This window comes from Mycobacterium parascrofulaceum ATCC BAA-614 (assembly GCF_000164135.1).
Lineage (GTDB): Bacteria > Actinomycetota > Actinomycetes > Mycobacteriales > Mycobacteriaceae > Mycobacterium > Mycobacterium parascrofulaceum.
On the sequence record NZ_GG770563.1, the window covers coordinates 1 to 47,725 of the forward strand.

The following is a 47,725-nucleotide window of genomic DNA, read 5'->3' on the forward strand; positions in this document are numbered from 1 at the left end:
GAACAACACTATGCCCACCACCGCCTTGCGCACCGAAGCCGACATCGTTGCCGCCGCAGCAGCATTCCTGGGCTTCGCACCCACCAACAGCGTCGTCGCCTACATGCTGCACCGTGACACCCACACCAGCGACCTGGTGGTCCGCAGCGCAATTCGCTTCGATGTCACGATCAGCGCCGAACAAGCCACCAACTTCCCGGCCACATGCAACCTGCGGCCCGAAACTAACCACGCCGCCGTGCTCCTGGCCGTGTGCGACGAAAGCTACGAATGGCATGCCGTCACCGTCCTCGACGCCCTGAGCGACGCGCTGCGCGCCGCCGGGATTCCAGTGCTGCGCCGCCTGATGACTCGTGATGTCACCACCGAAGGCCAGTGGTACGACCCCGACACCGGCGCAACCGGGCCCACCTACCCCTACACCGACTCTCTGGTCACCGCGCACCGGGTGCTCGGCGGTGAACGAGTCAGCCCGGCGCGCAGCGACATCCAAGCCGAATTCGCGCCCCTGCCGCCAGCCCCGCCGATCGCCCTCGGCGACCACGGCGAGCTTGTCATCGGTGCCGCAGCAGAGATCGCCGCCGCACTCGAGGGACACCAGATCAGTCGCACGCTACCGACCCGCGCCGGCATCGCCATCACCGCCGACGTCGCCGTGCGTGACGCCATGATCGCCGCCGCCCAACACACCGAGGCCGGCGCGCAACTGTGGACTCACATCGGCCGGCGCCTGCGCGGCCAGCCCCGCGCCGAAGCGCTCACGATCGCCGCCGCCTGCTACTGCCTGCTCGAGGACAGCGTGCGCGCGGCCATCGCGGCGCGCACCGCACTCGACGAAGCCGAAGCCACCAAGACCCCGCCGCCGCGGCTGGCGCTGATGCTGCTGACCGCACTGCGCTCAGGCATGCCCCCCGAACAGATCCGCAGCGCCATCGTCGACGCCACCAACCCCGAATAACCCCAACATGTCCCGGGCCCGGCCACTTCTCCGATCGTGAGGGGTGGGCCGGGCCCCCCTTTTTCTTCCGGCCCGCTGAGGTCCCGGCGCGCCCCGCGCGACCGGACTGGCCACCTCAGCGGTGGCCACCAAATCCGTAGCCCCTCACCTTGTTTGCCGTCAGCAAGGGTCGCAGTCTAACCGGGCGGGGGCCCGACCGCGCAACCCACGCCCGACCCGGTGATCGCCGTGCCGAGTGACTGTTTTCGGCCCTACGGCAGCTCGCCCGATGGCGCTTCGCGCCGGGCGAGCCCGGGCCGAAAACCCGGCGAGTAACCGGGTCGGTCTCTTCGGGGTTGCACGCCCACCCTCACCCGGTTAGCCCACTCCCCCAGCGCTGACCGGCGCGCCCAGCACCGCACAGAACGGAGAAATCGCATGTCCTACGACCTCATCACCACCGTGTACCTCAACGAAGGCGCCCATCAGTTCCACGGCTTCGGAGAGCTCGCACCCGCGCAGCTTGCCGCTGCCGCGGGATTCACGCTGACCGTGGCGTGCCCACCCAGCACCGAGCAGATCAAGGCTTGTCTGGAACTCGTCTTTGAGCAGCTCAACATCGATGAGCCCGACCAGCCATGGGCCCTCAAGTACCGGCTCGCCGGTCACCGCAGCCTCAGCGTCGGCGACGTCGTGGTCATCGGCGAGACCGCCTGGGCGTGCGCCTCCAGCGGCTGGGAGCTGCTCACCGCCGAGCGGCTCCACGGCGCCCTCTATCACTAGCCACCGGTGGTGGTTGGGCAGGCCCGACTTTGCACCCTGTCCAACCACCACCGCCTCTCACCTACCAACCTCAGTCACACGAAGGAGAATTCACCCATGGGCGAGTACTACATCGCGACATTTCTCGACCAGGCCGGCCGCATCACCCGCGCAGTTCACCCCGCGGACTACGGGATCAGTGAACGCCTGGGCGTCCAGACCCGCGAAGGCACACCCTTCCTCGCCGCCGTCGAAACACTGCTCGCCCTCGACGGGGGATCGCGGCTGGTGTGGGCCGGTGACTACGCCCCCGCCGAGCCAGGACAGGACACCAATCTGTACTGGGCTATCCAACCCCACCAGTTCGTCCGGTTCGAAGGCCTCATCGACCACGCTGCCGGCATCACAGCCAACACCCCCCGGCCGTCCTCGCGCCCCGCTGCCCACATCTACGTGTGCAACGCCGACCGCCGCGAGTACTTTGACAAAAGCGCCCTGCCCCTCGACGACTACGAGCAGCCCCGAAACATGCTGCCCGTCTTGACCGCCCACGGATACGGCAGGCCCGGCCGCTGGACACGAGACCGCATCTACCTCACCGACACCCACCCTGGCCACACCTGGACGAAAGTCCCCAGCCTGTTATGGACTTGACCGGCGCCCGGGCCCGGCCGCCTCTCCGATCGTGAGGGGTTGGCCGGGCCCCCCTTTTTCTTCCGGTTCCCCGCGGTGGCCGGCGCGCCCCGCGCGACCGGACTGGCCACCTCGCGGTGGCCACCAAACCCGTAGCCCCTCACCTCATTTGCCTGTCAGCGGGGTGCTCATGGTAATCGGGCGGGGGCCCGCCCCCTCAACCCACGCCCGGGCCGGGCATCGCCGTGCCGAGTGACTGTTTTCGGCCCTACGGAAGCTCGCCCGAAGGCGCTGCGCGCCGGCGAGCCCGGGCCGAAAACCCGGCGAGCTCCCGGCCCGGGACTCTTCGGGGTTGAGCGTCCACCCTCACCCGCTTACCCGCACCCCAGCGCTGACCGGCGCGAACAAAACACAGTTTCCCGGAAAGGAACATCTCTCATGGCACACGAACTCGACACCACCAACGGGCACGTCTCCTTCGCTAACTCCCGCAGCGACCACTGGCACCGCCTCGGTCAAACCGTTGGCCACACCATGACCGCCCGCGAGGCACTGGAAGCCGCGCACATGGCCGGCTGGAACGTCCGCAAAATGCCGCTGCAGGTTCCCCAGGAACCCGTCATCGACGACACCGGCGTCACCACGCCGGCGCCTCTGGTGGTGCCCGACTTCTATGCGACCGTGCGCACCAACCCGATCAACGGTCGCCTCGACGTCCTCGGGGTCGTTGGCAGCAAGTACGAGCCCCTCCAAAACGAGGCCTCCTGCGACCTGCTCGACGCCCTCGTGGACCAAAGCGGAGGCGCCCACTTCGAGACCGCCGGCGCGCTGCGCGGCGGGCGGGAAACCTTCGTCACCATGAAGCTGCCCAGCAGCATGGTCTTCGACGGTAAGGACGGCAGCAAAGACCGCACTGACTTCTACCTCGCGGCCTTAAATTCTCACGATGGCAGTGCAGCCTTCCGTTTCCTCCTGTCGCCCATCCGCATTGTCTGCGCGAACACCCAAAGCGCGGCGATCCGGTCGGCCAAGTCCAGCTTCTCCATCCGCCACACCGGCGGCGCGCGAGCCTCCATCGCCGAGGCCCGCAACGCCCTCAAGCTCAGTTGGCGTTACATCGAGGCATTCGAAGCCGAGGCAGCTGCGCTCTATGCCGCCCCGATGGACACCGAGGAGATGCGCAGCTTCGCCAACACGCTGCTCGAGGTCGACTCGGCGGGCACTACCGCCACGCGCCGCCACCGTCGTGAACGCGCCAACAGCATCGTGAAACTGTGGACGTCCTCTGAGACCATCGCGCCCATCGCCGGCACCCGCTGGGCCGCCTACAACGCGGTCACCGAATACCTGGACCACGTCGTTCCAGTCCGCGGCGCCAAAACCGCCACCGACGCCAGCGCCGCGCGCGCGTTGCGCAACATCACCACCGCGGCCAGCGGACAATCGCTGAAAGCTCAAGCGTTCCGGATGCTTCAGACCCTCTAGCTGCCCCCGGTGGTCTACCCGGGCCCGGCCAGCCCTCTCCCACCACGAGGGGTTGGCCGGGCCCCCTTTTTTCTTCCCGCATCACGGTTGCTTGCCGCACGTCGCCACCTGTTCGCCACCGCCGCCACGATTCCCGCCGCCGGACGTGCTCAGCCCGACCCGGGGGGCCTCGAGTCTTGTCCGCGATCCTCGCCGGCACTCGCCGGCTCGCCGCGCCGCGCCGCCTCGCTGCCGCGCTTCGACTACGCGCCCATCCCCGCGCCCCCCCGGCGCTCTTTCTAGGCCTCGGGCCGCGATCTGGGTTTCGACGGCCACGCCACCGGCTGCCACGGCCAAATCCGTTGGTGCCCGGCCGCTCACCATAGTGTCGGGTCGGTAGAGCCCAGCAGCGCTGCCTCGACGGCTTCGGCATCCCATCCGTGGCGCACCGCATCGCGCAGCGCCACCGCGCGCGCTCGCCGCGCCATGACTCCGTGATCGCCCCGGCGCACCAGCACCCGGCCCCCGCCGCGGCGCGCCCGCGCCATCATCTGCATGTTGTCGCGCTGCGAGCCGCCGATGACATGCAGCAAGCCGAGTTCGTCGGGCAGACTCGCTCGCACGCACACCGGATTGTCACAGCCGTGCAGGGCGCGCACCCACGGCTCTAACGCCTTCCCCTCCAGCGAGGCGGCCAGCGCATACCGGTTGGCCCGCACCATCATCCGCGCACCACCGCGGTACACCCAAAACCGTCCGTACCCGTCCCCGCCGATCGCCGAACACCAGATCGCGCAATCGTCGGCGCCCGGGCCCCGAACGACGTTGTTTTCGAACCGACCTAACTCCTCGGCGTGCACGCGCCGATCCACCACCAGCCGTAGCGGTTCCGAAACCCCCATACTCCCGATGCTTTCGGTTCCCTTGCGGCCCTGCGCCGCCCGTCGCCGTCATCATCCCCGCCGGCACTGACAACCTTGCGAGGCCCGGCTACGCGTGCGCCGGTATCGGCTCCGCTGTCAACGCATCCGCTGGTGGGCTCTGTGCGTCATCGCCTTTGCCGCCCACGCGTTCTGGTGTGACCGCCGGCGCCGGTGTAACCGCGCCCGCTACCGGTTCCGCGGCCTGCTCGCTGGATTCGGTTTCACGAATCAAGTCGCGCACCGCTTTTTCGCTGAGCCCGGCCATGCGGCCGATCTCACGTAGCGTTTCCCCGCGGTCACGCATCGCGCGCAGCGCCGCGCCTGCCTTGACCCGTTGGTTGGCGCGCCGCTGTGCGGCCTGCTGCGCCAGCGCCTGCTGGCGCTCGGCCAGCCACGCATCGACCGCTTCGGCGCGGTCGCGCGCATCGAAGAACGTCGCTAAGTCCTCGACGTTGGCCTTCGTGCGTCGGATCACTTCGTCTTGCGCCGCTGTTGCCGCTTCCCGCGCCGCGCGCCGGGCTTGCTTGCTCACCGCCTTGTTTCCCATGTCTCACACCGTAAAGCCCGCAAAACCCTTACGCCGCACCCGAACCCAAAAATCTCACCACCGCCACCACCTGCTATGCCCGGACCCGACCCCTCGCCACACCATCCCACCGCCACTTAGGGTACCCTAACTTCACCCGCCTCCAGCACATCACACCTCTTGCACTCAGGTCACGGTTTGGTAACGGACGCTAGTTAGGTGGCCTAACGAACGCGATATTCGTGTCGCGCGGGCGTCGCGTAACACTCAAGCACATGTCACGGTGGATTGGTGGTGATGCGGCGGTGATGGGCTTACACAAGTTGACCGCTGGCGATGGCTACATGTATCTGATTCGCCAAGTCGCCGCCTCGGATGCCACCGACCGGGGCCGTCCCAGCCTGGGCGAGTACTACAGCGCCAAAGGCGAATCTCCGGGCACCTGGATGGGCCGCGGGCTGGCCGCACTCGGCCAGCCCGTCTCCCGCGACCCCGCAGACCCCTTGGTCGCGCAACTGTGGTCGGTGCCGCACGGATCGCAAGTCAGCGAAGACCAAATGAAAGCCCTTTTCGGTGAAGGACTCCACCCCAACGCCGACCGAATCACCCACCATCTCACCGGATTTGGCCTCGCCCAGGCGGGCAAGATCGCCGCCGTGCGGCTAGGCCGCCCGTTCGCTACCAACAACACCAAAAACCAGTTCATGACCCGGCTGCGCCAGGCCTACCGCGACTACAACACCACCGTGGGCAACGAGGAGCACGCCAGCCTCGCCGCCGACATTAAGGCCCGCATCCGCACCGCACTCGCGCGTGAAATGTTCACCGAAACCTACTCTCGCCCACCGGCTGATGAACGAGAACTGTCGGGGTTTATCGCCAGCAATTCCCGCGCGGCCACCACCGCGGTGGCCGGCTATGACCTCACCTTCACCCCGGTCAAATCCGTCTCGGCGCTGTGGGCGATCGCGCCGACACCGATCGCCCAAGGGATCGAGGAATGCCACCGCCAGGCCGTGGCCGAAACCCTGGAATTTCTCGAAGACCAAGCAGCCTTTGCGCGCATGGGGGCCCACGGCGTAGCCCAAGTCAACAGCACCGGATTGATCGTGGCGGCCTTCGATCACCGCGACTCGCGCGCCGGAGATCCCAACCTGCACACCCACGCCGCGGTCAGCAACAAGGTACAAGTCATTGGCCCCGATGGGGTGCCGCGCTGGCTGGCCTTAGACGGCACCCCACTGCACCACGCCACCGTCGCCGCATCAGAGTTTTACAACACCCGCATCGAAGCGCTGCTCATCGCAAAGCTCGGTGTGCGTTTCGCCGAAACCCCCGCCAAACGCGGCAAACGCCCGGTGCGCGAAATCGTCGGCATGGCTACAGCTTTGATCGAGAAATTCTCCTCGCGAAGCGCGGCCATTGACCATCGTGTCGGTGAGCTGGCCAAGCAATTCCAGGTCGACCATGGCCGTGAACCCACCGTCGTCGAGATGCTCGCGTTGTCTCAACGGGCCACCTTGGAAACCCGCCAAGCCAAGCACGAACCGCGCTCGCTGGGTGAACAGCGCCACGTGTGGCGGGTGCAGGCCGTCGAGGTGTTGGGCAGCCAGCGCGCCCTGACCGCCATGGTCGCCGACGTCACGAATCAGGCGGTGTCCCAACGGGTCGAGATCACCGACAAATGGGTCCACGAGCACGCCGCCGCCATCATCGCCACCGTCTCAGAATCCCGGGCCACCTGGACGATCAACCACGTCCGCGCCGAAGCCCAACGCGAGCTGCGCTACGCCAACCACCCCGGCGGCCCCGAACTGGTCAACCGGCTCGTGGCGAGCGCTTTAAGCGAGCACAGTGTCGCCTTGACCACCGATGCTGACGCGGAGAAAAACGAGCCCGCCGCCCTGCGCCGCCGCGACGGTTCCAGCGTCTACACCCGCCACGACACCACGGTGTATAGCAGCGCGGACATCTTGTCGGCGGAGCGGCGGATTTTGGCGGCCGCCGGGCTGCGCGATGGCCGCACCGTCGATGACACCAGCATCGGGTTGGCGCTGCTGGAATACCAAGCCAACCAAGACGTCGAGCTCAACGCCGGCCAGGTGGCGCTGGTACGCGAAATGGCGTCTTCGGGGGCCCGCGTCCAGCTCGCCCTAGCCCCGGCCGGCACCGGGAAAACCACCGCGATGGCCGCACTGGCGGGCGCCTGGCGCAACGCCGGCGGCAACGTGATCGGGCTGGCCCCCACCGCCGGTGCGGCCGAAGTTCTCAACACCGACCTCAACGCTCCCACCGACACCATCGCCAAACTCGTCCAGCTCACCGAAACCCGCGCCGGCGAACCCGCACCCGCCGATGATCCGGCCCGAAAATGGTTCACCGCCATCGACTCTGACACCCTGCTGATCATCGACGAGGCCGGTATGGCCTCCACGTTGGATCTCGACATCGTGATCGCCCACGCCCTGGCACGCGGGGCCAGTGTGCGCCTCATCGGTGATGACCAGCAGCTGGCTTCCATCTCCGCCGGCGGCATCCTGCGTGACCTCGCCGATCGCTACGAGACCGTCACTCTGAGCACCGTCGTGCGCTTCACTCACCCCGAGACCGGGCAAGCCGAAGCCGCCGCCAGCCTGGCCATCCGCGCCGGCGACCCCGCCGGCATCGGCTTCTACATCGATCACCACCGCGTCCATGTCGGCGCCGATGCCACCGCCGCCGACATGGCCTACCGAGCCTGGTCGGCCGACATCGCCGCCGGCCGCGACTCGATCCTGTTAGCCCCCACCAACGAGCTCGTCGCCGAACTCAACGAACGCGCCCGCCTCGACCGCTTAGCCCAGACAACCAGCCAACCCACCAGCCCCGCAGACGCCACGACCGTCACCCTGGCCGACGGACTGACCGCCTCAGCCGGCGACTGGATCGCCACCCGCAAAAACGCCCGCTGGCTGCGCACCGCACAACGCGGCAAATGGGTCAAAAACGGGCACCGCTGGATCATCCGCACCGTCCACGAAGACGGCTCGCTGACCGTTGTTCCGTTGCGTGGGCGAGCCACCCCGGTCCGACTGCCCGCCCGCTATGTGGGCACCCACACCACCTTGGGCTACGCCAGCACCATCAACGCCGCCCAAGGTATGACCGCCGGGCGCCGCGACATCGAAGGCACCTGCCACACCGTCCTTTCCGACCGCCTCACCCGCCAACAGCTCTACGTGGCCTTAACCCGCGGCCGCACCGAAAACCACTGCTACGGTTCCACCGCCGAAGCCGACCCGCACCGCATCCTGGCGCCCAAAGCCACCCACCCCCCCACCGCCGTCGACATTCTTTCCGCGATCCTGGCCCGCGACGGAGCCCAACTATCGGCCCACAGCGCCGCCGCCGCCCACATCGACCCCTTCAACCGGCTGCACCGCGTCGCCGACATGTACACCGACGCCCTGACCGCCGGCGCCGAACACCACGCCGGCCCTGCCGTCATGGCCCGCATCGACACCACCGCCGCCGCGCTTCCCCACCAGGTGACCGAAGCCCAAGCATGGCCCGTCCTGCGCCGCCACCTCGCCCTGCTGGCCATCGAAGGACACGACCCCATCGCCGCCCTACACGACGCCGCGGCCACCCAGCTCGGCGACGCGCACGACCCCGCCGCCGTACTCGACTGGCGCCTGCCCGCCCCCATCGGCAACACCGCCGCAGACCTCGGCCCGCTGCGCTGGCTACCCGCCATCCCCGACGTCCTGGCCGCCGATCCAACGTGGGCGACCTGCCTGCAGCAACGCGCTCAACTCGTCGGCGAACTCGCCGAAAACATTCGCACCACCGCCCGCGGCTGGGATGCCGCCACCGCACCGGCATGGGCGCGCCCCCTGCTCGACGACCACCGCAACCTGCTCGCCGAAATCGCCGTCTTCCGCGCCGCCCACAACGTCGACCCAGCCGACACCCGCATCACCGGACCCCACCAAAACGCCACCCGCTCAGCCATCGTCCAACAAGCCATCCACACCCGCCTCGACGACGCCCTCACCCGCGCCGGCGCCGACACCACCCGCTGGCGCCAACTCACCGCCACCCTCGACCCCCACATCGCCGACGACCCGTTCTGGCCGCGGCTGGCCACCCACCTTGACGGCGCCGCCCGCGCCGGCGCCGACGTCGCCGCCCTGCTGCACGACGCCGTGGCCCAACATGGGCCCCTGCCCGCCGAAATGCCCGCCGCGGCCCTGTGGTGGCGACTGGCCGGTACGCTGGCACCCCCCTCACTGGAAGGCACCGACACCAAGCTGCGGCCCGCCTGGACCGCCGACTTGCACCACTTCCTAGGTACCCGCATCGCCGAGGCCGTCATCACCGATCCCGCCTGGCCCGGGCTGGTCGCCGCGGTCACCGCCGCCGATTGGCCCCCGCACGATCTGCTCGCCGCGGCCGCCGAACACCTCCACGACATCTCGGCCACCCAAACCATCCGCCCCGACGAGTACGCCCGCCTGCTCACCTACCGCGTCGAGCTGCTCGCCCACCACGCCGCCACCATCGACTCCGACGTCCCCCACCCCGCCGAACAAGCCGAAACACCCACCGGCCAACAACAATTCGACCTCAACGAGCACCTCATCAGCGAGGCCGATCTGCACGAGCCCCCGCCCGACCCCTACGACTACCCCTACGGCTTTGTCGAAGACGACCTCGCCGGCCTCGACATCGCCGACCTGCCCACCACCCGGCCCGCCACACCCGCCCGCGTCGACGACATCGACATCCCCGGCCTGCGGGCCCACCGTGACGCCGCCCACCAGCACGCACAACAGCTCGCCGACGCCATCCTCACCGGCGGCGGCGGGCCCGCCGAACGCGCAGCCGCCGCCGAGCTCACCCAACTGCACCAACAGCTCGTCGACCAACGCCCCTACCAGCAGGCCCTAGCCGCCGCGCACACCCGCTGGGTGCACGCCGAAGACACCGCCGAGCTACACCGCCAACTCCTCACCCAGCTCGAGGCCGCGATCACCGCGGCCACCGAACGCGGCGAACACGACGCCGCCGACCGCTACCAGCAGCACCACAACCAAGCCAGCGCACAAACCGAGCGGGTCGACACCGCCGTGCGCACCGCCCGCGCCCGCCTCGATGAGGCCCGCGCCGAACTCATCGCCACCGTCGGCGGCGCGGCCGGCATCGTCACCGAACAACACCTGCACGACCGGCGCGCCTACGCACTGCGCGCCGACACCGAAACCCTCAATGCCGCCCGCCGCCAGGCCCGCGCCCTCGACGACCAACTCGCCCGCGCCGAAGCCGCCGCGGCCCGTGCCCTGGCCCAAACCCCCGCCCACACCTACGATCTGGGCGCCGACCTAGACCAACTCCACGCCGAAGTCGACTTCCTTGCCGCCGCCAGCGCGGCCAGCCCCGCCGCGATGTACAGCCCCCCGCCGGCAGCCCTTGAAGCCCTCGACGATAAGCACCGTCGCGCAGTCACCGCCATCACCACCAACATCCACAGCGTCCAACTGCTCCACGTGCACCCGGGCGCCGACAAAACCGCCGCACTGGCCGCCCTGGCCGCCACCGCCCACCACCACAACAAGCCCGCCATCGCAGTGACCGACACCGAGTCCGCCGAGCGCACCTACGCCGACGCGACCACCACCATCGACGCCTACCGCGACGATGTCACCAGCAAGCACCGCACCTTACCGCTGGGCAGCCTGCTCATCGTCGACGACGACCATGCCCTCACCGCCGATCAGCTGCGCTGGCTCGCCCACAGCGCCGCCGCCACCAACACCAAACTCCTGCTCATCGCCACCCCCGGCGAACAGCAACCCGACCACACGCTGCTCACCGTCTTGGCCAACGACCTGCCGCACGCCCAGCAACTCGGCGTCCCCGACCCCGAGTATCGCCAGACCCGCACCGCCATCGACCGCGCCGCCCACCACGTGGCCGCCACCAACACGCCCAGCACCGAGCGCAGCCGCGCCGAGCAACTGTTGCGCCAACGCGACCAGGTTCTCGGCCAGCTGGCCGACATCGCCACCAGCACAGCACGATTGGATGCCATCGCTGCCCGCGACCGCGCACGCGGCCGCGACCAAGACCGCGGCAACGGCCTCGAACTCTAACCGCCCACCGTGTGGGTGCAGCAGTGTAATTTTTCCCGGCACGGGCCCAGACCACCGTCTCGCGTCGGGCAGCGCTTTCATCGATGTCCCGCGACAATAACCATGTGGACACCTGGGCCGAAGCCGATTTGGCGTGGAAGCTGGTCGACGTCACCAGCCCGTCTCTTTCCGCCGCCGAAAGTGCCCAGCTTTACGCCGTGCTCGGTGCAGGTGACTCCTACCGCGCCATTACCACTGTCTTGCGCGCGCTAGTGCAGCACGCCGTGCCCTTGCCCGCCGACCTCAAAGCTGAACTCACTGACTGCCTTAGCGCCTACCAGCACAGCGTCGCCGCACCGCATCTAGATCAGCTGCTGCGTGCCGTCCCACCCGTGTAGGTTTTGGTGGCGAAATTCGCCATCTGGCGTCCGGTCGGTCTCAACGCCGCCAAGGATGAGCGTCGAGCATCGCCGTCACCACCTCAGCCACCGCGTCACCGGTCGGATCTTGCTGGCCCAGCCGCTGTGTCGCCGAGGCGATTCGGGCCAGCAGGCCGCCGTATGCCTGGGTAGCCGCGCCCACGTAGGTGTGCGCGGCGTGGGCTTGCCAACCATCGCTGTACCGGGCCGACAAGGCGTGTAACTGCTCAGACAGATCGGCGGCTTGCCGCTGCACCGTCGCCACCAGGGCGCGGACAGCCTCACCGTCGACCGGCTGACCGTCGCTGATCATGCCGGCTTCCAGTACCTGGTCAAGGGCAGCGACCGCCGAGAGCGCGTCTTCGATCGGGCCGGTATGCGCCCGCACTTCCGGGGCGGGAATAGGAACACTGAGCAGATCCGGGGCGCCCGCGCCGGCCAGGCGGGCCTGCTCGGCTTCTGCGCGTGCCTGCGCGGCCTCTGCTTGAGCCGCATGTAGAGCCGTCACAGCGTCGTCAGCTTCTGCCCGGGCCCGTGCCAGTGCAGCGCGCACCGTGGCAACCTCGCCATCGGCGCGGCCCTGCACGGCCGCGACCTCGGCCGCCGAGCGAGCGCGGACCTCTTCGAGCTCGCCGCGCAACTCTTCTAGGGCTTGGTGCGCTGCACCGCGCTCGGCGGCCCGCTCGGCGCTGCGTTGTTCGGCGCGTTCCTGTGCGGCACGCGCCTGCTCCTGGGCGGCTGCTACTTCGGCGCCGGCGTCGGCGCGTACCCTTTCGAGCTCGGCTCGGACCTCTTCGAGGGCTTGCTGAGCGGCTGCGCGTTCCTCGCGGCGCTCTGCAGCTCGTTCTTCGGCCCGCTCATTGGCGGCGCGCAGCTGCTCGGCGGCCGTGGTCTGCTCGGTGGCGGCGTCGGCGCGTACCTGTTCGAGCTCGGCGCGCAGCTCGTCCAAAGTCTGTTGGGCGCTGCGAAGTTCGGCGGCGTGTTGGGCGGCCTTACTCGCGGCCGCGGTGTCTGCTCTGCGCGCCTGTTCGCGGGCCTCGGCGGCCGCCCGGGCGGACTCCGCGGCCTCGCTGCGAGCTATCTGTGCGGCCGCTTCCGCGTCGCGTTGGAGCTGCTGGGCCTGGCGCGTCTGATGCTCGGCTACCGCGCGACGATGATCGGCCTCGACAAGCCGCATCACCGGTGAAAGATGTTGCGGTGCTGGGCCTTCGCGGTTGCGGTGCTCGATGAGCTCAGATTCACTCATCGCGGCCGCCGCGGCTACCTCTGCAGGCGAGGCTTTGCCGTGCCGCTGCGCAGCATCGACCGCGGCGGTGGCGGCCCGTTTGGTGATCGGCGCCCAGCGATCGACGTCGAGTTCCTCGATGTGCTGCCGCAGGTGTGTCATCGGCGCTGACGGCGGCGATCGCTGGCGACCGCCACTTTGCTGGGGGTCTCGGGCGGTGCGCCATTAGTCTGTGCCGGTTCGGCCGCGGGCTGATTTCCTCGTGGCCGCTGGTCGGCCGGGGCTGTAGCGGACGGTTCTGAGGGCACGCTGCCCTGGTGGGCCAAGAGCCGCGAGAATTCGTTCAGATAGACCGTGACCGCCTCGGCGAGGGTGTCGGCGCGCAGATCCTCAGCGTCGCGCAACAAACCCCGCAGCAGTTCGAGAGCTAATTCTGGCCCCAATCCCACGGTGGCGCGTTGGTTGTCGGCCGGTTCTACACCGGCGGTTTCCACTATCCACACCAGCCGCTGCCAGCACTGCTGGACTGTCGCATTGTCGCGTTCGGCATCACGAATTTGCTGGTAGCGCTTGGTGGCCCGCCCGACCGCAAACAGTGCGACGGCGGCCAACACGAGGGCTGCCAGCAGGGCCGCAGCCCCGCCGAACCCGGCTGACATCAGAAACTCACGGGCCGGTGGCAAGTCAGGCAGCCGTTGAGCCACCCAGACATCCGAAATCATCGGCGACGTCGCAAGCAACGACATGGGAAAACCATACCGAGACACCACGGCCGTGCGCGACGCTCAGCCCAATTTGGTGCGCCCCCGTCTTTCACATAAAAGGGCTAAAAGGCCCCGTCGCCCTCGGGGTGCTTGCCCAGCGGAAGGCCAGCCGCCGGGGCTCGCCCTCATCGTTCCTGACCTCTTTTGACGCCCGTGATTCATTGGGCTCAAGGTTGAAGGTCGTCCGGGCACTCTCCAGGGCGTGCGCTCCGTAGTACTTGGCGTAGTGCTTTAGCAAATAGTCGGCGATCACCTGGTACGCGTTTTCGACCGAGACGCACCCTGCGAGCTGTTCCCATTTGGCGGCTTCTTCGCTCTCCCAGTCGGCGTCGCTGACCCACAAGGTGCCGTTCTCGATGGCCACGAGCTCTACATAGCGCCACGTGTGTGGCGCGTGGTAACGCACCTGTGTTTCGCCGATTCCGGTACCGAACTCCGGGTGCTCGAACGCGGCGCGCTGCGTGGTTTTGAGAACCCCATCATTGAGTAGCTCAACGGCCGCGTACCGCTCCGTTTGACCGTCACTGAACGTGACATCGGCCGGCCCCAACGTGTCATCTTCAATGCTCATCGCCACCCCAGTTCGATTCTTATCTTTGCGGCATTCTCTCAGCGGCATAGGACATGTCGTAACCACCAACTAGTTCAGAATCGCCAAGCGGTGCTGCTCCTAGGCCCACCCCGGCTCGGGTTCGGCGTAGGAAGTGGTGAGCCGTTCAACCACTTGCCCGGTACGTGTGTCGATTAGCGTCCATTGCTCTTCGATGCAGGTTCGGGAGCCGCCGACGTGTCTCCGTGTCATCCGGAGCTGCCGAAACTCACTGTCGCCCACGCTTATCCATATAGTGGGGACCATGGGCACGTCTTCGGCCACGTACCAATCAAACTCGCTCTGTCGCTGAAGCGTCTCGACAAGACCGGTATGGTCAGTGAGGTACCCGGTTCCCGAGCTCAGCGCCACGAAATACCGTGGCGGGTCGCCATCGCCTTCGCGCATCCTGCCCTAATCTCCTTGCGCTGCAATCTTCAAAAATAATTTTCATCGTCTGGGTGCGACGTCGAACAGGGCCAGCTGCACCGGTTTGGAAGGTGCGCGGCGGCCTCGCTGCCGCTGCCGTTCTTCTTTGTGCGCTACCTCGGCGATCGCGGCGGCCGCGAATGCCAGGTACTGCTCACTGGGCTGTTTGTCGAGTTCCTGGCCTGGCCGATAGGTCGACTTGATCGACTCACGAAGCACAGGTGGTACTTGAGCCCAATGGGCCGGACACATGAATAACCGCGGTTCAATCTCAGTGTCGCAGCCGCGAGCGTGGCAGAGATGTGGTGGCGCCTCAGTGGGTGTCGCCGGCAGCGGTGATGGGTTCATTCGCGAACGCCTTTCGCGCTTGTCAGATCACGATGCGAGCTTGAACTGCTGGTCTGCAGTCGGTGTGGCACCGTGGTGCGGTAGTAGCCCTGGCGTTCCAGGCGCTGCATCGTGGGCAATCGCGATCACCCACAGATAGATCAGGACAGCGAGCATGACGCCAAGAATGAGCCCTAGCACGAACATGGTCAGGCTAAACGCCAGGCGGCGATCCGCGGTGGCCGATCGCGCTGCACTGCCGGCGATTTCAGCACTTAGGTTAGCCGTCTCCGCAGCTAACCAGGCACTGCCGGCGCTCACACTTGCTCTGTCGGCATCGATATCCGAGCAGGCGGCCCAGGTCTCGGCGGTGTCACGGTAGATCGTGGCCCGGTTGGCTTCACTACGCGCGCAGTCGGAGTAAATGCGCGACCATCGGGCATTGCTATGCGCCTCGTCGAGGGCGAAATCTATCGCTGCGTCCTTGCGTACCGCAGCGTCGTCGGCCTCGAAGCGTGCGTAGCGCGGTTCCGGGTCCGTCCCCCAGGGATCGTTGCTGTTTGGGTCTGCTGGGTCGACGTCAATGGAGTCGAGGAAGTGCGGCGTATCAGCCATTGGTGATTCCCGATCTTTGGTCGTGATTATTGTTGTCGCCCTGGCCATTGCGAAGTTGGCCGCGGCGATGAGGGCAACGTTAGGGCTGGTAACTTGCGTCTGTGACCTGGTTGGCAACGTCGTCGATCACCTGCAGCGTGCCGTGGATGGCCACCGCGATCAGCAGCACCGCTACGGTGATGGCCGCGGCGAGGCCGCCCAGCCACGGAAACTTCCGTGAGTCATTCACCGCTTGCGCGCCTTGCGCTTTCGGTCGGCAGCCATGGCAGCAGTGCATCGCGCAGGGTGATTGCGATGCTGTCCCGTTGGCGGGTGTCCCAGCCCAGCACGCGTTCGAGCGAATTACTCAGCAGCGGTTGGTCATCCAATGCCGCAATGGTGTTGCGCCAGCTGGGTGTGTCCGCATCGGTGGCCACGTCGATAGTGGTGGCGGCCTGCACCACCCAGCTGATGCCCTGGCTGTTGCCTACTGGGGATGCCGCATACAGCATCGCCGCGAGCGGGGCCACAGCCACGGTGGCCCAGACGTCGTAGTGGTGGTCGCGTCCGGCCGACGCCGAATCCAGTAGCGCCTGAGCTGCTGTCATCGCCTCGGACGGGCTGCCTACCAGGATGGTTGGATCATCCACTGTGCTCACTTGTGCTCCTTAACTTGGTGATGGTTGGTGTTCTGGGCCGCGAGTGTTTGGCCCAGGTCCTGTGGTTGATGACCGGCACTGCCGCGGGCACAGTCCCGTTACAGAGCCGGCGGCCACGGATACCGCAGCCGATAAACGCCGTAACTTCATGCATCGCTGGCACTTTCGCCAACCACAGTGGACCGTGGAATGAACTTCACACTGCGCAGATCGACCGGTCGATCATTGGTGAGGCGTGCAATGTCGGTCCATTCGCTAACGTCGCTGAGGGTCGTGAAGGTGCGTTGCTGAATCCGGACTGGACGGGCGCGCGCTGCCATGTCGAGCAGGAGTTGGACAACATCGTCGAAATAGAATGTGCTAGTCGGGTCCTCGTCGTCGACGCGGAACCAAAATTCCGCAGGATCAGCGCGGTATTCCTGCCAGAACAACGCATTTCCTGACGCAGCGGCGCTCGCCGCGCCCAGATCAGCACTCAGCGATTCGGCCTCGACGCAATCCCACACCTCCGGTGGGCTCGCCAGACAGATCCCGACGCCGTTGGCAATCTTCGACGTCTTGCCGCTGACCTCCTGTGACACCCGGCGGGCGCTGACACGGTAGTGGACATCCGACCACACCGCACACCACTGCCGCCCCGCCGGCACATAGTCAACGCGGCCAGGAAGGTCCACCCGCGGCGCCTCGTATCCGGCCGCCTCCGCGGCCGCGAGAACCAGCCGCGCCTGAGCGATCAGCAGTGGCGCTGACGTGGTGATGGCGCGGTGCACGGGATCTGTTGTCGGGTACCGCTGAAGTACCTCGGCGAGCCGCTCGGCCGGATCGATCGGGACGCCATCGGGGCCTGTGCACAAATCGGCACAGCTGAGGATGGCCAGCTCCGCCACGTCGGCCGGCAACGGAAACGCTGCTAGCTGCTCGTGCAGCCCTCTTTCACGAGCCTCGACCACCGCGCCCGTATGATGCGCGATCAAACTCACCACATTGGGTGAAATCCCGGCCTGTTGGGCGTATCTGGCGCCATCGAGCGGGTGAAAACCGGTATCCACCAAATCCGGGGAATAGCCAATGTCATGCAGCCACGCCGCAGTAACGATGTCCTCCTCATGTCCGGGTGCCAGTACCCGCGCCAGCCGCCCAGCGGTCGCGGCCACACCGGCAGTGTGGGAATAACGCCGCGTCGTCACCGGCGCAGCCGAGGTGTAGGTCGACTTCGACAGCAGCTGCAGCGCCATGAACTGAGCATCTTCGACGTTCACCGGTCCCCCTTGTCACGTTTGTGTACGCGCTGGTGCGGCTGGCGAGTGCATAGTTGCTGACGCCAACTGCGCTGGCTCGGGGCGCTGATCGACGCACTCACCGCACATCACCTAATGAGTCAGCCGGAAAGACGCATTTGGCATGGACGGCCGGCCACGTCGCGGTGTGGTCGTGTACCCGTGCCACATAGTCGAAGCTCGCTAGCAATCCCAGACAGGTGACGGCCTCTACGGTCAGAAGGCATGACCAAAAGGCCAGTGTGCGAACAAGGTTCGACCGCACCCAGTGGTCGGTGGTCTTGTCGTGCAACGCGCTCATCATCAGCCCGCCTGCTCGCGCCGATGGCGATGGCTGTGGGTTAATTCCCAGTGCGCCAGGTGGCCGGGCTGGTCGTGGACGCGGCGCACCACACCGCGGCGCTGCAGGGTGAGCAAGGCCCGGTAGACCTCTTCGGCCACCACCGGTCGCCGGCCACGTCGGCCACGATGCTCAGAGACGGCGATGCGCGCCGCGCTGGTTGTGGTGGGACCGCCGGCGCCCGCCAGGACGTCAACGAGCTGCGCGCGCAGCTGCTCGGCGTCGCTCATGTCTTGAGCGCCTTCATGGCTCGGCGGTGGCGCTGTAATACCCATTCCCACATCGTTTCTGGTTCACGCTCCGGCGGGTCGGCTTGTAGCAGCCTGTTCACCGCGTTGTCATACCGTTTGACAAAAACCGGCCAATCGGGAAGCTCGGTGGCGATGCCGGCTGTGCCGCGCCGCAGCATCCGTGCTTGGCCGAGGTTTTGTGGGAGCAGCCGCCGGTAATCCAGACTCGGACCGAGGTGTGAAGACAATGTCTTGCCGCTGCTGGCTTGGTCGAAAGTCTCTTGGCGGCGGGTGGTTTCGCGTGACCACTGCTCGGCGCGCTGCAGCATCTCCATCTCCGCGGCCCCGTACATGATCAGGGCGGCCGGGAAGGTGTCGCGCAGCTCCTGGGCGTAAGCCTTGCCATAGATCGTGTCGAACTGGCTCGACCCCTGCACCGACAAGAGAAGGTTGACCCCCAGGCCCCGGCCCTCTGAAACGTGACGGCGCAGGGCCGGCATCGGGGCCACGTTGGCCGCCTCGTCGATCACAATCAGCAGCCGGTGCATCATTTCTTTTCGTGCGGTCTTGCCGCGCCAGCTGCGCACGAGGTGCTCGAGCAGGGTGACCGCGGCGCCGGCGATGGACCCTTCGGCCGGTGCCAGGATGAACAGCGTGGCATCGGGGTTGGACAGAAACGATTCGTCGAATGTGGGCTCGGTCATCCCGCGCAGCCCTAACCGCATCCACGGGGTGACCGCTTTGCGCATCGTCAAGGCGATGCTGTCGCGCTGGCGCGGGTCCATGGCCAGGGTCCGCATCAGTGCGTTGCGGAACAAGGGTTGACGGGCCACGTAGCGGGCGGCGCTGTGCCAGCCTGGCGCGTCGGGCGCCTTTTTGTCTTCTTCGAGGTTGTCCACGGCCATCAGCACCCATTCGATGCCCTTGCCGTTGCCGCACGGTGAGGCCGCATAGAGCATCGCCGCCAACGGGGCCTCGGTGTTGGATTCCCAAATCCCGGCATCAGAGACCTGGTCGATTCCTGATCCCAGACCGACCGCGGACATCTGCATCATGGTGTTGGCGGTGGTCACCGCCTGATCCGGAGTGCGAATCAGCGCGGTCGGATCGAATGAGCGCACCTCGGCGTCGGTGGGATAGACCGGCGAGTAATCCGGGCGTAAGTCGATGACTTGCTTTGGGCCCCAACGTCGTTGGCACACCAACCACATCAGGTCATCTTTGCTGGACACGCAGACAGCGGGCCCGCCCCATAGCACACTGGCCGGCGCCAGCACGCCGGTCGTCTTTCCCGTTTCCGTGGGCGCAGAGACCAGGATGTGTGCGGGTGCTTCGGCCACGACAAGCTTTCCGTCGTCGCGGCAAAACCCGCAGTAGGGTGAAGCACGCCGAACATACATTCCTAGGACCTCCTGATGGGGCTGGGATCTCCCGGCGGACTTTCACGGTGGGTGGGGAACACTCCCGGCCCGGTCAAATCGTCGGCTTGCAGGAATCCGAAGTCGATCTCATCGACGTCATCGGGCGGGCGCATCGGCCACCAGTCGCGGGCCCCGTCTACGGCCAGCCAGCCCTCCAAAATCCCGTAGACACCTGCTGTGAGCAGCGTCGCCGGGATTTGAGCCAGCAACCACGGAATCGCGGCCGCCGACACCAGGGAATCGCCCGGGCCTGCCAGCCACAACAGCAGTGGAAGCGGAGCACCGACGATGGCCGATGACCACATGAACGCGGCGATCGGGTATGAACGCAGTTCGCCAGGAATTAGCTGCACGACACTCACCGACAACGCTTTACCTGCCGGCCAGCCCAGCGGCGCCAGCACCGCCGCAGTCATAAAAAGCACCCAATCAAACATTGCATACGGTGTTTTAATTCCGCGCGCATACCACGGATGAATAACGTCGTCGTCAGCGGGATCAACCCGCGCACCGGTACGGTCGGTGTCGCGATCTCGTATTTGGCGTGCAACAATTTCTGCACGCCTTTTCTGAAATATAAACGTCCGTTGGTTACGGGCAATCCACTTGCGGCGGATCTCGTCGAACCGGTCAGGAGGCACTGACATCAGCAGCACCCCCCGCGGCTCGTACAGGCTCAGTGTAAAAGTCGCCGAGGCGTTGCGCGACGTCCAGCAGAAAGTTCTTCAACTCGGCCGCAGTACGCGCCACCCCGACCGATTCGGCGTCACGCCGAGCCGCGTCGACCGCAGCCGCACACCTGCTGACCTGCTCAGATATCCTCAGCGTGGGGCTTCCGCCGGCCAGCGTCCACTGCGCCGAACCCTCTTGCCACCCCAGTGCCACATCCAGGCGAGCCAGTGTCTTGACCGACAGCCCGCCGCCGCGCTCAGCGGCCTTATACAGCGTCGAGGGTGCCGGGCCGCCCGCCGCTGCCAGGTCCTCGCGGGTCCAGCGCAGCTGCGCGAGGCGGTCCTCGACGAAAAAGAGCAGCCGCCCTACTCCGTCTGCCGGGATTGCATTCACACGAATGACGGTAACAACCGATCAAGTTATTTCGCTACGGCCGTGGAATATCAGTTATTCCACCCCTTAAGCTGAGCCCAAGGACAGGAGGTCAGCAGATGCGCGTGGTAATGGGCGTTTTTGTCATCGCCATCATGGGATGTGTTTTCACCCTGATCACAGCGGTGGTCTTCGTGACCCAACACCTGTTTGCCGGCGTCGTGGTCGCCGGTCTGATCGTCGCCGCTTGGGGCGTCAGCGCACGCCGGCGCCGGGCGCGCCGCGCGCAGCATCACTCGGCCTACCCGACCGGCGTGGCCAGCCCGCAGCTGCCGCCGGCGACGCCGTGGGCGCCATCCCAGATGTCCTCGGCGGCGCTGCGCCCGCGCAGCCTGCCCCCCGGTGTGCGGCGGCGTCTGCCATGAGCAAGCCCACGACCGATCACGAGTACTATTGCGCTGCCACGCAGGCGTTCTTCGATGAGATCGACAGCGACGGCCCCGACGTGATCACCACGCACGTCCCCGGCCCTGGAGATGAGCTCCCTCCGCCGCCAAGTCCCGATCCTGAACCGGACTGGGAACCCAGCGGCGACGGCGGTAGTGCCGAGCAGTTCGGCGAGCGACGGCCCGCCGATGACGACGAGCTCGTTGATCTCGACGGCCCCGGCCCTGCCGACGAACGTGATGAGCAGCCCGGCACTGTAGACGACGACACACCGGCACCCAGCACCGAGCGTGACAGCACCGAAAACCCCTCACCGGCAACCGATCTGGCCCACCAGCCCACCTCCCCCAAGGACGAGGACACCGGTGGCGCGAAGACCAAGAGCACCCCCCGCTACAACAAGAAGATCGCCGTGGGCTTCGCGGTCATCACCGTGGCGGCCACCGTCCTGGTCAGCGCAGGCCTGCTGGCCATGCGCAGCGACCCGCACACCAACGAGCAGCCTCAACCCGCACAGCCGGGCACCCGGCTCAGCGTTCTGGCCGCCCCGTCCAGTACCACCCCGGCGCCCGAGGGCCAAGACTCGGCCATCCCCTACACCGCCACGTCGGTGGGCTGCCTGCCCGGATCGACTGCCGCGCAATCAGTCGCCGGCCCCGACACCACCCAGGCCTGGGTCTGTGTCACCGGCGGCAACGTCGGTCAATTCCTGGTCATCAATCTCGGCCGCACCATGGTGGTCACCTCGGTCTGCATCGCTCCGGGCTGGGTCGGGGCCGACGCCTCGGGCGCCGATCAATGGCACCAGCACCGCGTCCTGACCCGGGTGCAGTGGAGCTTCAACGACGTCCCGCCCACCGCGATCCCCCAAGAGACCGGCAGCGTGCACGGCGAGGCCTGCAAACCCCTGCCCAGCAGCGGGGTGCTGGCCTCTCGAATCATCATGCTCGTCCAAGAGACCGGGCGCGCACCCGCCGACACCGCCCCCACCACCACTTCGGCTCCCGGCGGCGGGGGTCTGTTCGGCGAGGTGATGGGACCACCGGCCGCCCCGGCCGATCCTGCACCGACCAGCAGCACCCCGATGCTGCCTGGCCTGCCTGCCGAGACCAGTCACACCGATCCCGCTGACAACACGTTTGCGTCGTCGTCGATCAAAATCTTCGGCCACTCACCCCTGCACCAGTAGGAGGCTTCCACCAACCATGCTCACCAACACCTGGCGTCAACGACTTCACGGCACCCACACCGCGTTTCGCCGCGCGGGCCTCATCATCGGCCTGGCCTCCTGCAGCGTGGTGGCCATCGCCACCATCTGGGGGTGGATCTTCAACGACCCCATCGACGTCGCAGGCCCGGCCCGCAGCGCGGTCAACCGCACCGCCCTGGTCGGCTCCTACGCCCAAGACTGTGTGACCCGTTGGCTCACCGCCACCGCATCTCACCAACAGGTCCTGCATGACTGCTGGTCGCTGCGCGACCCCATGAAGCTGCCCACCACCCCCGCGCTCATCGTCACCTCCCCGGCAGTCTCAGCGGTCACCCTGGTCAGCGACGCCGGCACCACCCAGCAGTGGAGCGTGGTGATCACCGTCTCCGAGCGCCCGTTCGAGGCCGCCACCCCCCGCACCGCCTACTACCGGCTGCCCGTCGTCTACAGCAACTACGGACTGCGGGCCAGCGCACTACCGGCCCGGGTCAACGGGCCCGGCGCCGGCGCGGACGCGCCGCTGGGCTATTCCACTGCGGTCGCCGACACCTCACCGGCTTTCACCACGGTCAGCGGATTCATCACCAGCTTTTTGACCGGCGCCGGCGGGCTGGAACGCTACGTCACCACCAACTCCGGGCTGCTTCCCGCCGCGGACTACCGCTCCGCCCAAGTCATCAAACTCGTCTCCAACCACGCCCCCGGCGATCACGATGTGCCTGCTGAGGGCACCACCGTGCACGTGTTGGCCACTGTCAACGCCGTGACCAGCCAGTACGCACCGCTTCAACTGGACTACCCGATCGCGTTGACCGTCACCAGCGGCCGCTGGAGCGTCTCGGGCCTCGACTATGCCCCCCTGCTCGCCCAGGGCGCCGAACTGACCCCTGTCATCCCCACCGCGGCCGCCGCGCCCCGCTAAAGGAACACCCACCATGAGCCTTCTGCATTTTCTCGACCGCCATCACCTTCTCGTACCGATCCTGATCGCCCCCTCGGTGCTGCTGTGCGCCGTGTACGTGTACCGCCGCGTCTGGGCGTCCCTCATCTGGACCACAGTGCTCACCGCGGCGCTCGTGTTCGCAGCGCCGCCTCTCGCCCACGGGCACGACCGCGAATTCGGCCCCGTTGTGCCAAATTCACAATTCGGCCCGGACCGCTGAAGTAAATCGTGAAAGGAACCCTGACGTGCATACCGCATCAGCCCCAACGCTTTTCGACGCCGCCAACCAGGTTGCGGGACCTCCCCTCCTCGGCGCCATCGGCTTGGGTGGGGGCGTTGTGTGCGTTGTGCTCGCCAGCTTGGCACTCGCTGTCGAGTCCGCCCGTCAGGGGCGCACCATGGTCGCGCTGGGATGGGGAGTTCTCACCCCCAGCACCGCCGTCGTCATCGCCTTCGGCCCCATCCTTGGACCTCTCTCGCTGTCATTGCACTAACCATGAAAGGGAATACTGATATGAACACCGCTTCGCACACAACGGTTTTGGCCGTCGCCGACCTCGTTTCGGGCAGCCATGCCCTCTACACCATCGGGGTAGGTGTGATGGTCGTGCTTATCCTGCTCGGCGGCGGTGCACGCGCGGTCGGCTCCTTCTTCGGCGGCCGCATCGGCGCGACCGTGGGCTGGGCCCTAACCGGCGTCGTCGTCGCCGTGATCGTCGGCTCGGGTTATGCGATCTACGTCTCGACCAAACACACCGTCGATCGCACCGGCATCACCACCGGCCAATTCGGCCAATAACCCTGCGACAGCATCCCTTCCACCGCAACCGGCGACCCGGTTCCGCGGTCACAACGCGCGAGGAAAATAACCCGTGACCGAATCAGCGCAACTATTCAAAGGCGTCCACGACACCCCGGTCTACACCGACATCCTGTTCAAAAAGCCGCTGCGGCTCTGGGTGGCGGTCAGCCTCTACGGCGGCACCGCCCTCACTGTCGCCCTCACCATCCTCGCTCTGGATTCCGGGCACGCCCGCGCCATCTTGATCTACGGCCTGCTGCTCACCGCCGCCACCGCCGGGGCCGCGGCACTGATCCCCCGTCAGCGGCCCAACCTGCGCTTCCGCATTGTCAGCGCCTGGCGCGCCCTGCGCCCCACCCTGGCCAGCACCGCCAGCGACCCGCTGCTGACACCGCCGCGCACCGTCATCGGCAACCTGAGCTTCACCGCCCACGGTATCTACGCCCACTACCTGATCAGCGGATTGCCCTACTACCTGCAATCCACCAAACGCCGCACCGGCGTGGCCGACAGTCACCAAGCCCTGGCCCGCGAAGTCCCCGCCGGCACCTGGGTATTCGGGCTCTCCGTACCCCAAAACCAGCGCCAGCTGCTCCGCGCCATGGTTGATGGTCACCGCGACAAGCCCGCTTGGGTCAACTCCTGCCAGCGGATGAAGCCCGTCCTCAAGAACCACCACCCCCGCACCCGCATCTACTGGCTGGCCATGCCCGTCGACGCCGGCCGCGCCGGGCACAGCCCTGCAGGTCAAGCCGCCAAACTGCGCGACTGGGTAATCGGGCGCGACAAAGACTCCGACGACTCGGTGGCCGCCTACCAGCGCCTGGCCCACGACATCATCACCGCCATTCCCGAGCAGTTCGCGCCCCAACCGGTCAGTGCGGACATGATCGACTGGTTCTGGCGGCACAACGCTTGGCGCGGAGTGTTCAACAACCCCCTACCCCGCCGGGCTACCACAGACCAGCTCGACACCGCCGCGCTGCCCGCCGCGGTTTTCGACGACGGCGACCAACACCATCGCGGCGGCCGCCTCCTGCCGCTGCATCTCATCGCAGCCGGACTCGCCGCCGCTGCCATCGCGGCCGGCCTCCTGGTCGGACTCCCGCTAGCAGCCCCCCTCGCCGTCTTGTCCGCCGCGGCGCTGCTCGCGTGGACCGCCGGCCTGCGGCGCATCCCCTCGTGGAGCAAAACCCTGCGAGTCTCCAGTCCCGAAGGCGCGTATCCCGACAGCTACCAAGCGATCCTGCCAGTCGTCGACATGCCCAAGGCCGGCATCGTGTTCCCCGGATCAGAATTTCTGCAAGCCCTCGACGACCTCGACACCGGCGCCACCTTCGACTTCGCCGTCAACCTCGTAACCGTAAGCCGCGAAATGGAATTCGTGCGCAACGACCGCGCCAAAGGCAACATCGACGACCAATTCACCCAGCGCCGCGACGTCCGCAACGGCGACGCCGAACTCATCGCCACCTGGCGCCAACTCGCCGAATACAACCGCCAGCTCGAAGCCAACATCGACGAACGGCCCCTACATGCCGCGTTCGTCATCGCAGTCGGCGCCCCCGATCAACACACCCTGGACTACAGCGTCAAACGCCTCCGCGAAGAACTCACCCAATCTGGCCAAATCGCCATCCGCCACTACCGCGGCGCCCAAACCAAACTCTGGGCAGCCTTCAACCCCGCCGCCCCCGCCCACAAAACCACCATCGACCAATTCACCCAACCCACCACCACCAAAAAGTGGTCACGCTTCGTGCCGTTCACCTCATCCATGGTCGGCAACAGCACCGGAATCCTACTGGGATTCAACAGAAACAACGCCCTCAACAGCGCCGTGCTGCTCGACCTGCCCGCCGCCGCGCGTCGCAACCGCAACCCCTGCCTGGTGTGCAGCGGCGCGCTGGGCTACGGCAAATCCTATGCCGCCAAACGCATCACCCGCGGCGAAATCCAACGCGGCGCACAAGCATTCATCGTCGACCCCGGCACCGAGTGGGAAAAAGCCCTCGCCGATGTCGACAACAAAGCCGTCATCGACATGGCCGGCAACCAGTTCAGCTGCGACCCGCTGCGTGTCTTCCCCGCCGACGTCGCCGGCGGCTACTGGCTGGACTACATGGTTCCCATGATGAGCCTGGATGCGCGCAGCGTTGGAGTGCGCCGCCTACGCGCCATCCTGCAGGCCGACGTCGCTGCCGCGCTCGACATCACCAGCACCGCAGCGCTCATGAAATACATCAGCCACATCCAGGCCCCCTCGACTGGGCCCGACAATCGCGCCCCGCAAGTCGTCAGACTCGCCGACGACCTCGCCCCCATCCTTGCCGCCCTGCAATCGTGGGCCAGCCACGCCTTCACCCGAGCCATCTTCGACGACACGCTGCCCGTGCCCGACCTGGCCAGACTCGACGTCACGATCTGGCTCACCGGCAGCCTCGACCTGCCCACCGCCAAAGAGATGAACACCCCGCACCTCTACGAACAGCTCTCCGACCGCAAACGTGCCTCCGTGGCCATCTACGGCATGCTCGTGAGACTAGCCAGAGTGACATTTTTCGCCGATCCCACCCGGTTTGGGCTCATCGTCCTCGAAGAAGCCTCCGCCCTGCTCAACTCCCGCGCCGGCGCCGACGACGCACACCTGATCAGCCGCCAAGCTCGCAAGCACTACACAGGGTTGTTGATCATCACCCAAAATCCCATCAAAGACCTCGCGCTCATGGGTGATGAGTTCATCACCCAGCAACTGATCATGCCGTTTGAAAACGAAGACCTGGCACGCCAAGTCGCCGCCAAAGTCGGCATCCGCCTCGACGACTACCCCGACATCGAAGAATTCTTCCTCGCTCAGCCCTCCCCGGATGAGATGCGCGACCCCACCGCCTTCGACGAGGTTGACTCCGCCGCCGGCCCCAACCGCGGCGCGCGGCAAGGCTACGGATTCTTCGTCGACGAGTTCCGCCGCAAATCGCCCATCTGGGTAGCCACCGAACCCGACGCCGCCGTGCACGACGCCTACGACACCACCCCCGGGCGCGCGGCATGACCACCCCGCCAACAACATTCGGCCAGCGCGCCGCCGAATACCTCGGCTACCAGATGGCCACCCGCCCACGCCTGCGGCGCGTCACCACCTTCTGGTTCATCACCCACACCCTGGCCGCCGCCGCGATCGGAGCCGCCCCGCCCGCGGCCGCCTCCACCCTGGCCGGTGCACTGAACTGGACCGGGGTCACCGACAGCCACGGCGTCCCCGTGGGCAACTACTACCTGTCCGTGGTCAGCACCACCGAAGCCATCACCAAAGCAGGACCTGGCCTCAGCTGGGACCCGTCGAGCTGGGCCCGCTGGCTGGCCAACGCCGTCACCACCGGCATGACCCATGAAGGCGTGATCGAACTGCTGCAAGCCCAAGCCGGCATCTACATCTTCATGATCGCCATGTCGCTGTGGCTGCTGCGGTTCGCCATGTCCAACACGTGGCTGGTGTGGCTGGCCACCTGGTTTCGGCCGGTCTTCGAGACAATCCGGGTGATCCTTGCCGACCTGTGGGTCTTCCCCATCTGCCTACTGCTCGGTGTCTCAGTCGGCGCCTTCCACATCCTGTGGCATGGTCGCAAAGGCTTCGGCGCCGGAATCATGGTGTCCACCATCGCCGTTGGCATCCTGGGCATCGTGCTCACCCGCGACCCGCTGTCCGACCTCTACAGCGAAAACGGGCTACTGACCCAAGGACGCAACCTCGGCTTCAGCATCTCCCAAGCAGCCTTCGCCAACGGCACCATCACTAGCGGCGGCGGCCAGGCCCAGCTCCAACACCTCACCGGCCTCATCGCCGACACCACCTTGCGAATGCCGTTACAGCTGATGAACTTCGGCACCACCGTCGATAACATCGGCACCTGCGGTGGCGCCTACACCGCCGCCATGCTCACCCCACCCAACGCCGGCGACCTCGCAGCACCCGCCCACGCCATGGCCTCCTGCGGCGCACCCCAAGCCCTGTCCTTCGCCCAACACCTCAGCGGCGCCAACCTCGCCCTGGGCGCCTGCTACGGCCTCCTGGGCGCAGTCTTCGCGTTCTTCGTCTGCTACGTCACCTACAGCTACGTCATGGTATGCTGCGCGGCCTTCGTCAACGCCCTGATGTCCATCGTGGCCGCCGCACCCGCCATGATCCACGGCCACCCGCGCCGGCGCGCCGCGCGGCGCATCACCATGTTCTTCAAACACGCCGCCCTGGTATTCGCCTACACCACCTACATCTCCATCGCGGCCATGATCGTGCTCAAAATGGGCGCCCGCGGCGGCTACGCCGACCAGGTCGGCATGACCCACCCACTCGCGCGGCTATTCATGATCGCCATCATCTCCGCCGTCGCCATCGGCGTGTTCTGGTGGCTCAAACGCGAACTCGGCGATCACACCCGCCAAGATTTCACCCACACCATCAGTGAACTCGTCCACCGCGGCCGCGAAGGATACCAACGCGGACAAGACGCCTACGACCGAGCCAAAGACCTCAACTCGCGCGCACCATGGGCCAAAAAACCCGACGACGACTCCTCCGATACCCCCGACGAGCCCGACCAGCCCCTCACCGGCCCCCCAGTCAACGGCCGCCCCCCCGGCGGACGCCCACCCTCACCCGGGCGCGCCTCTCAACAAACCCCAGCACCACAGGCCCCCGCCGCTGACGTGGCGGCCTCCTCCACCGCCGGCGGGACTGCGGCCGCCGCCGATGGTGCCATGATGGCCGGTGAGGCCGCCACCGCCGTCGTGGCACCCGAAGCCGTCGCTGCGGCCGCCGTCGCCGGTCACGTCGCTCAGCGCCGCCACCGCGACCACAGCTCTACTGGCGCACAGCAACCCAACCCCCCGGCCGGCGCCCCCAACTCTTCGCCCCAAGGTGGTCCCGCCGCGCCTGCCGGCGCCCAACCAGCGCCAACCCCAGCCCCCGGCCGGGGCGGCAGCCCCGAGCGCCCCACGCACCAGCGCGCCAACCCAGCCTCTCCGCCACACCAGCCGCAGCGCCCCAGTACGCGCCCACAGCCCGACAGAGTCGACGTCGACGAGGACAGCACCCCTGTCAAGGGCCGTCCCACACATTGACGAGAGACCGAAAGCGCTTGTGGCGCAGCCGATCTAGTATGAGGCGGTGAGCGCGTGCTCGAGCGTGGCTTGCCACTCGCCCATACCCGCCGACGACCACGGCTCGTCGACCTTGAATCCGGTGGCCGCGATCGCCCCGTTGATCGCCCGCCACTCATCCTCGGTCGGGGAGCTCACACCCCGTAGTTTTTGGCGCTCCTGGAGAATCTTCTTAAGCGCATACAGAATCATTCCAGCTTGCTCCACATAGTCCATATCGGTGGAGTGTAAAGCCGTTTCACCGTAGCGCAACGAGCAGACGAGCACTGCTGCCCTGGGTTGATGTGGATCAACTGGCCGCAGCGACCCTGCCCGCCCGCCCGAGTCCTTCGGCGGCTTGGCGGTGCAGCCCGGCGGCGTAGGTGACCCTGGCAGCGATCTCTTCGTGAGGCAGATCAAGGTCTTCTTCGCTCAGGCCGAATTCGCGCAGCTCGGCCAGCAGGTCGCTGCGCTGTTGAGCTGAGCGGATTTCTTGTACGCGCTGTTGCTCGCGTGCATTCTTGGCTACCCATGCCTCGTCGACGATGACATAGATAAGGCGGCAAAGCAGGTAAAGCAGCCCGATCATCACGAGGATCGCCACGAACAGCGCCATCATCTGGTCTGAATCGTTCATAACTTGCCTATTCTGAACGCTTTTCGGAGACCGCCGCCCGCAGTCCTTCGGCCAAGTCTTCGCGGGTGAGCTCCCGCAGGCGCTGCAGCTGCGCGTCGGTGACTTCGACGTCGTCGCTGGCCAGCAGCTCATCAAGCTCGGTGGTATCCAGGCGGTCGTTGCGGTGATCGCGGGCCTTTTCCACCACGTTGCGCACAAACCCGGCGTTGCCCAATACGTCTATGCCGCGGATCAAATCGCCTTCAGCGGTGAGACTTTCATCGGCATAGAACTTCTCGAAGTCTGGGCGCAGGACTTCAACGGCCTCATCGGTGGTCACGTCCTCATCTTCAGCCGCCATCAGCTTGGTCAGTTCGATCAACTCTGGCGGGGTGTAGCTGTGGAACTCGATCACGGTCGAAAACCGTCGTCGCAGACCTTGATTCACCTCTAGCATTCGCTCGGTGGCTTTGGCGTAGCCTGCCCCGAACACCACCAGTTCGTCGCGGTGATTCTCCATATACAGCAGCAGTGTGTTGATGATCGCGTTGCCGTAGGGGTCGCCGGTGGAGTAGCCGCGTTCATGCAGGGTGTGCATCTCGTCGAAGAACACCGCCCCACCGAGGGCTTCTTCGAGCATCTCTTCGGTGTTCTTTTCCGCATCAGCCATGTAGCGGCCCAGCAGTTTGGCGCGGCTGGTCTCCACCACCAGCGGTTTGCGCAGCACCTTCAGCCCGCACAGCTGCTTGGTGAAAGCCCGTGCCACAGAGGTCTTTCCGGTTCCGGGCGGGCCCAGCAGCAGGGTGTGTCGAGAGGTGACCGGCACCCGCAACCCGACCTTGGTGCGGGCCAGGTTGACCTTCGTGGTCGAGCGGATGCGTTTGATTTCTCGTTTGGCCGTCTCCATGCCCAGCATGGCGTCCAGCTCGGCTTGCCCCTCGGCCAGATACTGCGAGGCCTTTTCGGCGTCGCGGGCCGTTTCGGCCTCTAGTCGGCTCGGGGCGCTCGCGGGGTCCCACGGGTCGGTGCGGGCCTCGATGGTTTCTGGGTCGGTGAGCACCAGGCGCCGGCTCGGGTCGTCCATCGCTTCACGGGCGGGGGCGAATTTCGGGTCGCGGGAATAGACGCGGCGCAGCAGTTGGGCGGCCTCGTCCTCGCGGCCCAAGTGACGAAGACACATCGCTTGGGTGTAGAGGATCACCGTGGCCGCCGGTGGTACGCGGTCATCGCGGGCAGCTTTGTCGCCGCGGCGAAACGCATCCTCGAATACCCCCAGCGACGCTAGCGCTGTGGTGGCCATCGCGGTGGCCGCGCATTCGTATTCGGGCCGATACCAACGTTTGTCGATCGGGAACAGGCCCAACACATCGCTCCAGCGTTGGGTGCGGAAATGCAACAGCCCGCAGGCGTAGGTGTGCATGTCGGCGTCAAACGGATCGGTCGGCTTGGTCGCCGAGCTCAGCAGCTCGTGGGCTTGGCTGTAGTTGGCTTCCCGGATCAACACGGTCGCGTATGCGCAACGCAGGGCATCCACTGAGCCGATCGGCAACTGCAAAAACAGGCCGTCGAACACCAGCGGGCGAAAGTCTGCGCCCAGCACCCCTAGCCGGCGGATCTCCCGGCCGAAGGTTTCTGCGGCTGCCCAGCCTCCGGCCAGTACTTCCACGCTGTCTTCACCGGCGAGCACCCGGCCCATCCAGCCGTCACATACGCCCGGGTCGGCCTGGGTGACCGTGCGGAACATGTCGGCGGCCACCTGCCGGTTATGGCTGGGCACCAGACCGTCCACGCCGATGCCCGATGCCAACAGGCCGCGGCGAAAGGCGCTGCGAGCCGGGGATTCTGCCTCAATACCTGTCATGATCAGCTACGAATCTAACCGGTTAGGCGGCCCGCCGGGGGCCGCCCTCGAGCAAGCGGCGCTCATAATCGAGGTTGATCCGGAGCCGATGCTGAAACGCCCACGTGCGGATCACCGCCGCACCCGGGCCTTCCTGTTCGATATGGATGTCAGCGCCGCTGGCCGACCGTTTGTCCACGGTGCGCACCGTGACGGCCGCCCCCGCGGGCACCGAGCCCGCCACCTCGTCGTAGACGATCACATACGGGTACTGCGAGGCCGGCAACTGCTCGACCAGCCCGGCGGTGTCGATCACCTGCAACCCGGCCGCAATGACCTGGCGCCACCGCCCGGGCCGCTGCGTGCAGACCAGCACCTGGTACCCGGTTGCGGCCGCACGCAACGACACCTGCACCAGCAAGGCGAACTCGCCGCAGATTGTCACGGTGGCCAGCTCGGTCGGATCACTGAGGTCGACCAGCAGCGGGTGACCGCTGGGAAGCGTGCCAACGATGATGCCCGTCGCGCCGATCGGTACCGCCACCTTTTCGTTGGCCGCCAGTTCGCGCGCCGGCACCGCCAGCCCGCCATTGCCCGCGCTCAACAGCCCGGCCCGCAGCCCGGCGTCATGACGACCCACAAACGGGTTCAGCCCGGTCAGCGGCGGCTCAGCCAGCGGCCCGCCGCTGTGATAGCGCACCATCACCCCCACGGCCGTAGCGCCGGTATCGGCGCGGCGCACCTGGATCGACACCACCGTGGCAGCGGTCTCCGGCGCCCACAGCCGGTCAATCGTGGTGCTCGAAATGTCGCGTGGCGACATCCAATAGGTCTGCACGTAACCGCCGGCGTGACGCAGCCGGCTCCACCCTGGCGTCAATCCGTTCGGGTCGATCCCGGCCAGCAGCGCCTCATCGGCCGAGCGGATCTGGGCCGCGGTCAACACCCGCGCCGGGATACGCAGGCTGGTCAGTTCTGCGGCCAGCCATTCGGCGGCCGCGCTCATCGTGGCCGCCACCGACTCGCGCCACACGATCGCCCGCGCACTGGCCAGCGCGTCCAGGCGCACGACCAGCCAGGTGCGGCGCTGCCCGACCGCGGGATGATCACCCACCGCCCCTGAATACACCGGGGCATACGGGTGGTGGCTTTTGGATGCCCGGCGCACCCCCGCGCTGACGATGTCGATGCCTTCTAAGGTGACATCGAACTGCTCCAGCCCGGCGGCCACCGCCTCAAGCGGCAGCTTCGTCATCGACTCGACCCGGGAATAATCGAGCGCCGAGGGACTGTGTGGTGGCCCATCGACGGCCACCACCGCTACCAAATGTGGCCCCACAGCACGGATTCCGACCCGCCCTGAGCCGAAGTGGCGCTCGTAGTCGGCCAGCTCACCGCCCGGCAGATCAGCTACGTGCCGTTTGCTCACCGATCGCCACGCCAGCGTCAACAGTGCTGCACCGCGCCAACGCAGCAACGCCAGCAGCGACACCACAAGGGCGAGCGCGGCGCCGGCCCACCAGCCCGGGCGGCCCGCCACGGCCGCCCCGGTGGCCACTAATGCGACGTCGACGACGAACAGCGCCACCAGGCGCGGCCAGCCGGCCGCCACGCTTAACGGAAAGGTCGTCCTCATCACCGCGCTCCTCGTCGCCGCATCAGCGCTGCTGAGCCCAGCACCAGCGAACACACCAGCGCCAGTCCGCCCACACCAGCGGCGGCTACCCACACGGGGGTCATGTCGCGGCCCACCTTGGGCGGGGCCAGCACAAGGGGTGCCGCCAGGTGTTGCGGCCCAACAGGTTCACCGGGGGGCAGGTCATAGGTCAGGGCGGCTACCGGGTCGACGATGCCGTGCCCGACCTGGTTATCCACCCCGCGCGCCGGTGCCCGGGCGGTTGAGAGCAGCCGGTTGATCACCTGATGGGCGGTCAGCTGCGGATACTTCGCGCGCACCAGGGCGGCCACGCCGGATACGATCGCCGCCGAAAACGAGGTGCCCGACTGCGGCACCAGCGTGTTCTTGCTGCCCTCGACCGCGTTCATCAGCCCGTCATCGCGCGGTGAGAGGCTTTCGATGTCAGTGCCTGGCGCCGCGATCGACACCCAGGGTCCGGCCACGCTGCCGTCCAGCGGAGCGCCGGTGGCATCCACCTCGCCGACGGTGAGCACATAGTCGGAAAACCACGCCGGAGTAACGACCGTGGTCACTCCCGCCCAATCGCGAGGATCGTTGGGATTCAACGGGTTATAGATCGGATTCTGTTTACAGTCGTTGCCCATGGCAGCGCTTTCGTTGCCGACATTGCCGGCCGCGGCCACGATCACCGCGTTGCGGTCCACGGCCGCGTAGTGAATCGCCGCGCCCAAGTCGCGCTGATCAATCATGTCGGTCGCGCTCATACACGACACCTCCGAAATGTTGATCACCGTGGCACCCATGTTGGCCGCATGCACGATCGCACGAGCCATCGTGCGGATATCGCCCGCCTTGCGCCGGGTCGCCGGGTCTTGGTTGCCTGCGAAAGCGTCCTTGGGAGAGAACGCTTTTGAGCTTTGCCGGATGGAGATGACCTGCACATCAGGGGCCACACCAGAAAACCCGTCCGCAGCCGGCGCCGGCGGCGGCGGGGGCTCCGGCGGGCCAGGCGGCGCGGGTGGCACCGGATCATCAGGACCAGGCGCGGGACTCTGCGGGGATAGTTTCGGGTGACCGGCGGGCACCACCACCGTGGGAGTCGCGCGAGGATGCCAGCTCGCCCCGTCTGGGGGTGGAGGCGGAGGCGGGGGCGGCAGCTGCACCGTCACGGTCTGCGGTGGCGGCGGGGGCGGCGGCGCCTCGGTGGTGGGCACTGTCTCAGGACGGCGGGCCTGGCGCGGCGGGGGCAGCGGCGTCTTGCCATCGGCGGGCTGGGCCGCGATCAGTGAGGCCACGATCATCCCGTGAGCATCACAGTCGGACAAGCCATCGCCGGGCATCACATAGTCGCCGCCACCGACAAGGTCGGTCAGCCGCGGATGCGGGGTGACGCCGGTGTCGATCACAGCCACCTTCTGCCCCGCCCCGCGCCCAAACCGCCACGCCTCAGCCAAATCCAGCATGTCCATGTAATGCGGCTGCACCCGATAGTCCGTACCCGGCAGCGTGCCCACCTTCGGGCAAAACGCGCCCTGGCGCATCGGTTGATCCGGACCCGGCGGCCCATCGGGCGGAGTTGCGCCCACATCAATCTGCGGGGGCTCCACCGCCCCCGCAGCCGGGGCGCCCCACAACCCGGTCAACCCCACCACGGCGACAGCCGATACCGCCGCACAGGCCTTTTGTGCACGACTCACCGAACAACCACCCCCGCTATCGGTACCGGATCGCGGCCAGCACACCCATCAGCCAAAACGCCAACGGGAAAATGCCTGTCAGGCAGACATATTCGACCCACTCGACGATCTTGCGGAACGTCGGAGTGTAGAAGCGGTTGGGCACCACCACACCGGCCACCAAGCCAGCCACCGGGACGGCCACCATCGCCGATACCCCCGCCAGCAATGCCGGCATCGTCCACAACCCCAACACATAGCGCCCGGCCACCCCGATCACCAATGCCACGGCGGCCAGCGCGAAGATCGTCGCCTGCCAGCGATCGGTGAACGAACGGCCGCGCAGCAGCACCGCGACCGCCACCAGCCCCGCCAACACCAGCGGCAGCCAGCGTCGCGGCGCATGCGGATCGCACAACCCGACGCTGCACACCACCACCAAACCTGTTGTCGCAACCAGCAACCCGGTCAGATAGGAGTGGGCCCGGTCGGTGGCCACCGTCACCTCACGCACCGACTCAGGCCCGGCGAACGTGGCCACCTGACCGCTGGCCACCGCATGATCAGCCGGCAAATCCGGACGCGCCTCAAAAATCCACTGGCCCGACGCTGAAGGGAAGACCGGCAGCCGAATCCCGGCCACCCAGCGCGCCACGGTGGGCGACACATGCATCCCGATCAGCGACACCAGCAGCACGACCGCCAACAGGATCGGCGCCGAGGTCACCAGCACCATACGCACCGAACCCACCACAACACCGACTGCCGCAGTGACGATCACCGTCGTGCCCAACGCGATATGGCGGCCGGTGAACCGCACTACCAGCACCGCGGCGACCAACGCGCTCGCCAATCCCAACGCGGCGTGCGGGGCACCCATCGGCCCCGGTACCGCAGCAGCAGCCCCCACCGCCAACGGGAGGCATCCGGTCAACAACAGCGTGTCACCGACGCCGCGCGCCAGCCGACTGGCTTGGCGCGCCAAGATGATCGCCGCCGCCGCCAGCAGCAGCGCCGCCAGCCCGCCACAATAGATGGCCGGCGCCCAGCCCAGATGCCCGTAACGCCAACGCCCCAGCAGGGCCGTGGCGGCCAGCACGCCGGCCACCACCATGCCCGCGCCGACGCGCGCCGCCCACACCGGCGTGACAGCAGGCCAGCGTCTGCTCAGCTCAGCGGCCACCGCCGAGGTGACGTGTTCGACGACGTTGATCCGGGCCTCGGTGTCGGCGGCGAACCGCAGCCACAACCGGGTGCCGTCGCTGACCCCTTGGGCGGCCAAAGACAGGCCTGGCTTCAGGGGGCTGCCATCGACCCAGCACAGTGTCCAGCGGCCCCGCGGGCCTGCCGTCAACGCCGGCTCCCCCAGTTCACCGAGTCGAGTGTTGACCAGATCCACCAGCGCCGCCAACTGCACTGACACTGAGGCGGTGGCATCCAACACCACCCCGATCTTGGTGGCCCCCGCGATGACCGCCACCAACACCCGATCAGGCAGGGCCGGCGCAGCCGCCGCCGTGACAGGGTTGTCGTGCTGCCGCTCGAGGGTCACGCGCTCAGCGCCCCCGCGGTCGGGAACCCTTCGGCCAGCTCGGCCGCCAGCTCCAAAAACGCCAACCGAGTGCGCTTGTGCAAGGCCGGAAAATCGAGCGTATCCGCGTCGCGCAAATGCGCATCCCATGGGATCGTCTTCACCGAACGCACCCGCGGCCCCAGCGTCTCGGTGATATGGGAGATAAACGCCTTGGACGCGCAGTCATGGATGTCGTTGAGCACAATCACCGAGCGCTTGAGCAGTTCGTGACCGTTGCGTGCGGCCAGCCACTCCACCGTGGTCTCGATCGCCAGTCCGCCCTCGGCGTTGCAGCTGCCGATGATCATCAACGCGTCGGTGTTCGACAACACTGTTTTGAAAAATTCGGTCTCGACTTCGGCGCCGCAATCCACCAGTGTCAGTTGGTAAAAGCGCCGCGTCAGCTCAGCGGTGTCGTAGAACACGTCCTTGTCCAGGTCCATCGGGTTGGCCACATTCTGGTTGCCCGGCAACACTTCTAGGCCCTGGGGGTTCTTCCCGGTGTAGTGACGAGCCTTGGGATAGTCGACAACCACCTCCTTGGCCGCAAGCAGATCGCCAATCGAGTTCAGCGCCTCGCGATCAACGAAGCGACCCAGGCCCCCGTAGGTGGTGTCGGCGTCGATCGCCAAGACCGGCTGCCCACGCTCAAAGGCGAACACGGTGCCCACACCGGCAGTCACCCGCGTCTTGCCGACGCCGCCTTTGATCGAAATCGCCGCGATCTGATACGTGCCGGGAATGTTGGAAGCCACACGAGACTTCCAGTCGATCAGTTGACGCTCATGAGCACCCGCACCCAGATTGACCAGCCCACCTGTGCAGGCGTGAACCGCCTTGCGCCACCCCATTTTCGCCGGTTCGCGGCGCCGTTTCACGACCTCCTCGACCTGGACATGCCGGGTCGGTGCCGAGCTGGGAGTGCGAAGGTCTGGCCGCGGCGCCCACCGTTGCTTAGGGTCCACACGCGGGGGTGACCACCGCGGCGGCGGCGGCGGGTTGCGCTGATCGAACTGCGGGCGCGGCGGGATCGGGTCGGGCGCCTGCCCTCCCGGGCCGCGCCCAACTGACGGCTCCGCGTCCGGTGCCCGAGGCGCCGGGGGCCGCGGCACAGCATGGGGATGCCCGCCCGGCGGCGGCGGCCCGAACGAGGGCCCCGCACCCGGCGGCGGCGGTGGTGCCGGTTCGGCCTGAGCATGAGCACCTTCAGTGCCCCCCGGCGCCGCGGGCCACGCCTCGTGGCGGTTCCCCTCGGCTGGCGGTGGCCCGAACTCGTAGCCACCCACCGGCGGCATGTGAGGTGGCGGCGGCGCACCCGGCTCGGGCACCCGCACATCAGCCAACGACACCTCCTCGGTGGCATCCTCGGCAGGCGCCGGATGCTCGCGCTGTTGCTCGCTGTTTTCCGGCGGCAGATAACGCGACATGAAGTCCGAATTGTCAGTCATTCCTAGTCCCCATATGGCTGGCGGTTACTATGTCCGATCCTAAAGGCAGAATTCTCGCTATACCACGCCCGCTCGGTATTCATCGAGAACACTTTGCTGGCACGGCGGTACCGCTTTTTGTCAGGCCATTCGTTCATGACTGTCCCAGGCGCGCACACCGACACTGTCGAAGACCGTCGTCAGCGCGTGATGCAGCTGGGCAGGACCCGCCGGGGCGATGGCCAGCCACTCCTGCTGGCTGCCCGCGGGCGGGTTCAGTCGGTACAGCGCCACCCGCCCCGAGGCAGTGTCGCGCAGGTTGAGCACCGTTTCGCTCCACACCGTGTCGGCATCCACATGGGCGCGCGCATAAACCAACGCCTCAGCTTGGGGATCTTCTAACGCCGCGCCCAGCTCAGCCAGCGCACCCCCGCGCAGCCCCAGTGCGCGCAGCGCAGCCATTTTCGCTGCTGCCGAGCCCGCCTTGGCGTGCAACGTGATCGCGGTACGCATGTCATCCAGCGGCACGTTGACCGCGCTGATCCGCGCCGGCTCCACCCAGTGCACCGAGTCCAGAGCTTCAAAGACTAGGCGTTGCACCCATTCCTGGTCGGTGCCCGGACAGTCGTCAATGGTGACGTAGGACCCGGCGCGCACCGCAGAGGCCCACCGGCCGTCGCGGCGGGCCAGCACAACGCGCAGCTGCTCATCGGGGATCGCGCGCCAGGTAGTGGGATCATCCATCACCACCGGTGTCACCACGTTCATCGCCCCGCGGCAGACCAGCAAGATGACTTCAACGTCGGGCGCGGCCAGCACCTTCATGCGCGCGGCGATATCAGCACGCACCATCGCATCCTCATCGGCGATGCCTTGGTCGACCAGCACCGCCAAACCCGGGTGCGCGGTGAGCCAGTCGGTGTTTCGTGGTTGTCCGTAGGGGCGTCCGCGCAGTTCGGGGGCGAGCTGGGGAATGCCCAGCATGGCTTGCAGCAGCCACAGTCCCTCGAGGTTGACGGTGATGTCAGAAGTCGGGGTGGCCGGAATTTCGGCGCTCGTCATAGCAGGTTTCCTTGCTCAAACGCTGACGTGGCGGCACCGAATCCGGTGCCGCCACGTCGTTGGCTGGAACAGTGCGGGCTAGGCCCACGAAGATCCGACGGCGCTGTCGGTGCTGTTCATGTTGCTTCCGGCGGTCTGCACCTTCTGTCCGTGAGCGTTGGCCTGCTCGTAGATCACCTGGAAGTTGCGGCCCAACTGGGTGATGAACTCCTGGCAGGCGACCGACCCGGCGCCACCCCAAAAATCCCCGGCCGCGAGCACATCGCGCACGATCGCTTGGTGCTCGGCTTCCAGGGAAGCGGCCTGGGCGCGGATCAGGGCGCCGTGGGCGTCGACGTCGCCGAACTGATAGTTGATCGACATGGTTGTACGTCTCCTTGGCGTAAAAGTGGGTAGGGACCTGGCGGTTAGCTGCTCAGGATCTGCTGAGAAGCCTGCTCTTGCTGCTCGTAGTTGTTGGCGTCACGGATCAGGCCGTCGCGCACCCCGTGCAGCATGTTCACGATGTTGCGGAACGCCTGATTCATCTGGCCCATAGTGTCGTAGGAGGTGGCCTGGGCTTGCCCACTCCAGCCGCCGCCGGCGATGTTCTGCGAAGACGCCCACATCTTGCGGGCCTCATCCTCAACGGTCTGGGCGTGCACCTCGAAACGCCCGGCCATGTCCCGCATCGCGTGCGGGTCGGTCATAAAGCGGGTGGCCATAATAACGTTCTCCTTAAAGCGCGAGTGATTTTATTTCAGCGTTGCTGTGTTGCCAGTCTATTGGCCCGATCTAACGCCGGGCAACGGCCGGCGCAAGCTATTTGAACGAATTTTTCCGTGCACATGATGTCACCAATTCGGCGCTAACGTCGGCGTAGCACTTTGACGGGTTTTCCATAGCGAGGTGAGCCGTCGCTGTCCGTGCCGCGCCCGTGCATACCCGCGGCCATCGGCGTGCCCCCATACATGCCGGAGCCCCCGGTGGTGGCCGGTGCAGCCCCCATCGACGTGCCCCCGCCCGAGGCGGCCACCGGTGCGACCGCCCGCGCCGTACTAGCCGACTCCCCGCTGGCGCCGGCCGTCCAGGTTGCCGGCACCGACAACCCGCCCAGCGATCCCGCGCGGCCCGCCACGGCCTCCACCTCCGAGGCTGCCCCGCCCATCCCCGCAAGTCCGGGCCCGGTCGCACTGGTCAAGGTCGACGCAGTGCCCCCACCGAACATGCCCGGATTCATAAAACTCATAAACGGGCTCAGCAGCGAATTGAATTGGCCCAGACCGCTGCCCCCCAACCCCTGGCTCAGCGGTGACGAGAGCCCTTGCAGCGCTTGGGGAATCGTGCTCACCAGCTGCGGGCCCATCGACAACATGGATTCGCCGTCCAAACCCGCCGGCATGCTTCCCGCGCTGCTGGCGAAATTGAACGGCTGCTGCCCGGCGGCGGTGCCGCCCGACTGGCCCAACGCGGCCGCTTGCGCGGCCAACCCGATCGGGTCCGAGTTGGGCGCTGGCGGCACGAACGGGACCAGCGCGCCGGTGATCCCCGAGGCATTCCCGGCGAAGTCGTACATCGTCGCGGTGTCTTGGGACCACATCTGACCGTAGTGAGCCTCGTTGGCCATGATCGCCGGAGTGTTGAACCCCATGAAGTTCGTCGACACCAGGGCCGCCAGCTGCGCCCGGTTCTCGGCGATCACCGGTGGGGGCACCACCCCGGCCCGGGCAGCCTCGAACGCCGCCGCGGCCGCCGCCGCGGCCGCGGCGGCTTCCTGGCATTGCGCGGCCGTCTCGATCATCCACACCACGTACGGGGCTGCCGACAGCGCCATCGACATCGACGAGGGCCCCGCCCACGCCGTGCTGGTCAGCGCTTCGATCACCGCCCCAAACGCCGCTCCTGCGGACCCGAGCTGCGCGGCCAGTGCCTGCCATGCGGCGGCTGATTCCATCAGAGACGCTGAACCCAGGCCGGCATACATGCGGCCCGAGTTGATCTCAGGTGGCAGCTCGTAATCCATGGCTGTGGGCGCTAACCCGCGGGCTAGACCTAGACCATCGCAGCGGTGTTGAGGACCTCGGTGGCGGCGTAGTCGGCCGAGCTGATGCCCATGGTCGAGACGAACATCTGGTGGACGACCTCCCCGATGGCTTGGGTGGCCTGATACACGCCGGCATGGGTGCCGAACGCCGCGGCCAACAGAACCGACGCCGGCTCTGGCGCCGGCGGCACCACGCCCAGTGTGGGTGCGGCTCCTGCGGCGTTGCCCGCCGCTACCGCCGCCCCGATCCCGGCCAACCCGGACGCGGATGCATCAATGCCCGCAGGTAATGCCTCGACAAACATGGAACCCTCCCGTAAAGAGCCGACCGGACATTGACCGGTCTGATGACAAAAGTGTATCGACGCCCGCGGGCTTACGCGCGGCCCATCGCAGATCTATCCGAGGCCGGCGTCAGCGACTTGGACATAAATTCCCGATTCGCCCGATTCGGCGGTATTCAGCAAGAATCCGCGGCCCTTGGGCATCCAATGGCCTTTCCATTTGCCCTTCACGAATCCTTGATCGGGGTCGGAATCCATGATCAGCTCCGGCTCCCTGGCCTGCTTGAGCATCCTGAACACGGGGTCGGCCCCCAGGCCCGCCATGAACGCCGCGAACTGGCGGGTGTAGATGATGTGCAACCCGACGTCGTCGCCGGCCTGCACGAACCGTTCGATCACCCCCAGAGGTGAGTCGAAGCCGACCGGCAACCGCTCAGAATCGTCGATGATCAAAAAGATTTCCGGACCCTGCCAGTGGCGCCGGCCGATGTCATCGACCGATAAATCGTCGCTGGGCAGCCGCGGCGCAAGGACCGCGGCCAGCTCGCCCATGCGCGCTTTGACCGAGTCCGGCGTCGAGGCGAAACGCTGCACGTAGGACTTATCCAGCACGTTGAGTAGCTGGCGGCGCGGATCAATGAGCCACACCTGGGCCGCGGGGCGGTCGGCCGTTTCTTCCAGCCCCGGCCCCGTAGCGCCGTCAGCGCCCGGGGCGTAAACCCTGCGAATCTCGCGCATCAATGTTGCACACGCCGTCGTGCGCCCACACTTGGGTTGCCCGGCGATGATCAGATGCTGACTGGCCAAAAACACCGGCCGTTCGGTCTCGTCGAGCGCCCACACGATCGACGTGGGGGTGCGATCATCGGTGGCGGCTGTCGCCGCCAGCTCGGCCGGCGAAACCCGCCCTGGCAGCCTGCGCACCTTACGTGCAGGATTGAACCTACCGGCCTGGCGGCTGACAGCCTCGGCGACACTGCGTGAATCGAACACCTCCGCGGCGGTGGACTCCAGCGCCGGGCGCGCCATCAACGTGTGCAACCCCACGGGGTCTACGCCGGTGCGTTCGTAATTTTGCCCAATCATGCCGCGCCCTGGCCGCGCCGGCACAGCCGTGGCCAGTCTCGCCTTAGCCACCAGCGTCGCTTCGTTGAAGTCGGCCAGACGAAGCTCCACCCGAGACCCGAAGTTACCCCGCACCGTCACCTGCAGATCGGTGTTCTTGGTCACCGCGGCGACCACGTGAATCCCGAACGTGGGCCCCTCTTTGATGATCCTGTTCACCTTGTCTTCGACGAGCGCCTCATATTCGCTAACCATCGCCGCATAGTTGTCGATCACCAAGAACACATCGCCGTAACCGTCCTCAGGCACAGCCCCGGGCTCACGCCCAGCCTTGCGGCGGCGAAACACCTCCATCGACATCACGCCGGTCGCCTCGAAGCTGCGCTTGCGCGAGGCGAGCAACGCCGCGATCTCCGCCACGGTGCGGCGCACACCGTCACTATCAAGCGACATCGACACACCACCCACATGCGGTAGCCCCGACACACTACTGAGGGCCGCCGACGAAAACGCCAGGCAGTAAAACTGCACCTGCTCAGGGGTGTGCGTCATGGCCGCCGCGCAGATCAGGTCTTGCAGCGCAGTCGTTTTGCCCGAGCCCTGAGCACCCACGATCACCACATTGCCGCCCGGGCCCGACACGTCAATGGTCAGCGGATGCTGGTCATGCTTGAATGGCCGGTCCACCAGCCCCACAGGGAACACCAGGTTCGGGGTGCGCGCATAGTCGCTGTCCCAGGGCCGCCCCAGATAGGTGTTCACCAGTTTCTCGATGCTCCACGGCGCATCCAGCGGCGGCTTCCACAACCGGTAAGGCTCAAAGTCAATCCGGCGCAGCTGGTCGATGATGATGCGCCCCACCTGTGGGCGCATCAACGCATTGCGCTCCTCGGCGTCCTCGCTATCGCCCGCGTCGGTCACCTCGTCGACATCAGCCACTTCCCCATCCACAGCTGGCGACTCGTCGAGCTCATCAGGCGGCGGCAACGGTGTGAAGTCCGTGGAGAACAGTTGCGGCGCAAAATAACTCACTGACGCCGCGCTCACTTGCGGCGCGTCGTCGAGGTCCTCCGTGCCAGGCTTGCGGTACTCACGCCACAAGAACTCGCCCTGAAATTTCGTCAGCGTGCCGTTCGCGGGGCTGCCCTGCAAGAAATAGCACTGCCCAGAACCCTTGAGGTTCACCGCATTCGGCACACCGATCGCCGTGGCTGACTGTGTCGTATTGGTCTGCAGGGCCATCCGGTACCCCACGTTTTCTAGCAGCTTCTCAGCGCGAGTTTCGATCTGCTGGCTGGCCATCAGCAGATGAATCCAATACGCGCGGCCTTGGCGGGCGATCTGATACAACGAGTCCTGAATCTCTTGACCCATCAACTTAAACAGTTCGGCGAACTCGTCAATGACCACCACCAGTACCGGCAGCGGCGGCAACACCTCAGCAGCCCCCGCTGCGAGCTGATCGGCACGGATCTTGTTGTATACCCCCACATCATCAGCGCCAGGCACATCGCATAAGGCTTTGCGCCGCGCGATCTCGCCATCCAGCGCGTCGATGAAACGGGTCATCAAACCCTGGTCCTCTTCGAGGTCGGTGATGATCTGCGAAACGTGAGGCACCCCGGCAAAGGGCCGAACACCCGAGCCACCCTTGAGGTCGGCCAACATGAACTGCAGGTTTTGCGGCGGGTGCCCCAACATCAGAGACTCAATGAAGGCGCGCAGCATCGTCGTCTTGCCCGAGCCAGTCGTGCCGGCCATCACCCCGTGCGGGCCCTGGCCCCCTTCCGAGTCCTCCTTGATGTCGACGAAAAACAGCTCATTGTTGTCCATCCGGTTACCCAGTGGCACCTTCAACCGCTGCAGGGAGTTGATGTCACTACGCGGGCCCCACAACTTGTCGAAATCAATATTGGCGGCGTCCTCAATCCCGTAGTACGACAGGATGTCTCGGGCCATCACCTGCTTGCCGGAATCAACTTCGATCGCCTCATAGGCCTCGGCGAGCCGGAAGCGCGCCATGCGCTCGGCGAACGTCTCGGCCTCATCGCGGCTCATCTGATCGGCGTAGGCGAAAAACTGGGGATCGTTCCCCTGCGGATCCCATGTCATCGGGTCGCGCGGCACCGCCGAGATGACAGCGTTCTCACCGATGTACAACACTCGCCGGCGCGCGTCGCGGCACGCCGGAACGCGGCCTAGGCCGCGCACGTCGAAAAATGTCAACCCAGCGACGCCTTCGGAGCTTCCGAGACGCTCCCATCCCGCTTCGGTGTCGCACACGACCACCGTGTGCGGCAACGGCTCAATAGGGTCCTTCGACGCGCCCAGGCGCGAGCGGAAGTCCCCGCGGGTGGACAGCGACATTGCCTCAGTTTGCGCGTCAAGGAACTCAGCGACCGACCCATAGACCATGCGCACCGGGCCCGCACCGTCAATGAGCTTCGGATCACCGGCGTGTGGTAGCCACTTCACCCAATCCCACTCGGCCGCATCAGAAGTCACCACCACCAGCCGCAGATGATCGGGGCCGTGGAAAAACACCAATTCGCACAGGATCGCGCGCATCAGGCCCAGCACCCGCTCACGCGGGCCGCGTAGCTCATAGCCGGGCTCCACCATCAGCGACACCAGTTTCGGCGTGCCGTAGGCCACCGTCTGGTATTGCATGAACTCTTGGAGGACCTTGCCGGTCACCGGTTCGAGCTCGATATCGGTCGGCGCGTCCTGCGGCTCGTTGAACACGGCGGCATTGGATTCCATCAGATCCGTCATGCCCACCCCGACCCGGGCCACCCCGAACCATGTATCAGACCCGTTGGGCTTGCGCTCCCACATCCGCATACTGCCCACGGCCGCTTCCAGGGTGCCCGGTGCGGGGTGATACCAGCGGTGATTCTGATCGAGCCGGTCCGCCAACTCTGAGGTGGTTCCTCGCAGCTCGTCCATGACCATGCAAAACCGGGCCCGCAGCGCGTCGAGCTTCGAGCGCGACATCTCCTGCGACCCGCCGCGGCCACCGAACAGCATCGCAACCAGCCCGCCCACCATCAGGAGCGGGAAAAATGACCCCGCGCCGGTAAACGAGCGCGCACCACTGGCGAAGCTGATCCACATCATTCCGCCGAACAGCGCAAGCAGGCCGATGATCAACGCCACCGACCACAGCGGTTTGCTTTGTGGCGGCGGCACTTTCAGTGGAGTCGGCAGGTCAAGGGTTTCAGGCTTAAACGGCGGCGCCTGCGCAGTTTGCTTGCGCGCGAACCCAATCTTCATGACTTCGGGACCTCCAGTTCGGCCGGGTTGGCATCGACAGGCAGCGTGTTGTGACGCACCAGCGCATCAGAGCGCGACAACGCCGGCCCGGCGGCCAGCAGCCGCAGCGCCAGCCACGGCGCCGGGCTCGGGGAATGCTTCTTCAAACCCAAAGCGTTCATCGTGTCCTCCTGGCGCGGCACCCCGAACCGCACCCCTGATTCGGATATCCACCACAACGACTCCACCGTGGCCGCTGACGGCGAATTACCGGTGGACACCACGTAATTGGCGTACTCAGGGCCCAGATACACGCGGTCGGCCTGCATCTGTGGCCCCGGGGCTTTCACCAAGTCCACCACTTTGTCCACTTGGCCCTCGGCCACCGGGATGCTCGGGCCGGCGATGACCGACGTGCTAGCCAGCGCCTCACCGCTCACCTTCTCCCAGTGCCAGCACGCCGCGGCGTTGACCTGGCTATCGATCACCCGCGGCGGGGTAGCCGGGAACGCCGACAAGTCCAGGGTTTGCACCACCGGCAACTTCGCCAACACCGGGCCAGCCACCACCGGGATCACCGCACCGGCCGGCCCGGCATTTTGCAGCACCTGAGCCACCACCGGCGACACCGGCTGCACGCCATCGGTGAGCACCACCGAATACGCGGTCTGCCCACCCACCTGCGGAGTCGATACCACCGTCCCCACCGGGCCCGGCGCCCCCGCGAACCGTGCCGGCGAGCCCGCATTCGGGATCACCGGCACCGACAACTCCGGGCCCACCGGGATCGCATCGAATAAGGCCCGGCTCATCGGGCGCGACCCCAACACCGCATCCTCGCCCAGCCCCAACGCCAACAGCACCGCCCGAGCACCCTGATTGATCAACGAGCGCCGCCCATCGCGGATCAACCACACCGCATCCCCATAGCGGCGCACCATCGCATCATCAGGGCCCAGCACGTGGCGGCGTGGACCCAGCTCGGGCTGGCCGTCGATGACGGTCACCGTCACCGGCTCAGGCGCAGCCGCCCCGAACGCCTTGGTGATCTCATCACACACCAACCACGACGAGCGACCCGGCGACGTCGCCACCATATCCTGCGGGGCGCCGGCAATACCGACCAGCGGCCCGCGCGGCGCTGCGTCAATCTCGCTGCGGCGCACCCGAACCGGGCTGGCCGCCTCCCCGGCGATCAACCGCGCCGAGGACAAATTCAACGCCGGATACAGCTTCTCGCCCACCCGCACATACAGCGCCCCCGAATCCTGATCGGCCACAATCCGCGCCTGCCCCGCCGAACCGGCCGGGCGCACAAACGACCAGAACAACGCCCCCAGACACAGCACAGCGGTCAGCGTCACACCCGCCAACATCGCCATCGACTGGCGCCGGCCCGGCTCGGCCTCCATCCGCACCCGCCGCCGAGTCATCGCCGCCACCGCGCGACGGGCGAAAAACATGTGCCCCGACACCTGTACCCGCGTCGAAAGCCCCAGACCGCGCCCGCGCCAGCGCGACTCGTCGTCCTTATCCACTCCCGGCTCAACCACCGTCAATACCCACCGTTAAATCGTTATCCGACAATTCTTTTCACGACAACATGCCCACGCGGGAAGCCCGAATACTGGACGTGGCCCCCCGGGGTGGGCGCCTCAATGACCTTCGTCGAGGACACCGCCATCTGCACATGCTCCGGCCCTCTGCTCGAGAAATTGGAAAACACCAGATCACCGGCCCGCACCTCAGCGCGATCCACCGTCATACCTTTGTGAATCATGTCGTAGGTCATGCGCGGCAACTGAACCCCCGCGTGCCGGTAGGCGTCCATCACCAACCCGGAGCAGTCGTATTGGCGCGGCCCTGTCGCGCCCCACACGTACGGATCACCCAACTTGGTCTCGGCGAACTGCACCGCCCGCAGCGCCGTCCCACTGCCACCGCCGCCCAGAAGCGAAGCGCCCGACTGCTCACCCGGCCCCCCGTTCTCACCGCCGCCGCGACTCAGGCTGCCCATCAGTGACGCCGGTATCCCCGACGCCAAGCCGCTC

General features: G+C 66.7%; 43 protein-coding genes. 15 read left to right on the forward strand and 28 right to left on the reverse strand.

Annotated elements, in window-relative coordinates; translation table 11 throughout:
• The 4 genes from HMPREF0591_RS28545 to HMPREF0591_RS28560 all read left to right on the forward strand — a co-directional run.
• A partial coding sequence (locus tag HMPREF0591_RS28545) for a DUF4192 domain-containing protein (RefSeq protein ID WP_308011540.1) occupies nucleotides 1-958 on the forward strand: 958 nt, incomplete at its 5' end.
• 417 nt (nucleotides 959-1,375) lie between these two features.
• Complete coding sequence (locus HMPREF0591_RS28550) at nucleotides 1,376-1,720, forward strand: hypothetical protein (RefSeq protein ID WP_007172302.1); 345 nt, start codon at nucleotides 1,376-1,378, stop codon at nucleotides 1,718-1,720.
• A 96-nt stretch (nucleotides 1,721-1,816) separates the two neighbouring features.
• Nucleotides 1,817-2,353 carry a hypothetical protein gene (locus HMPREF0591_RS28555; RefSeq protein ID WP_007172303.1) on the forward strand — a complete coding sequence of 179 codons (537 nt, stop codon included), beginning with the start codon at nucleotides 1,817-1,819 and terminating at the stop codon, nucleotides 2,351-2,353.
• Nucleotides 2,354-2,770: 417 nt separating this feature from the next.
• Nucleotides 2,771-3,817: a DUF932 domain-containing protein gene (locus HMPREF0591_RS28560; RefSeq protein ID WP_007172304.1), complete on the forward strand. Its 1,047-nt coding sequence runs from the start codon at nucleotides 2,771-2,773 to the stop codon at nucleotides 3,815-3,817.
• Nucleotides 3,818-4,173: 356 nt separating this feature from the next.
• Here the strand turns inward: HMPREF0591_RS28560 and HMPREF0591_RS28565 are convergent, their stop codons facing one another.
• Together HMPREF0591_RS28565 and HMPREF0591_RS30520 are read right to left on the reverse strand one after the other, a co-directional pair.
• Entirely contained in the window at nucleotides 4,174-4,698 is a 525-nt protein-coding gene (locus HMPREF0591_RS28565; protein ID WP_007172305.1) for a hypothetical protein, read from the reverse strand.
• Between the two features lie 88 nt (nucleotides 4,699-4,786).
• Nucleotides 4,787-5,266, reverse strand: coding sequence for a hypothetical protein (locus tag HMPREF0591_RS30520; protein WP_007172306.1), 480 nt, complete (start codon nucleotides 5,264-5,266; stop codon nucleotides 4,787-4,789).
• Between the two features lie 254 nt (nucleotides 5,267-5,520).
• Between HMPREF0591_RS30520 and mobF the strand changes: the two genes are divergently transcribed.
• Together mobF and HMPREF0591_RS28580 are read left to right on the forward strand one after the other, a co-directional pair.
• On the forward strand, nucleotides 5,521-11,379 hold the full coding sequence (gene mobF / locus HMPREF0591_RS28575) for a MobF family relaxase (protein ID WP_007172307.1): 5,859 nt from the start codon (nucleotides 5,521-5,523) through the stop codon (nucleotides 11,377-11,379).
• 104 nt (nucleotides 11,380-11,483) lie between these two features.
• A complete protein-coding gene (locus tag HMPREF0591_RS28580; protein ID WP_040624325.1) occupies nucleotides 11,484-11,756 on the forward strand; it encodes a hypothetical protein in 273 nt (90 codons plus the stop codon).
• Between the two features lie 40 nt (nucleotides 11,757-11,796).
• On the opposite strand, the gene HMPREF0591_RS34205 is transcribed toward HMPREF0591_RS28580, so the two are convergent.
• On the reverse strand, nucleotides 11,797-12,417 hold the full coding sequence (locus HMPREF0591_RS34205) for a hypothetical protein (RefSeq protein WP_007172309.1): 621 nt from the start codon (nucleotides 12,415-12,417) through the stop codon (nucleotides 11,797-11,799).
• Between the two features lie 12 nt (nucleotides 12,418-12,429).
• Between HMPREF0591_RS34205 and HMPREF0591_RS34210 the strand changes: the two genes are divergently transcribed.
• Together HMPREF0591_RS34210 and HMPREF0591_RS34215 are read left to right on the forward strand one after the other, a co-directional pair.
• Entirely contained in the window at nucleotides 12,430-12,963 is a 534-nt protein-coding gene (locus tag HMPREF0591_RS34210; protein ID WP_050790173.1) for a hypothetical protein, read from the forward strand.
• Between the two features lie 33 nt (nucleotides 12,964-12,996).
• Entirely contained in the window at nucleotides 12,997-13,173 is a 177-nt protein-coding gene (locus tag HMPREF0591_RS34215; RefSeq protein WP_157137590.1) for a hypothetical protein, read from the forward strand.
• On the opposite strand, the gene HMPREF0591_RS28590 is transcribed toward HMPREF0591_RS34215, so the two are convergent.
• The 10 genes from HMPREF0591_RS28590 to HMPREF0591_RS30545 all read right to left on the reverse strand — a co-directional run bounded on the left by HMPREF0591_RS28590 (nucleotide 13,161) and on the right by HMPREF0591_RS30545 (nucleotide 20,697).
• The gene (locus HMPREF0591_RS28590) at nucleotides 13,161-13,748 is read right to left on the reverse strand and encodes a hypothetical protein (RefSeq protein ID WP_007172311.1); all 588 of its coding nucleotides are present in this window, start codon (nucleotides 13,746-13,748) and stop codon (nucleotides 13,161-13,163) included. The two genes, HMPREF0591_RS34215 and HMPREF0591_RS28590, sit on opposite strands and share 13 nt — an antisense overlap.
• Before the next feature lie 67 nt (nucleotides 13,749-13,815).
• On the reverse strand, nucleotides 13,816-14,337 hold the full coding sequence (locus tag HMPREF0591_RS28595) for a hypothetical protein (RefSeq protein ID WP_007172312.1): 522 nt from the start codon (nucleotides 14,335-14,337) through the stop codon (nucleotides 13,816-13,818).
• A gap of 822 nt (nucleotides 14,338-15,159) precedes the next feature.
• Nucleotides 15,160-15,726, reverse strand: a complete 567-nt coding sequence (locus tag HMPREF0591_RS28610) for a hypothetical protein (RefSeq protein WP_007172315.1) — start codon at nucleotides 15,724-15,726, stop codon at nucleotides 15,160-15,162.
• A 79-nt stretch (nucleotides 15,727-15,805) separates the two neighbouring features.
• Nucleotides 15,806-15,955, reverse strand: a complete 150-nt coding sequence (locus HMPREF0591_RS32725) for a hypothetical protein (RefSeq protein WP_007172316.1) — start codon at nucleotides 15,953-15,955, stop codon at nucleotides 15,806-15,808.
• Nucleotides 15,948-16,364 (reverse strand): type IV secretion system protein VirD4, encoded by a 417-nt coding sequence (locus HMPREF0591_RS28615; RefSeq protein WP_139315438.1) that lies wholly within the window; start codon nucleotides 16,362-16,364, stop codon nucleotides 15,948-15,950. Before HMPREF0591_RS28615 ends, HMPREF0591_RS32725 begins: the two co-directional genes overlap by 8 nt.
• 146 nt (nucleotides 16,365-16,510) lie before the next feature.
• Entirely contained in the window at nucleotides 16,511-17,623 is a 1,113-nt protein-coding gene (locus HMPREF0591_RS31670) for an HD domain-containing protein (protein WP_007172318.1), read from the reverse strand.
• Between the two features lie 321 nt (nucleotides 17,624-17,944).
• Nucleotides 17,945-18,211, reverse strand: coding sequence for a hypothetical protein (locus HMPREF0591_RS28630; protein WP_007172320.1), 267 nt, complete (start codon nucleotides 18,209-18,211; stop codon nucleotides 17,945-17,947).
• Nucleotides 18,208-19,611 carry a type IV secretory system conjugative DNA transfer family protein gene (locus tag HMPREF0591_RS28635; protein ID WP_007172321.1) on the reverse strand — a complete coding sequence of 468 codons (1,404 nt, stop codon included), beginning with the start codon at nucleotides 19,609-19,611 and terminating at the stop codon, nucleotides 18,208-18,210. The genes HMPREF0591_RS28630 and HMPREF0591_RS28635 overlap by 4 nt, the downstream gene beginning before the upstream one ends.
• A 2-nt stretch (nucleotides 19,612-19,613) precedes the next feature.
• Complete coding sequence (locus HMPREF0591_RS28640) at nucleotides 19,614-20,279, reverse strand: hypothetical protein (RefSeq protein ID WP_040624365.1); 666 nt, start codon at nucleotides 20,277-20,279, stop codon at nucleotides 19,614-19,616.
• Entirely contained in the window at nucleotides 20,263-20,697 is a 435-nt protein-coding gene (locus HMPREF0591_RS30545) for a hypothetical protein (protein ID WP_007172323.1), read from the reverse strand. Before HMPREF0591_RS30545 ends, HMPREF0591_RS28640 begins: the two co-directional genes overlap by 17 nt.
• A 98-nt stretch (nucleotides 20,698-20,795) precedes the next feature.
• Here HMPREF0591_RS30545 and HMPREF0591_RS28650 point away from each other — a divergent pair, with 98 nt between their 5' ends.
• From HMPREF0591_RS28650 to HMPREF0591_RS28680, 7 genes are all read left to right on the forward strand, one after another.
• On the forward strand, nucleotides 20,796-21,101 hold the full coding sequence (locus tag HMPREF0591_RS28650) for a hypothetical protein (RefSeq protein ID WP_007172324.1): 306 nt from the start codon (nucleotides 20,796-20,798) through the stop codon (nucleotides 21,099-21,101).
• Complete coding sequence (locus HMPREF0591_RS28655; protein ID WP_007172325.1) at nucleotides 21,098-22,312, forward strand: hypothetical protein; 1,215 nt, start codon at nucleotides 21,098-21,100, stop codon at nucleotides 22,310-22,312. Before HMPREF0591_RS28650 ends, HMPREF0591_RS28655 begins: the two co-directional genes overlap by 4 nt.
• Nucleotides 22,313-22,328: 16 nt before the next feature.
• A complete protein-coding gene (locus HMPREF0591_RS28660; RefSeq protein WP_007172326.1) occupies nucleotides 22,329-23,255 on the forward strand; it encodes a conjugal transfer protein in 927 nt (308 codons plus the stop codon).
• A gap of 13 nt (nucleotides 23,256-23,268) precedes the next feature.
• Nucleotides 23,269-23,496 carry a hypothetical protein gene (locus tag HMPREF0591_RS28665; protein ID WP_007172327.1) on the forward strand — a complete coding sequence of 76 codons (228 nt, stop codon included), beginning with the start codon at nucleotides 23,269-23,271 and terminating at the stop codon, nucleotides 23,494-23,496.
• A gap of 321 nt (nucleotides 23,497-23,817) precedes the next feature.
• Nucleotides 23,818-24,075 (forward strand): glycosyl transferase family 39, encoded by a 258-nt coding sequence (locus tag HMPREF0591_RS28670; protein WP_225336863.1) that lies wholly within the window; start codon nucleotides 23,818-23,820, stop codon nucleotides 24,073-24,075.
• A 73-nt stretch (nucleotides 24,076-24,148) separates the two neighbouring features.
• Nucleotides 24,149-27,130: an ATP-binding protein gene (locus HMPREF0591_RS28675; protein ID WP_007172330.1), complete on the forward strand. Its 2,982-nt coding sequence runs from the start codon at nucleotides 24,149-24,151 to the stop codon at nucleotides 27,128-27,130.
• Entirely contained in the window at nucleotides 27,127-29,196 is a 2,070-nt protein-coding gene (locus HMPREF0591_RS28680) for a hypothetical protein (RefSeq protein WP_007172331.1), read from the forward strand. The genes HMPREF0591_RS28675 and HMPREF0591_RS28680 overlap by 4 nt, the downstream gene beginning before the upstream one ends.
• Nucleotides 29,197-29,229: 33 nt before the next feature.
• On the opposite strand, the gene HMPREF0591_RS28685 is transcribed toward HMPREF0591_RS28680, so the two are convergent.
• The 15 genes from HMPREF0591_RS28685 to HMPREF0591_RS28755 all read right to left on the reverse strand — a co-directional run.
• Nucleotides 29,230-29,451: a hypothetical protein gene (locus HMPREF0591_RS28685; protein WP_007172332.1), complete on the reverse strand. Its 222-nt coding sequence runs from the start codon at nucleotides 29,449-29,451 to the stop codon at nucleotides 29,230-29,232.
• A 73-nt stretch (nucleotides 29,452-29,524) separates the two neighbouring features.
• Complete coding sequence (locus HMPREF0591_RS28690; protein WP_007172333.1) at nucleotides 29,525-29,851, reverse strand: hypothetical protein; 327 nt, start codon at nucleotides 29,849-29,851, stop codon at nucleotides 29,525-29,527.
• 7 nt (nucleotides 29,852-29,858) lie between these two features.
• Nucleotides 29,859-31,691, reverse strand: a complete 1,833-nt coding sequence (gene eccA / locus HMPREF0591_RS28695) for a type VII secretion AAA-ATPase EccA (RefSeq protein ID WP_007172334.1) — start codon at nucleotides 31,689-31,691, stop codon at nucleotides 29,859-29,861.
• A gap of 22 nt (nucleotides 31,692-31,713) precedes the next feature.
• On the reverse strand, nucleotides 31,714-33,306 hold the full coding sequence (eccE, locus tag HMPREF0591_RS28700; RefSeq protein ID WP_007172335.1) for a type VII secretion protein EccE: 1,593 nt from the start codon (nucleotides 33,304-33,306) through the stop codon (nucleotides 31,714-31,716).
• Nucleotides 33,306-35,051 carry a type VII secretion-associated serine protease mycosin gene (mycP, locus tag HMPREF0591_RS28705; protein WP_414018118.1) on the reverse strand — a complete coding sequence of 582 codons (1,746 nt, stop codon included), beginning with the start codon at nucleotides 35,049-35,051 and terminating at the stop codon, nucleotides 33,306-33,308. The genes eccE and mycP overlap by 1 nt, the downstream gene beginning before the upstream one ends.
• Nucleotides 35,023-36,537, reverse strand: coding sequence for a type VII secretion integral membrane protein EccD (eccD, locus tag HMPREF0591_RS28710; protein WP_007172337.1), 1,515 nt, complete (start codon nucleotides 36,535-36,537; stop codon nucleotides 35,023-35,025). The genes mycP and eccD overlap by 29 nt, the downstream gene beginning before the upstream one ends.
• On the reverse strand, nucleotides 36,534-37,436 hold the full coding sequence (locus HMPREF0591_RS34220; RefSeq protein ID WP_083103273.1) for a MinD/ParA family ATP-binding protein: 903 nt from the start codon (nucleotides 37,434-37,436) through the stop codon (nucleotides 36,534-36,536). The genes eccD and HMPREF0591_RS34220 overlap by 4 nt, the downstream gene beginning before the upstream one ends.
• Nucleotides 37,437-38,126: 690 nt before the next feature.
• Entirely contained in the window at nucleotides 38,127-39,047 is a 921-nt protein-coding gene (locus HMPREF0591_RS28720) for an ESX secretion-associated protein EspG (RefSeq protein WP_007172339.1), read from the reverse strand.
• A gap of 78 nt (nucleotides 39,048-39,125) precedes the next feature.
• Nucleotides 39,126-39,410, reverse strand: coding sequence for a WXG100 family type VII secretion target (locus HMPREF0591_RS28725; RefSeq protein ID WP_007172340.1), 285 nt, complete (start codon nucleotides 39,408-39,410; stop codon nucleotides 39,126-39,128).
• A gap of 44 nt (nucleotides 39,411-39,454) precedes the next feature.
• Complete coding sequence (locus tag HMPREF0591_RS28730) at nucleotides 39,455-39,751, reverse strand: WXG100 family type VII secretion target (RefSeq protein ID WP_007172341.1); 297 nt, start codon at nucleotides 39,749-39,751, stop codon at nucleotides 39,455-39,457.
• A 143-nt stretch (nucleotides 39,752-39,894) separates the two neighbouring features.
• The gene (locus tag HMPREF0591_RS28735) at nucleotides 39,895-41,049 is read right to left on the reverse strand and encodes a PPE family protein (RefSeq protein ID WP_007172342.1); all 1,155 of its coding nucleotides are present in this window, start codon (nucleotides 41,047-41,049) and stop codon (nucleotides 39,895-39,897) included.
• 29 nt (nucleotides 41,050-41,078) lie between these two features.
• A complete protein-coding gene (locus tag HMPREF0591_RS28740; protein ID WP_007172343.1) occupies nucleotides 41,079-41,375 on the reverse strand; it encodes a PE family protein in 297 nt (98 codons plus the stop codon).
• A gap of 93 nt (nucleotides 41,376-41,468) precedes the next feature.
• On the reverse strand, nucleotides 41,469-45,695 hold the full coding sequence (locus HMPREF0591_RS28745) for a type VII secretion protein EccC (RefSeq protein WP_007172344.1): 4,227 nt from the start codon (nucleotides 45,693-45,695) through the stop codon (nucleotides 41,469-41,471).
• On the reverse strand, nucleotides 45,692-47,233 hold the full coding sequence (eccB, locus tag HMPREF0591_RS28750; RefSeq protein ID WP_007172345.1) for a type VII secretion protein EccB: 1,542 nt from the start codon (nucleotides 47,231-47,233) through the stop codon (nucleotides 45,692-45,694). Before eccB ends, HMPREF0591_RS28745 begins: the two co-directional genes overlap by 4 nt.
• Nucleotides 47,234-47,250: 17 nt before the next feature.
• The coding region (locus HMPREF0591_RS28755; protein WP_208857816.1) for a C40 family peptidase at nucleotides 47,251-47,725 on the reverse strand (475 nt) is incomplete at its 5' end.

Coding starts and splice junctions, on each gene's coding strand:
- HMPREF0591_RS28550 (WP_007172302.1), top strand. CDS start 1,376: ATGTCCTACGACCTCATCACCACCGTGTACCTCAACGAAGGCGCCCAT.
- HMPREF0591_RS28555 (WP_007172303.1), top strand. CDS start 1,817: ATGGGCGAGTACTACATCGCGACATTTCTCGACCAGGCCGGCCGCATC.
- HMPREF0591_RS28560 (WP_007172304.1), top strand. CDS start 2,771: ATGGCACACGAACTCGACACCACCAACGGGCACGTCTCCTTCGCTAAC.
- HMPREF0591_RS28565 (WP_007172305.1), bottom strand. CDS start 4,698: ATGGGGGTTTCGGAACCGCTACGGCTGGTGGTGGATCGGCGCGTGCAC.
- HMPREF0591_RS30520 (WP_007172306.1), bottom strand. CDS start 5,266: ATGGGAAACAAGGCGGTGAGCAAGCAAGCCCGGCGCGCGGCGCGGGAA.
- mobF (WP_007172307.1), top strand. CDS start 5,521: ATGTCACGGTGGATTGGTGGTGATGCGGCGGTGATGGGCTTACACAAG.
- HMPREF0591_RS28590 (WP_007172311.1), bottom strand. CDS start 13,748: ATGTCGTTGCTTGCGACGTCGCCGATGATTTCGGATGTCTGGGTGGCT.
- HMPREF0591_RS28595 (WP_007172312.1), bottom strand. CDS start 14,337: ATGAGCATTGAAGATGACACGTTGGGGCCGGCCGATGTCACGTTCAGT.
- HMPREF0591_RS28610 (WP_007172315.1), bottom strand. CDS start 15,726: ATGGCTGATACGCCGCACTTCCTCGACTCCATTGACGTCGACCCAGCA.
- HMPREF0591_RS28630 (WP_007172320.1), bottom strand. CDS start 18,211: ATGAGCGACGCCGAGCAGCTGCGCGCGCAGCTCGTTGACGTCCTGGCG.
- HMPREF0591_RS28635 (WP_007172321.1), bottom strand. CDS start 19,611: ATGTATGTTCGGCGTGCTTCACCCTACTGCGGGTTTTGCCGCGACGAC.
- HMPREF0591_RS28640 (WP_040624365.1), bottom strand. CDS start 20,279: ATGTCAGTGCCTCCTGACCGGTTCGACGAGATCCGCCGCAAGTGGATT.
- HMPREF0591_RS28650 (WP_007172324.1), top strand. CDS start 20,796: ATGCGCGTGGTAATGGGCGTTTTTGTCATCGCCATCATGGGATGTGTT.
- HMPREF0591_RS28655 (WP_007172325.1), top strand. CDS start 21,098: ATGAGCAAGCCCACGACCGATCACGAGTACTATTGCGCTGCCACGCAG.
- HMPREF0591_RS28660 (WP_007172326.1), top strand. CDS start 22,329: ATGCTCACCAACACCTGGCGTCAACGACTTCACGGCACCCACACCGCG.
- HMPREF0591_RS28665 (WP_007172327.1), top strand. CDS start 23,269: ATGAGCCTTCTGCATTTTCTCGACCGCCATCACCTTCTCGTACCGATC.
- HMPREF0591_RS28680 (WP_007172331.1), top strand. CDS start 27,127: ATGACCACCCCGCCAACAACATTCGGCCAGCGCGCCGCCGAATACCTC.
- HMPREF0591_RS28685 (WP_007172332.1), bottom strand. CDS start 29,451: ATGGACTATGTGGAGCAAGCTGGAATGATTCTGTATGCGCTTAAGAAG.
- HMPREF0591_RS28690 (WP_007172333.1), bottom strand. CDS start 29,851: ATGAACGATTCAGACCAGATGATGGCGCTGTTCGTGGCGATCCTCGTG.
- eccA (WP_007172334.1), bottom strand. CDS start 31,691: ATGACAGGTATTGAGGCAGAATCCCCGGCTCGCAGCGCCTTTCGCCGC.
- eccE (WP_007172335.1), bottom strand. CDS start 33,306: ATGAGGACGACCTTTCCGTTAAGCGTGGCGGCCGGCTGGCCGCGCCTG.
- HMPREF0591_RS28720 (WP_007172339.1), bottom strand. CDS start 39,047: ATGACGAGCGCCGAAATTCCGGCCACCCCGACTTCTGACATCACCGTC.
- HMPREF0591_RS28725 (WP_007172340.1), bottom strand. CDS start 39,410: ATGTCGATCAACTATCAGTTCGGCGACGTCGACGCCCACGGCGCCCTG.
- HMPREF0591_RS28730 (WP_007172341.1), bottom strand. CDS start 39,751: ATGGCCACCCGCTTTATGACCGACCCGCACGCGATGCGGGACATGGCC.
- HMPREF0591_RS28735 (WP_007172342.1), bottom strand. CDS start 41,049: ATGGATTACGAGCTGCCACCTGAGATCAACTCGGGCCGCATGTATGCC.
- HMPREF0591_RS28740 (WP_007172343.1), bottom strand. CDS start 41,375: ATGTTTGTCGAGGCATTACCTGCGGGCATTGATGCATCCGCGTCCGGG.
- HMPREF0591_RS28745 (WP_007172344.1), bottom strand. CDS start 45,695: ATGAAGATTGGGTTCGCGCGCAAGCAAACTGCGCAGGCGCCGCCGTTT.